The 55,617-nt window shown below is 72.1% G+C and carries 53 protein-coding genes (1 of these 53 only partly in view); 29 read left to right on the top strand and 24 right to left on the bottom strand.

The features are described from left to right. The 7 genes in view from ACZ619_RS26890 to ACZ619_RS26860 are tightly spaced (at most 16 nt apart) and all read left to right on the top strand, a layout consistent with a single transcriptional unit that may run on beyond the window. On the top strand, positions 1–1,518 hold the 3' portion of the coding sequence (locus ACZ619_RS26890; protein WP_469603860.1) for an ABC transporter substrate-binding protein. It extends 33 nt beyond the left edge of the window; the window shows 1,518 of its 1,551 coding nt (coding positions 34–1,551); its start codon lies off the left edge, out of view; it ends in the stop codon at positions 1,516–1,518. A gap of 7 nt (positions 1,519–1,525) precedes the next feature. After that, entirely contained in the window at positions 1,526–2,476 is a 951-nt protein-coding gene (locus tag ACZ619_RS26885) for an ABC transporter permease (protein WP_469603857.1), read from the top strand. After that, positions 2,473–3,354 carry an ABC transporter permease gene (locus tag ACZ619_RS26880; protein WP_469603854.1) on the top strand — a complete coding sequence of 294 codons (882 nt, stop codon included), beginning with the start codon at positions 2,473–2,475 and terminating at the stop codon, positions 3,352–3,354. The genes ACZ619_RS26885 and ACZ619_RS26880 overlap by 4 nt, the downstream gene beginning before the upstream one ends. Then, on the top strand, positions 3,351–4,139 hold the full coding sequence (locus ACZ619_RS26875; RefSeq protein WP_469603851.1) for an ATP-binding cassette domain-containing protein: 789 nt from the start codon (positions 3,351–3,353) through the stop codon (positions 4,137–4,139). Before ACZ619_RS26880 ends, ACZ619_RS26875 begins: the two co-directional genes overlap by 4 nt. Then, positions 4,136–4,912, top strand: a complete 777-nt coding sequence (locus tag ACZ619_RS26870) for an ABC transporter ATP-binding protein (protein ID WP_469603848.1) — start codon at positions 4,136–4,138, stop codon at positions 4,910–4,912. The genes ACZ619_RS26875 and ACZ619_RS26870 overlap by 4 nt, the downstream gene beginning before the upstream one ends. 16 nt (positions 4,913–4,928) lie before the next feature. Continuing rightward, positions 4,929–6,275, top strand: coding sequence for an LLM class flavin-dependent oxidoreductase (locus tag ACZ619_RS26865; protein WP_469603845.1), 1,347 nt, complete (start codon positions 4,929–4,931; stop codon positions 6,273–6,275). Further along, positions 6,272–7,612 carry an LLM class flavin-dependent oxidoreductase gene (locus ACZ619_RS26860; protein ID WP_469603842.1) on the top strand — a complete coding sequence of 447 codons (1,341 nt, stop codon included), beginning with the start codon at positions 6,272–6,274 and terminating at the stop codon, positions 7,610–7,612. Before ACZ619_RS26865 ends, ACZ619_RS26860 begins: the two co-directional genes overlap by 4 nt. A 394-nt stretch (positions 7,613–8,006) precedes the next feature. Here ACZ619_RS26860 and ACZ619_RS26855 read toward each other — a convergent pair whose 3' ends face one another. The 3 genes from ACZ619_RS26855 to ACZ619_RS26845 all read right to left on the bottom strand — a co-directional run bounded on the left by ACZ619_RS26855 (position 8,007) and on the right by ACZ619_RS26845 (position 11,331). Next, positions 8,007–9,260: a glycosyltransferase gene (locus ACZ619_RS26855; RefSeq protein ID WP_469603839.1), complete on the bottom strand. Its 1,254-nt coding sequence runs from the start codon at positions 9,258–9,260 to the stop codon at positions 8,007–8,009. Positions 9,261–9,466: 206 nt separating this feature from the next. Next, positions 9,467–10,168, bottom strand: a complete 702-nt coding sequence (locus tag ACZ619_RS26850; protein WP_469603837.1) for a GNAT family N-acetyltransferase — start codon at positions 10,166–10,168, stop codon at positions 9,467–9,469. Positions 10,169–10,365: 197 nt separating this feature from the next. Continuing rightward, a complete protein-coding gene (locus ACZ619_RS26845) occupies positions 10,366–11,331 on the bottom strand; it encodes a helix-turn-helix transcriptional regulator (RefSeq protein ID WP_469603834.1) in 966 nt (321 codons plus the stop codon). Between the two features lie 93 nt (positions 11,332–11,424). Here ACZ619_RS26845 and ACZ619_RS26840 point away from each other — a divergent pair, with 93 nt between their 5' ends. Next, the gene (locus ACZ619_RS26840) at positions 11,425–11,790 is read left to right on the top strand and encodes a VOC family protein (protein ID WP_469603831.1); all 366 of its coding nucleotides are present in this window, start codon (positions 11,425–11,427) and stop codon (positions 11,788–11,790) included. A 45-nt stretch (positions 11,791–11,835) separates the two neighbouring features. Next, positions 11,836–12,036 (top strand): hypothetical protein, encoded by a 201-nt coding sequence (locus ACZ619_RS26835; RefSeq protein ID WP_469603829.1) that lies wholly within the window; start codon positions 11,836–11,838, stop codon positions 12,034–12,036. A gap of 42 nt (positions 12,037–12,078) precedes the next feature. On the opposite strand, the gene ACZ619_RS26830 is transcribed toward ACZ619_RS26835, so the two are convergent. The 3 genes from ACZ619_RS26830 to ACZ619_RS26820 all read right to left on the bottom strand — a co-directional run bounded on the left by ACZ619_RS26830 (position 12,079) and on the right by ACZ619_RS26820 (position 14,480). Further along, positions 12,079–12,633, bottom strand: coding sequence for a DUF4760 domain-containing protein (locus ACZ619_RS26830; RefSeq protein ID WP_469603828.1), 555 nt, complete (start codon positions 12,631–12,633; stop codon positions 12,079–12,081). Between the two features lie 255 nt (positions 12,634–12,888). After that, positions 12,889–13,527, bottom strand: coding sequence for a carbonic anhydrase (locus ACZ619_RS26825; RefSeq protein WP_469603826.1), 639 nt, complete (start codon positions 13,525–13,527; stop codon positions 12,889–12,891). A gap of 29 nt (positions 13,528–13,556) precedes the next feature. Then, the gene (locus tag ACZ619_RS26820; protein WP_469603823.1) at positions 13,557–14,480 is read right to left on the bottom strand and encodes a LysR family transcriptional regulator; all 924 of its coding nucleotides are present in this window, start codon (positions 14,478–14,480) and stop codon (positions 13,557–13,559) included. A gap of 148 nt (positions 14,481–14,628) precedes the next feature. On the opposite strand from ACZ619_RS26820, the gene ACZ619_RS26815 reads away from it, so the two are divergent. The 10 genes from ACZ619_RS26815 to ACZ619_RS26770 all read left to right on the top strand — a co-directional run bounded on the left by ACZ619_RS26815 (position 14,629) and on the right by ACZ619_RS26770 (position 25,910). After that, on the top strand, positions 14,629–15,600 hold the full coding sequence (locus ACZ619_RS26815) for a PDR/VanB family oxidoreductase (protein WP_469603820.1): 972 nt from the start codon (positions 14,629–14,631) through the stop codon (positions 15,598–15,600). Positions 15,601–15,669: 69 nt separating this feature from the next. Then, positions 15,670–16,881, top strand: a complete 1,212-nt coding sequence (locus tag ACZ619_RS26810; RefSeq protein WP_469603818.1) for an FAD-dependent oxidoreductase — start codon at positions 15,670–15,672, stop codon at positions 16,879–16,881. A gap of 18 nt (positions 16,882–16,899) precedes the next feature. Then, entirely contained in the window at positions 16,900–17,742 is an 843-nt protein-coding gene (locus ACZ619_RS26805; protein WP_469604153.1) for an SDR family NAD(P)-dependent oxidoreductase, read from the top strand. 31 nt (positions 17,743–17,773) lie between these two features. Further along, positions 17,774–18,988, top strand: coding sequence for a cytochrome P450 (locus ACZ619_RS26800; RefSeq protein WP_469603815.1), 1,215 nt, complete (start codon positions 17,774–17,776; stop codon positions 18,986–18,988). A gap of 52 nt (positions 18,989–19,040) precedes the next feature. Beyond that, positions 19,041–19,997: an alpha/beta fold hydrolase gene (locus ACZ619_RS26795; RefSeq protein WP_469603812.1), complete on the top strand. Its 957-nt coding sequence runs from the start codon at positions 19,041–19,043 to the stop codon at positions 19,995–19,997. A 39-nt stretch (positions 19,998–20,036) separates the two neighbouring features. Then, positions 20,037–20,690: a flavin reductase family protein gene (locus tag ACZ619_RS26790; protein WP_469603809.1), complete on the top strand. Its 654-nt coding sequence runs from the start codon at positions 20,037–20,039 to the stop codon at positions 20,688–20,690. Continuing rightward, positions 20,687–21,481, top strand: coding sequence for a carbon-nitrogen hydrolase family protein (locus ACZ619_RS26785; RefSeq protein WP_469603806.1), 795 nt, complete (start codon positions 20,687–20,689; stop codon positions 21,479–21,481). Before ACZ619_RS26790 ends, ACZ619_RS26785 begins: the two co-directional genes overlap by 4 nt. 32 nt (positions 21,482–21,513) lie before the next feature. Further along, positions 21,514–22,557, top strand: a complete 1,044-nt coding sequence (locus ACZ619_RS26780; protein WP_469603804.1) for a 2,5-dihydroxypyridine 5,6-dioxygenase NicX family protein — start codon at positions 21,514–21,516, stop codon at positions 22,555–22,557. Positions 22,558–22,616: 59 nt separating this feature from the next. Next, a complete protein-coding gene (locus ACZ619_RS26775) occupies positions 22,617–23,876 on the top strand; it encodes a YlbE family protein (protein WP_469603802.1) in 1,260 nt (419 codons plus the stop codon). A gap of 564 nt (positions 23,877–24,440) precedes the next feature. Beyond that, on the top strand, positions 24,441–25,910 hold the full coding sequence (locus ACZ619_RS26770; protein ID WP_469603799.1) for a peptide MFS transporter: 1,470 nt from the start codon (positions 24,441–24,443) through the stop codon (positions 25,908–25,910). A gap of 157 nt (positions 25,911–26,067) precedes the next feature. Here the strand turns inward: ACZ619_RS26770 and ACZ619_RS26765 are convergent, their stop codons facing one another. From ACZ619_RS26765 to ACZ619_RS26750, 4 genes are read right to left on the bottom strand one after another with little or no spacing between them, the layout of a single operon-like run. Continuing rightward, positions 26,068–26,697, bottom strand: coding sequence for a hypothetical protein (locus ACZ619_RS26765; RefSeq protein WP_469603796.1), 630 nt, complete (start codon positions 26,695–26,697; stop codon positions 26,068–26,070). Positions 26,698–26,700: 3 nt separating this feature from the next. Beyond that, positions 26,701–27,915, bottom strand: a complete 1,215-nt coding sequence (locus tag ACZ619_RS26760) for a hypothetical protein (RefSeq protein ID WP_469603794.1) — start codon at positions 27,913–27,915, stop codon at positions 26,701–26,703. 41 nt (positions 27,916–27,956) lie between these two features. Then, positions 27,957–28,403: a hypothetical protein gene (locus ACZ619_RS26755; protein ID WP_469603791.1), complete on the bottom strand. Its 447-nt coding sequence runs from the start codon at positions 28,401–28,403 to the stop codon at positions 27,957–27,959. A 38-nt stretch (positions 28,404–28,441) separates the two neighbouring features. Further along, positions 28,442–30,079 (bottom strand): hypothetical protein, encoded by a 1,638-nt coding sequence (locus ACZ619_RS26750; RefSeq protein WP_469603788.1) that lies wholly within the window; start codon positions 30,077–30,079, stop codon positions 28,442–28,444. Between the two features lie 237 nt (positions 30,080–30,316). Here ACZ619_RS26750 and ACZ619_RS26745 point away from each other — a divergent pair, with 237 nt between their 5' ends. Together ACZ619_RS26745 and ACZ619_RS26740 are read left to right on the top strand one after the other, a co-directional pair. Further along, a complete protein-coding gene (locus ACZ619_RS26745) occupies positions 30,317–31,501 on the top strand; it encodes a sensor histidine kinase (RefSeq protein WP_469603785.1) in 1,185 nt (394 codons plus the stop codon). Then, entirely contained in the window at positions 31,498–32,241 is a 744-nt protein-coding gene (locus tag ACZ619_RS26740) for a response regulator (protein WP_469603782.1), read from the top strand. The genes ACZ619_RS26745 and ACZ619_RS26740 overlap by 4 nt, the downstream gene beginning before the upstream one ends. Positions 32,242–32,257: 16 nt before the next feature. Here the strand turns inward: ACZ619_RS26740 and ACZ619_RS26735 are convergent, their stop codons facing one another. From ACZ619_RS26735 to ACZ619_RS26695, 9 genes are all read right to left on the bottom strand, one after another. Next, the gene (locus ACZ619_RS26735) at positions 32,258–35,203 is read right to left on the bottom strand and encodes a SpoIIE family protein phosphatase (RefSeq protein ID WP_469603780.1); all 2,946 of its coding nucleotides are present in this window, start codon (positions 35,201–35,203) and stop codon (positions 32,258–32,260) included. A 152-nt stretch (positions 35,204–35,355) separates the two neighbouring features. Beyond that, complete coding sequence (locus tag ACZ619_RS26730; RefSeq protein WP_469603778.1) at positions 35,356–36,114, bottom strand: GntR family transcriptional regulator; 759 nt, start codon at positions 36,112–36,114, stop codon at positions 35,356–35,358. A gap of 102 nt (positions 36,115–36,216) precedes the next feature. Beyond that, entirely contained in the window at positions 36,217–36,879 is a 663-nt protein-coding gene (gene deoC / locus ACZ619_RS26725; protein ID WP_469604150.1) for a deoxyribose-phosphate aldolase, read from the bottom strand. A gap of 172 nt (positions 36,880–37,051) precedes the next feature. Next, positions 37,052–37,507, bottom strand: a complete 456-nt coding sequence (gene rbsD, locus ACZ619_RS26720) for a D-ribose pyranase (RefSeq protein WP_469603775.1) — start codon at positions 37,505–37,507, stop codon at positions 37,052–37,054. 126 nt (positions 37,508–37,633) lie between these two features. Continuing rightward, positions 37,634–39,226 carry a sugar ABC transporter ATP-binding protein gene (locus tag ACZ619_RS26715; protein ID WP_469603772.1) on the bottom strand — a complete coding sequence of 531 codons (1,593 nt, stop codon included), beginning with the start codon at positions 39,224–39,226 and terminating at the stop codon, positions 37,634–37,636. After that, on the bottom strand, positions 39,226–40,251 hold the full coding sequence (locus ACZ619_RS26710; RefSeq protein ID WP_469603769.1) for a sugar ABC transporter substrate-binding protein: 1,026 nt from the start codon (positions 40,249–40,251) through the stop codon (positions 39,226–39,228). The genes ACZ619_RS26715 and ACZ619_RS26710 overlap by 1 nt, the downstream gene beginning before the upstream one ends. A gap of 298 nt (positions 40,252–40,549) precedes the next feature. After that, positions 40,550–41,587: an ABC transporter permease gene (locus ACZ619_RS26705; RefSeq protein WP_469603767.1), complete on the bottom strand. Its 1,038-nt coding sequence runs from the start codon at positions 41,585–41,587 to the stop codon at positions 40,550–40,552. Continuing rightward, the gene (locus ACZ619_RS26700; RefSeq protein WP_469603765.1) at positions 41,584–42,501 is read right to left on the bottom strand and encodes a ribokinase; all 918 of its coding nucleotides are present in this window, start codon (positions 42,499–42,501) and stop codon (positions 41,584–41,586) included. Before ACZ619_RS26700 ends, ACZ619_RS26705 begins: the two co-directional genes overlap by 4 nt. A 283-nt stretch (positions 42,502–42,784) precedes the next feature. After that, positions 42,785–43,615 (bottom strand): IclR family transcriptional regulator, encoded by an 831-nt coding sequence (locus ACZ619_RS26695; RefSeq protein WP_469603762.1) that lies wholly within the window; start codon positions 43,613–43,615, stop codon positions 42,785–42,787. 159 nt (positions 43,616–43,774) lie between these two features. On the opposite strand from ACZ619_RS26695, the gene ACZ619_RS26690 reads away from it, so the two are divergent. The 7 genes from ACZ619_RS26690 (at position 43,775) to ACZ619_RS26660 (ending at position 49,587) form a co-directional block, all read left to right on the top strand. Beyond that, a complete protein-coding gene (locus ACZ619_RS26690) occupies positions 43,775–43,855 on the top strand; it encodes a putative leader peptide (protein ID WP_469604147.1) in 81 nt (26 codons plus the stop codon). A 171-nt stretch (positions 43,856–44,026) separates the two neighbouring features. Further along, positions 44,027–45,064, top strand: coding sequence for an ABC transporter substrate-binding protein (locus ACZ619_RS26685; protein ID WP_469603759.1), 1,038 nt, complete (start codon positions 44,027–44,029; stop codon positions 45,062–45,064). Between the two features lie 7 nt (positions 45,065–45,071). Continuing rightward, positions 45,072–46,070 (top strand): NrtA/SsuA/CpmA family ABC transporter substrate-binding protein, encoded by a 999-nt coding sequence (locus ACZ619_RS26680; RefSeq protein ID WP_469603757.1) that lies wholly within the window; start codon positions 45,072–45,074, stop codon positions 46,068–46,070. Continuing rightward, the gene (locus tag ACZ619_RS26675; RefSeq protein ID WP_469603754.1) at positions 46,067–46,906 is read left to right on the top strand and encodes an ABC transporter permease; all 840 of its coding nucleotides are present in this window, start codon (positions 46,067–46,069) and stop codon (positions 46,904–46,906) included. Before ACZ619_RS26680 ends, ACZ619_RS26675 begins: the two co-directional genes overlap by 4 nt. Next, the gene (locus tag ACZ619_RS26670) at positions 46,885–47,628 is read left to right on the top strand and encodes an ABC transporter ATP-binding protein (protein ID WP_469603751.1); all 744 of its coding nucleotides are present in this window, start codon (positions 46,885–46,887) and stop codon (positions 47,626–47,628) included. Before ACZ619_RS26675 ends, ACZ619_RS26670 begins: the two co-directional genes overlap by 22 nt. Further along, a complete protein-coding gene (locus tag ACZ619_RS26665) occupies positions 47,629–48,492 on the top strand; it encodes an ABC transporter substrate-binding protein (protein ID WP_469603749.1) in 864 nt (287 codons plus the stop codon). 15 nt (positions 48,493–48,507) lie between these two features. Beyond that, positions 48,508–49,587: an LLM class flavin-dependent oxidoreductase gene (locus tag ACZ619_RS26660; protein WP_469603746.1), complete on the top strand. Its 1,080-nt coding sequence runs from the start codon at positions 48,508–48,510 to the stop codon at positions 49,585–49,587. Positions 49,588–49,650: 63 nt separating this feature from the next. On the opposite strand, the gene ACZ619_RS26655 is transcribed toward ACZ619_RS26660, so the two are convergent. Together ACZ619_RS26655 and ACZ619_RS26650 are read right to left on the bottom strand one after the other, a co-directional pair. Beyond that, positions 49,651–50,406, bottom strand: coding sequence for a hypothetical protein (locus tag ACZ619_RS26655; RefSeq protein ID WP_469603744.1), 756 nt, complete (start codon positions 50,404–50,406; stop codon positions 49,651–49,653). A 52-nt stretch (positions 50,407–50,458) separates the two neighbouring features. Next, positions 50,459–51,133 (bottom strand): Type 1 glutamine amidotransferase-like domain-containing protein, encoded by a 675-nt coding sequence (locus ACZ619_RS26650; protein WP_469603741.1) that lies wholly within the window; start codon positions 51,131–51,133, stop codon positions 50,459–50,461. A gap of 243 nt (positions 51,134–51,376) precedes the next feature. Between ACZ619_RS26650 and ACZ619_RS26645 the strand changes: the two genes are divergently transcribed. Beyond that, complete coding sequence (locus ACZ619_RS26645) at positions 51,377–52,132, top strand: SDR family NAD(P)-dependent oxidoreductase (protein WP_469603738.1); 756 nt, start codon at positions 51,377–51,379, stop codon at positions 52,130–52,132. A gap of 64 nt (positions 52,133–52,196) precedes the next feature. Here ACZ619_RS26645 and ACZ619_RS26640 read toward each other — a convergent pair whose 3' ends face one another. The 3 genes from ACZ619_RS26640 to ACZ619_RS26630 all read right to left on the bottom strand — a co-directional run bounded on the left by ACZ619_RS26640 (position 52,197) and on the right by ACZ619_RS26630 (position 55,513). Then, complete coding sequence (locus ACZ619_RS26640; RefSeq protein ID WP_469604144.1) at positions 52,197–53,825, bottom strand: tetratricopeptide repeat protein; 1,629 nt, start codon at positions 53,823–53,825, stop codon at positions 52,197–52,199. Next, positions 53,806–55,170: an AfsR/SARP family transcriptional regulator gene (locus tag ACZ619_RS26635; RefSeq protein WP_469603736.1), complete on the bottom strand. Its 1,365-nt coding sequence runs from the start codon at positions 55,168–55,170 to the stop codon at positions 53,806–53,808. The genes ACZ619_RS26640 and ACZ619_RS26635 overlap by 20 nt, the downstream gene beginning before the upstream one ends. A 148-nt stretch (positions 55,171–55,318) precedes the next feature. After that, positions 55,319–55,513 carry a hypothetical protein gene (locus ACZ619_RS26630; protein WP_469603733.1) on the bottom strand — a complete coding sequence of 65 codons (195 nt, stop codon included), beginning with the start codon at positions 55,511–55,513 and terminating at the stop codon, positions 55,319–55,321. Between the last annotated feature and the right edge of the window lie 104 nt (positions 55,514–55,617).

Below are 55,617 nucleotides of genomic sequence, written 5' to 3'. Positions count from 1 at the left end.
ACCGCAGCCCTCGCCGGCCTGGCCACGACCGCCTGCGGCACCGGCGCCACCGACGACCCGGCGAACGCCGGACAGACCAGCCAGGCGACCCAGGCCGCCGACATCGACACCGGCGCCACCGTCGACGTACGCCTCGTCCTGGAACCCACCAGCCTCGACATCGCCGACACCGCGGGCGCGGCCCTGGACCAGATCCTGCTCGACAACATCTACCAGGGCCTGCTCACCCGCGACGAGGACAACAAGGTCGAGCCGAGTCTCGCGACGTCCTTCGAACAGTCGACGGACGGGCTCACCTACACCTTCCACCTCGCGAAGAACGCCACCTTCCACGACGGGAGCAAGGTCACCGCGGCCGACGCCGTCTGGTCGCTGCGGCAGGTCACCGCGGCCGGCTCGAAGAACCCCGACGCGGCGGCGCTCGCCTCCGTGAAGAACGTCTCCGCCGGCGACGACCACACGGTCGTCGTCACGCTCAAGCACCGCGACACCGGCTTCACCTGGGGACTGACCGGCCGGGCCGGCATCGTCTTCAAGAAGGGCACCGACTTCGCCTCGCTCGCCGGCAAGGAGAACGGCACCGGGCCGTTCAGACTGGGCAACTGGAAGCGCGGCTCGTCGGTCACCTTCGTCCGCGACGACGCCTACTGGGGCAAGAAGGCCAAGGTCGCCAAGGTCGTCTTCCACTACATCAAGGACGACAACGCGGCCAACAACGCCCAGCAGACCGGCCAGACCGACATCGAGACCGCCGCCGACGCCACCCTGCTCCAGCCGTTCTCCGACACGGCCAAGTACACCGTGCTGCGCGGCGACACCACCGACAAGTTCACGCTCGCGTTCAACAACGCCTCCGGCCCCACCAAGGACGTCCGGGTGCGCCGGGCGATCCGCCGGGCCATCGACAACGTCGGCCTCATCAAGACCCTCGGCGGCGCGGCCGAGCCGGTCGGCGGCCCCGTCCCGGCCACCGACCCCGGCTACGAGGACCTCACCGCCGTCGACGCCTACGACCCCGCGAGCGCCAAGAAGCTCCTGAAGCAGGCCGGTCACGGCAGCGGCCTCAAGCTCACCGTGCAGATCCCCAACATCTATCCGGCGGAGATCGGCGACTACCTGGCCTCCCAGCTCAAGGAGGCGGGCATCCGACTCACCGTCCGGCAGGTCGAGTTCCAGACCTGGCTCGACTCCGTCTACACCAAGCACGACTACCAGCTCAGCCTCGTCGACCACGCCGAGGCCCGCGACCTGAACAACTTCGCCAACCCCGCCTATTACTTCGGCTACGACAACGCGAACGTCCAGAAGTGGTACGCCGCCGCCCAGACGGCCACCGACGACGCCGAGCGCGACACCCTGCTGAAGAAGGCCGCCCGGCAGGTCTCCGAAGACGCCGCCGCCGACTGGCTGTTCGTCAGCCAGACCCTCACCGTCGTCCGCACCGGAGTCACCGGCGTGCCGCGCAACTTCACCAGCAACCGCTACGACCTCGCGGACCTCGCCGTGGCGAAGAAGTGAGGACCGCGTGACCCTCTACGTCGTACGCCGGGCCGCACTCCTCGTGGTGTCCCTGTTCGCCGCCAGCGTGCTGGTCTTCCTGGTGCTGCGGCTCCTGCCCGGTGACATCGCCCAGACCATCGGCGGCATCAAGGCCACCCCGGCCCAGGTCGCGGCCGTACGCCACGACCTGGGCCTGGACCGGCCCCTCGCCGCCCAGTACGGCGACTGGATCGGCGGCGTGGTCACCGGCGACTTCGGGCGCTCGGTCCTGGACGGCACATCGGTCTCGGGGCAGCTCGCCGAGAAGTTCGCCGTGACCGGACCGCTCGCCGCGGGCGCCGTCGTCCTCGCGCTCGCCTTCGCCGTCCCCCTCGGCATCCTCGCCGCCGTGCGCCGCGACTCACGGCTCGGGAGCGCGGTCAACGCCCTCGGGCAGCTCGGCATCGCGCTGCCCACGCTGTGGGTCGGGCTGCTGCTCGTCGTGCTCCTCGCCGTCCAGCTCCGCTGGCTGCCCGCCCAGGGCTTCCCCGTGGACGGCTGGGCCGAGCCGGGGCAGGCACTGCGCAGCCTGGTGCTGCCCTGGCTGACCCTGGCCCTGTCCGAGGGCGCCGTCCTGCTGCGGTTCGTACGGTCCGCCGTCCTCGACGTCCTGCACCAGGACTGGCTGCGCACCGCCCGCGCCAAGGGCCACACCCGCACCGCCGCACTGGTACGGCACGGGCTGCGCAACGCCGCCGTCCCCGTGGTGTCGGTGCTCGGCCTCCAACTCGCCGCGCTGGTAGCGGGCGCGGTCGTCGTGGAGCAGGTCTTCGTCCTGCCCGGCGTCGGCCAGATGCTGGTCACGGACGTCGGCAACCGCGACCTGGACAAGGTGCAGGGCGAGATCCTGCTGCTCACCGGCGCGGTGCTGGTCATCGGGTTCCTCGTCGACCTCGCCCACCGGCTGATCGATCCCGGACTGCGGAGCGCGGCATGAGGGCCGCCCCCGTCCTGCGGGCGCTGCTGCGCAGCCGCAGCGGCCTCGCCGGGACCGTCCTCGTCGGCCTCCTCGTCCTGTCCGCCCTGGTCTCCCTGGTCTGGACACCGTACGACCCCACCCTCGCGCGGCCGCAGGACGGCTGGCTGTTGCCGTTCTCCGGCGGGCACGTCCTCGGCACCGACCGGCTGGGCCGCGACGAGCTGAGCCAACTGCTGGCCGGCGCCCGCGCCACCCTGCTCACCGCCGTCCTCGCGGCCACCGTCGCCGCCGCCGTGGGGCTCGGCCTGGCACTGACGGCGGTGCTGGTGCCCCGCTGGATCGGCGCGGTCGTCGTCCAGTTCACCGACGTGCTCATCGCCTTCCCCGTGCTGCTGATCGCGATGATCCTCACCGCGGTCCACGGCGGCTCCACGTGGACCGTGGTCGGCGCCGTCGGCCTCGGCGCGGGCGTCAACCTCGCCCGGGTCGCCCGCGCCGAGGCCGGGCGGGTGCTGAACACCGACTACGTGCTGGCCGCCCACGCCGCGGGCTCCGGCACCTGGCGTACCGTCCGCAAGCACCTGCTGCCGAACATCGCACCCACCCTCGTGGTGCAGCTCTCGCTCGTGCTCGCCGTGGCGGTGCTCGCCGAGGCTGCCCTGTCCTTTCTCGGGTTCGGAGCGCCGGCACCCGCGGTCTCCTGGGGACGCATGCTCCACGAACAGCAGCAGTACATCGCCGCCCGTCCGCTCCTCGTCATCTGGCCCGGGCTCGCCGTCGCCGCCTCCGTGCTCGGGTTCAACCTGCTCGGCGACGGACTGCGCGAGGCCGCCGACGCACGCCTGCGGGTCCGGGAGACGGACGGCCCGCACCCGCGGACCGGGGAGGTGTCATGAGTCTGCTGACGGTCAGCGGCCTGAGCGTACGGATCGGCGGTGCCACCGTCGTCGACGACGTCGGCTTCGCGCTCGCCCCAGGCGAACGGCTCGCGCTGATCGGCGAGTCCGGTTCCGGCAAGTCGCTCACCGCGCTCGCCGTGATGGGACTGCTGCCCGACGGCGCACGGGCCACCGGCAGCGTCCGCCTGGGCCGGCAGGAACTGCTCGCCCTGGGCGACCGGGACCTGTCCCGGCTGCGCGGCGAGCGCATGGCCATGGTCTTCCAGGAACCCATGAGCGCCCTCAACCCCCTGATGCGCATCGGCAGACAGCTCTCCGAACCGCTGCGGCTGCACCGTGGCCTGAACCGGCGCCGGGCCGCTGCCGCCGCCGTCGAACTCGCCGCCCGGGTGGGCCTGCCGGACCCGGAGCACATCGTCCGCTCCTGGCCCCACCAGCTCTCCGGCGGACAGCGCCAGCGCGTCGGCCTGGCCATGGCCCTCGCCACCCGCCCCGCGCTCCTGATCGCCGACGAACCCACCACCGCCCTCGACGTCACCGTTCAGGCCGACATGCTCGCCCTCCTGGACGAACTCGTCCGCGAGCACGGCACCGCACTGCTGTTCATCAGCCACGACCTCGCCGTCGTCACGCGGCTGTGCCCGCGGGCCGCCGTGCTCAAGGACGGACGACTCGTGGAGGAGGGCGCCACCGACACCCTCGTACGGCGCCCTCGGCACCCCTACACCCAGCGGCTGGTGGCGGCCGCCCGCGCCACCGGATCCGAGGAGGTCACCCGATGACCGAGCTGCTGAAGGGCACCGGCCTCAGCCGCAGCTTCCGGCTGCCGCGCACCTCGCTGCTCGCCCCGGCCGTCCACCGCCACGCCGTCCGGGACGTGTCACTGGAACTGCGCGAAGGCCGCAGCCTCGCCATCGTGGGGGAGTCCGGCTCCGGCAAGTCCACCCTGGCCCGGCTGCTGCTCGCCCTGGACCGGCCCGACTCCGGGACGGTGCACTACCGGGGGCGCGAGGTGAGGCCGGGCCGGCTGCCCTGGTTCCGGCGCGAGGTCCAGGTCGTGCTCCAGGACCCGATGGGCTCCCTCGACCCGCGCGCCACCGTCCGCGACATCGTCGCCGAGCCGCTGGAGTGCCTGCGGCTGCCCGGTGACCACGACGACCGGGTGGACGAACTGCTGCGCGCGGTCGGCCTCGACCCGTCGGTGCGCGGGCGCTACCCGCACGAGTTCTCCGGCGGACAGCGCCAGCGCGTCGCCCTGGCCCGCGCCCTCGCCCCCGGTCCGAAGGTCCTGGTCGGCGACGAACCGCTCAGCGCCCTCGACGTGTCCGTACGCGCGCAGATCCTCGCCCTCTTCAACGACCTCGCCGAGGCCTACGGACTGACGCTGCTGCTCGTCTCGCACGACATCGGCGTCGTACGGCGGCTGTGTACCGACGTGCTGGTGATGAAGGACGGCCACGCCGTCGAACAGGGCCCGGCCGCCTCCGTGCTGGCCGATCCCCGACACCCCTACACACGCCGCCTGCTGGCCGCCGTACCCCGGCTGCCCGCATGACCCGGAGGACCACCGCATGACCTCGCACCCCGAACGCAGGCTCACTCTGGGAGCCCTCGTCCACGGCTCCGGCGGGCACATCGCCGGCTGGCGGCATCCGGACGCCCGCCCCGACGGACAGCTCGACTTCGCCTTCCACGCCGACCTCGCCCGCACCCTCGAACGCGGCCGGTTCGACGCGCTGTTCGTCCCCGACGTCGTCTCCGTCCGGGGCCACCAGCTCGACTCGCTGTCCCGCACCGGCCGCGCCGAGCACTTCGAGCCGCTGACCCTGCTGGCCGCGCTGTCCCTGGTGACCGAGCACATCGGACTGGCGGCGACGGCGACCACGACCTACAACCACCCCTTCCACATCGCCCGCAAGTTCGCCTCCCTGGACCACATCTCCGGCGGCCGCGCGGCCTGGAACGTGGTCACCTCCGCCGTACCGCCGGAGGCGGCGAACTTCGGCCACGACCACCACCTCGAACACGAGCTGCGCTACCGCCGCGCCGACGAGTTCGTCCAGGTCGTCAAGGCGCTCTGGGACAGCTACGACGACACCGCGGTCGTACGGGACAAGGCGGCCGGCCGCTACTACGACCCGGCCGGACTGCACACCCCCCACCACCGTGGCGAGCACTTCGCCGTGCGCGGCCCCCTGAACATCTCCCGGCCGCCCCAGGGGCATCCGGTGGTCTTCCAGGCCGGATCCTCCGAGACCGGAAGGGAGTTCGCCGCCCGGCACGGCGAGGTCGTCTTCACCAGCCGGCACGAACTGGGCGCGGCGCAGGCCTTCTACGCGGACATCAAGGCACGCGCGGCCGCCCGCGGCCGCGGCCCCGCCGAGATCCTGGTCTGGCCGCGACTCTCCCCGCTGGTCGCCGCCACCGAGACGGAGGCACGGCGGCGGCTCGCGGAACTCCAGGACCTCATCCACGACGACGTCGCCCGCCGCCTGGTCCAGGACAGCATCGGCGACCTGGACCTGAGCGGCCACCCGGTGGACGGACCGCTGCCGGACATTCCCGAGACCAACCGCAGCAAGTCGCGCCGGGACCTGCTGCTGAAGCAGGCCCACGACGAGAAGCTGACGATTCGTCAACTCGCGCACCGGTTCGCCGCCGCCTCCGCCGTCGCCGGCACACCCGAACAGATCGCCGACCACATCGAGACCTGGTTCCGCGCCCACGCGGCCGACGGCTTCACCGTCTCCTTCCCCTATCTGCCCGGCCCCGCGGGGGACTTCGTCGACCAGGTCGTACCCCTGCTCCAGCGGCGCGGGCTGCTGCGCACCGAGTACGAGGGCGCCACCCTGCGCGAGAACCTCGGACTGCCACGCCCCGCCGCCCGCGTACGCCACCTCCAGGAGACCGGACGATGAGCCGCCGTACCGGCCGAAGCCGTGACGACCGACTCCACCTCAACGCCTTCCTCAAGCCGCCGGGGGAGTACCTGGCCGCCTGGCGGCACCCGGACACCGCCGCCGACGCGGGCGTGAACATCAAGGAGGTGCTCTCCTTCGCCCGGACCGCCGAACGGGCCGCGTTCGACGCGGTGTTCCTCGCCGACCTCGTCGGCGTCCCGTTCGCGAGCGAGGACGTGCTCAGCCGGGTCAGCGTCGTCAACGACTCCTTCGAACCGACCACCCTGCTCGCCGCGCTCGCCGCCGGCACCTCCCGGATCGGCCTCATCGCCACCGCCTCGACCAGCTACAACGAGCCCTATCACGTGGCCCGCACCTTCGCCTCCCTGGACCACATCTCCGGTGGCCGGGCCGGCTGGAACGTGGTGACCTCCCTCAACGACGCAGAGGCCCGGAACTTCGGCCTCGACAGCCATCTCGGCCACGCCACCCGCTACGAGCGCGCCGAGGAGTTCCACGACGTCGTGACGGGTCTGTGGGACTCCTTCGAGGACGACGCCTTCCGCCACGACCAGGCCGACGGCGTCTACTTCGACCCGGCCAAGCTCCACGCCCTGAACCACGAGGGCAGGCACCTCCAGGTGGCCGGACCCCTCAACATCGCCCGGCCTCCGCAGGGTCACCCGGTCATCGTCCAGGCCGGCGCCTCCGAGGCGGGCAAGAACCTTGCGGCCCGGGTCGCGGACGTCATCTTCTCCGGCATCAAGGACCTCGGCCGGGCCCAGGAGTTCTACGCGGAGATCAAGGAGCGCGCCGCCGCCCACGGCCGCGACCCGGGCCACCTCAAGGTCCTCCCGGCCCTGTCCGTGATCACCGCCCCCACCGCCGCCGAGGCCGAGGCGAAACGGGCCCGGCTCACCGAACTGCTGCCCCCGCAGGTGGCCCTGGCCGACCTCTCCTACTGGCTCGGCGGCTTCGACCTCGGCGCCCACCCGCTCGACGGTCCGCTGCCCGAACTGCCACTCTCCAACCAGTCCCGCACCGCCCAGCAGCAGATCTACGAGGACGCCCGCCGCGACAACCTCACCATCCGCGATCTCGTCCGGCGTATCTCCGACGACGACCGCACCCTGACCGGCACCCCCGCGCAGATCGCCGACCACATCGAGGAGTGGTTCCACGGCCGGGCCGCCGACGGCTTCAACGTGGTCTTCCCCTATCTGCCGGGCACCCTCGACGACTTCGCCGACCTGGTCGTCCCGGAACTGCGCCGCCGCGGCCTGTTCCGCACCCACTACACGGGCACCACCCTGCGCGAGCACCTGGGGCTGCCCCGACCGCCCCGAAGCGGGTGACGCCCGGGGGAGAAGCCGACAGGTGAGCACGGACCCCGGGGCCTCCCCGGATCCCGGACGCCGAGACCGGGCAGCCCTGCACCCGTCGTCATGGAAGTGACGCGTTTCTCCGGGACGGGAGCGGTCTGCTCCCGCCACGGGGCCCAGGCTGTGCCGGTGACCAGTGCCGATGCCGCCAGCAGAGCCCGCCACCGAGGGCGGCCGGCCCTGCTGGCCCTTGTCACACTCCGCGGCCGAGCCGCCCCGCGCGAGGAGTCACAGGGGCAGCGGTAACTACCGCGCCGCACACCTGCCGCCCCCGAACCGGCACGCCGCCGAAGCCACGGCCGTGTCCTGAACGAACGTGCGGGGCTTACGCGGCTCACCGGCGGCAGCTGGTCCGAGGCCGCCTCGCTCAGCACACGCCGGGCCAAGCCGCCGACGACCGCGCCGAGTTCCGTCCGACCGGGCCGAGCAGCAACCGGGCGGCCACCGCCAGCCCGTCCGGACGGATCGTGCCGGCCACGGCGGCCGCTCGCGCCCGGGTCCCGGGACTCAGCGCCGTCCCGAGCGCGTCCGACAGGGATGCGACGGTCGGCACCGGACCGTCGTGTGCCGCGCCGATGCCCAACTCCGCGACCCGGCCCGCCCAGTACGGCTGATCCGCCAGCTGGGGGACCACGACCTGGGGCACACCGGCCCGGGCGGCCGTCGTCGTCGTACCCGCGCCGCCGTGGTGCACGACGGCGGCCACCCGGCCGAACAGCACCTGATGGTTGACCTCGCCGACGGCCAAGCAGTCCTTCAGGCCGTCGACCGGCGCCAGGTCCGCCCAGCCGCGTCCGACGACGACACGGCGGCCCTGTGCGCGGACCGCCTCGACGGCCACCTGGGCGACGTCCGCCGAGGCGTGCATCGGCATGCTGCCGAAGCCCACGTGGACCGGCGGGTCGCCGGCGTCCAGGAACGCCACCAGCTCCGCGGGGAGCGGGCGTTCGTCGGGCAGGAGCCACGCGCCGGTCTGTACGACGTCGAGGCCGGGACTCTCCTGCCACGGATCCAGGACCGGGTCCGTCGCCAGCCAGGGCCGGCCGCCGATGACGTAGTCGCGGACGTGCTCCACCGGGGGCAGACCGGCCGCCGCACGGTTCGTGTTGAGCGCCCCGCCGAACAGCGTGTCGACGCTCCGGGCGTCCAGCTCCCACAGCTCCCGGTTGTCGCTCACCTCAGGAGGGAACGACCGCCCCGGATACGCCAGCGGCCGGCGGTGCGGGGCCGGGAGGGTGAGCTGCTGGAACGTCACGGACACGGACCGGATGCCCAGCAGCTCCGCCACCGAGAGCGCACCGGCCGCGGCCGGCATCATCCCGGTCGCCACCAGCACGTCGCACCCCTTGGCCGCCGCGGGGAGCGCCTCGAACTGCCCGGCGATCACCTCGGCCGCACGCTGCGGCAGACCCGACGCCGGCGGCGCCTCCTTCGTCCACGCCCGCGCGGACCGGCTCACAGGCACCAGCGGTACGCCCACACCGCCCAACCGCCGCGCGAAGTCCTCGTCCGGCGGCGCGCACACCCGCACCCGCGCACCGAGTTCCCGCAGCCGCACCGCGAGTCCCACCAGCGGTTCGACGTCCCCGCGCGACCCGTACGTCGACAACAGCACACGCACTGTGCGCCCCCCGTTTCCGTGGCTACCGGCTCAGACCGGCGATTCTGCGCCACACCACGGTCCTTGCCGCAAGCCCCCCGGTGCGCTATACGTTGAGCACGGCAAGGAGCGCGAGACCTCCTTGCCTTTGTCTTGTGCCGTCAGTCTTCTGCCGTCCGCCTTGTGCCGTCCGCTGGACGGACGCCTCGTCGCGCGGCAGCGGCGCGTCACGGTGTGCGGAATCCACGGAACGTCACCTGTTTCCGGCCTACGAAGCCGAGCCCTTCATACAGCGCGATCGCGCCCGTGTTCGCCTCGGCCACGTGCAGGAAAGGGCGCTCGCCGCGTGCCAGCACACGCGCGCCGATCGCGCTGACGAGACGGGTGGCGTGGCCCTGCCCGCGTGCTTCGGGCGCGGTGCAGACGGCGCTGATCTCGGTCCAGCCCGGGGGCCGGAGCCGTTCGCCCGCCATGGCCACCAGCCTTCCGTCGACGCGGATGCCGAGGTAGGTGCCGAGTTCGTGGGTGCGCGGCCAGAACGGCCCGGGCCGGGTCCGCTCGACGAGTTCGAGGATCGCGGGCACGTCGGCCGCGCCCAGTTCGACCACGTCGGCGTCGAGCGCGGTTCGCGCCTGGTCCGCGGGTCCATCCGAGGGCCAGACCATCTGCCGGCCTTCGAGGACGAAGACCGGCTCCCAGTCCCGAGGCGGGTTCGCCGGGCAGCTGAACATGTCGGCGAACCCGCCCGGGCCGAGCAGCCGGGCGAGGTCGGCCCAGTCCGCCGCATCGGGATCGGCGGGCACCGCCGAGAAGGTGGCGACCCGCGGGTGGTAGGTGGCGGCCCGGCCGGCTCGGCGGGACAGGGCGGCATGGTGCCCGCGCAGTGACTCGCCCACCGGCTCGTCCAGGGCGGCTGTACCGACGCTCATCATGCTGCTGTGCCTCTCGTACCGTCGTGGTGATGGGCCTGTCCCCGGCCGGGGCAGCGGCACACGCTCGGACAGGACTCCGACGAGCGTAAACCGCTGGACCGGCGGTGTGATCGCCAGCATGTCCCGGTCCGGCGCGCGGGGGAGGGCGCCGGGCATCGAGCGGTGTCTCCGTCGTGGTCGCCGGCTGTCGCGGGTCAGGACGTCGGTGACGGCGCATAGTGGTGGGCAAGACGGGTGGCGAGGTCGCGGAGGTGGGCCCTGGCTTCGGTGGGGCCGTGCACGGTGACGGCGCTCCCGAACGGCAGTAGTGCCCGCACGTCCTCCAGGTGCAGGAAGCGGATCGTCACCTTGTGGCCGGTGGCGGATCCTTCGTGATCGTCCCGGGCGAGTCGCAGGCCGAAGATCCGTTGCGCTCGCTCGATCTGGGTCTGGTCGATGGTGGCGCTGACCTCTATCGCGTGGTTGTGTTCCCACCGCTCAATGAGTGCTGCGGCGACGGTGGCCAGGGTCTGGTTCTCGCGGATCCGTCGCGGTTGGTCGACTTCGTTCCACGCCGTGATCCGTTCGAGTCGGTACATCCGTGGCACCCGGGCACGGTCGGCGACGAGGTACCAGACGCCGGCCTTGGCGAACAGTCCGTAGGGATCCACGACCAGGTCGCGTGGGCGTGACTCGCGTGTGCTGTCGTACTCGATCCGCAGCCGGCGACCTCGCCGCACCGCGCCGATCAGCGAAGCCGCAGTCGTGCCGGAAACTCGTGGCTGATGCCAGGGACGGCTGTCCACGTGCACCACGTCGGTGAGCGGCAGGAGTTCATCTACTCGACGTGGCCGTGCAGCGGCGATCTTGGAGAACGCGCGCCGGCTTTCGGCCGATGCGTCGAGCTCCTCACGCTGCTTCTCATCCAGCCCGGTGAGCGCCAGATGGTCCCGCTCGCCCGGTGTGAGGCGCGTGAGGTCGATTCCGGATCCGGGCAGCATGGTCACGCCGCCGAGGCGGCCCCGCTGTGCGGTCACCGGCAGACCGGCGTCGCGGAGCCAGTTCAGGTCTCGGGTGATGGTTCGAAGGGACACCCCGAGCGCTGAGGCGAGTTCCTGCGTGGTCACGGCATCCCTCGATTCGAGGAGCAGCATCAGGGTGAAGAAGCGGTCCGGGGTCACGCGCCAATTTTTTCCAGGAATCGCGACACGATGCGGCGCATATCCCGGCCAGGCTCATGGATGCGCACCGACCACCCGTGAGAGGGAACAGCCATGACCACATCCGTCGTGTCCATCGTCTACGTGAACGACGCTCCCGCCGCAGCCCGGTTCTACGGCGACCTCCTCGGCAGGAGCCCCTCGTTCGAGACTCCGGGATACATCACCTTCGACCTGGGGCCGGGCGCCGACCTCGGTCTGTGGTCCGGTCAGTTCGAGGATCTGTCACCGGACGTCCCGCGCACCAGTGAGGTGTGCCTGGCCATCGGCGGTGGACCCGACGAGCTCAACGCCATCTTTGAGCAGTGGAGGTCCAAGGGGGTCACGATCCTGCGCGAGCCTCATGACGCGGGGTTCGGGCTGACCTTCCTCGCAGCCGATCCTGACGGGAACCGTATCCGCGTCGCACCGCAGGACTGAAGGGCCGCGATGCGGCAGGCGCGCACGTCAGGTGTCGCGCCTGCCGTGCACTGGTTCCCCGTCCCCGTCCCCGTCCCCGCTGCCCTGCCCGAACCCGACGTCAGCCTGTTCTGGCACGCCTGGCACGCCTGGCACGCCTGGCACGCCTGGCTCGACGCCGACCCGGCACACCGCTGGCTGCGCGACACCGTCCTCGGTACGCCCTGCCGACGCGCCGGCCGTCGCGCCGCTTCGGTGTCGGTCTGAGGGGCCGGTGCGGCTTCTGCGGCCGGGGCCGGGAGAGTTGTCCTACACGGCCGGGTCGCCGCTCGTGGGAAGGCTGCCGTTTCCTCCGGTCGGAGGAAGGAGCCTGCGGGGTGTCATGTGGTTCGCGAGCCACTCCAGGTTTCCCCAGAGGCGAGGTTCACCGTGTTCCTGTCGCTGCACCTCGGCCCAGGGCCGGTAGTTGTTCCAGGCGGAGATGATGAGGCCGCCCCATGCGTCATCGATCAGCTTTCGGTCGAAAGCGTCTGACCGCGTGCCTACGCCGAGGAGGTTGAAGGTCGTGAGGTAGGACGTGATGAGTTTTGTCGCTCGCTCGTCGCCCGATATCGAGTGGCTGATCAGCGTCTCGATGGCCGCGTGATCGCGTTCCTGGGGCAAGCCCTCGTCGAACAGTGATTTTCGCTGGTTCAGGCTGTCCGCGAAGAATTCCATGGTTGCCTGTTTACGGCGTCTGTCGTGATCTTGTTCGGTGCTGCGAGCCAGCATCAAGAGCTGCCATGCCAGGGCGACGAAGCCGACAACACCCATGCCCAAGGAGCCGAACGAGGCTGCCAGGGACCACTCCTCAAAAGCCGTCATGGGCGGATATTCTATGGAAAGCACCTGGTCGGTAGGGGGCCTTCCGGCAGTCCCGTTTCGGCGCCGAGCCGGGCGGGTGCGAGCCTTCAGGCCCGGGTGCGGTGGCCTTTCGAGCCGCCCGCGTCGGCGGTGGAGCCCATGGTGGTTTGTCTCGCGGCCGGGAGGGTCGGTGCGCCCGGTCGGATGGCCGTCGTCGCCACTCGTCTGCCACCTCGTGCCCGACCTCGGCGGCCGACCCCTGCCGGTCGTCGGCGGTCAGGCCGGCTGCGGTGGCAGGTCCAGGCCGCGGGAGGTGACCAGCCGGGCGCTTCCCTCGGCCAGGCGGTAGGACAGGCCCACGACGGCGGTGCGTCCGGAATCCACCTGGTCCGCCAGTTCCCGGGAGCGGTCCATGAGGAGGTCGACGGTGTGCCGGACGTGCGTGTCGATGAACTCGTCGTCCTTGTGCGCGCCCGCGGCGTGAGCGGCCAGCACGCTGGGGGTCACCCGCTCTATGACGTCGCGCAGGTACCCGCGGGCGGTCGTACCGTCCGCCACCGCGGCGCGGGTCGCCGCCACGGCTCCGCAGGCGTCGTGGCCGAGCACCACGACCAGCGGGCATCCCAGCACGCTCACTCCGTATTCGACGCTGCCGAGGACCTCGGGTCCCACCACATGTCCGGCGGTGCGGACGACGAACAGGTCTCCCAGCCCCTGGTCGAAGATGATCTCGGCGGCCAGCCGGGAGTCGGAGCATCCGAACAGCACGGCGAAGGGGCGCTGGGCGGAGGCGAGGCCGGCGCGGCGGGCGGCGTCCTGGTTGGGGTGCCGGGGCGTGCCGGCGGAGAAACGGCGGTTGCCGGTCAGAAGCAGGTCGAACGCTTCGCGCGGGGCGGACGGAACGGTGTCACTCATGACCGTAGGCTACGGTCCGCCGTCCGCCGTCAGGAGCCATGGGGCACCTGGCCCAGTTCGGTCCGTGCCAGGGAGAGGAACCGGGACACGGACTCGGGAAGTTCGCGTTCCTTCGGCCAGACGAGTTCCATCGTCAGGGTGCGCCGGCCTTCCGACAGCGGGCGCAGGGAGATCGGACACCCCGAGCCGGTGCTGTTGGTGCCCTTGGCGCTGACCGCCACACCCAGCCCCGCCGACACCTGGGCCAGCACGGCCTGGTGCTGGCTGACGGTCCGGATGTCGGGCCGGACGCCCGCGTGCTCGGCGAGTTCGGACAGCACCAGATTGCCGAGCCCGGGGAAACGGGCGGAAACCGGTGGGGTGAAGATCGGGTACATCGCCAGCTCCGCCCACGACACCGACTTGGCCCAGGTCTCCTGCGGGGGCAGGACCGCGACCAGATCGATCAGGCCCAGCGGCTCCATGTGCACGCAGGCACGGTTGAGCTGGGCGGTCAGCTCATGGTTGGACGTGGTCATCAGCGCCGCGTCCACCGTCCCCTGCTCCAGGCCCGCTATCGCCTCGTCGGGACGCAGGTCGAGGATCTGGATGTCGACCGAGGGAGCCACCTGCCGGTAGGCGGCCAGTACCTTCGGCAGCAGCGTGTGCACATAGGGCATGTACGCCACGAGACGCAGTGACCCGATCACGCCGCGGCCGTGCTGTCTGAGTTCCTCGGCCAGCCGGGCGGATTCGCGCACGATCCGCTCGCCGCGGTCCATGAGCAGCCGGCCGGCCTCGGTGGGGACCACCCCGCGGCCCGTCCGTTCGAGAAGCCTGACGCCGAGTTCCTTCTCCAGCGCGGCGACGGTGCTGCTCAGCGGCGGCTGGCTCATGTGCAGCGTCTTCGCGGCGGCCGAGAGCGAGCCGTGCCGCACGATCTCGACGAAGTATTTCATCTGGCGAATTTCCATCCACCAACTATAGGCGAACGCTATGGGGGGATACGGGTCGGCGGCAGTCGTGCCACACGGCGCAGGGGCTCGCCTAGGTTCTCGGCAGCAACGTGGATTGTCCTCGCGGCAATCGGCACCACCGATCCCGCAGTCCAAGGGAGCCCTCATGTCCCACGCCGACGAAAGGCGCGAGCCGCCGTTCGAGGTCACGGTCGACTCGATCAGAAAGGTGGCCGAAGGCGTCGTCGAACTCACCCTGGTGGACGCCTCCGGAAATCCGCTGCGCACCTGGGAACCCGGTGCTCATCTGGACCTCCGTCTGCCCAACGGACTGGTGCGCCAGTACTCGCTGGTTTCCGGTACCGAGGAATCCGGTCAGTACAGGGTCGCCGTGCTGCGCGAAACCGCCGGCCGGGGCGGGTCGGAATTCATCCACGCCGGGCTGAACACCGGAGACAAGCTCGTCTGCGACGGTCCGCGCAACAACTTCGCCTTCGCCGCCGCGAAGTCCTACCGCTTCGTCGCCGGCGGGATCGGGATCACGCCGCTGTTGCGGATGGTGGAGAGCGCCGAGCGGGCCGGCGCCACGTGGAAACTGACGTACTGCGGACGCACCAGGGCATCGATGGCCTGGGCCGACGACCTTGAAGCACGCTTCCCCGGCCGTGTCGACGTGCGCCCGGACGACGTGTTCGGGCCGCCCGACCTCGCCGCGGTGCTGGGTGACCTGGCCGCGGGCGAACTGGTCTACGCCTGCGGGCCGCACGGCCTGCTGGACGCCATCGCGGCGCACCTGGGAGAAGCGGCCGGGGGAGTGCTGCACGTCGAGCGTTTCGCCCCCGTCGGCACACGGAGCCCGACGGCGGACGGGCAGGCCTTCCGGGTCACCCTCCGGCGTTCCGGAATCGACCTGGAAGTGCCGGCCGGGAAATCGATCCTGGAAGTGATGGAGGAGCGCGGAATACCCGTGATCTCGTCCTGCCGCGAGGGAACCTGCGGAACCTGCGAGACCGCCGTCATCGCCGGCGAAGCCGATCACCGCGATTCCATTCTCTCCGACGACGAAAAAGCGGCGAACGAAACCATGATGATCTGCTGCTCTCGCGGAGTCGGGACAGGTCTGGTCATCGACGCGTGACCGAGGTAGGTGCGGAAGGTGGAAAAGCTCGTGGAGAACGAGAAGAAAAGCAGTGGGAATTCGGTTCCCGTGGCGGAAGACCGTGAGATCAAGCCCGTCGTGATCGTGGGCGCGGGCCCGGTCGGAATGCTGAACGCGCTCGGAATCGCCCGGCAGGGCATTCCCGTGACGGTCCTGGAACGCCATGAGGACGTCGTCCGCGCGCCCCGGGCGGTGGTTTACCACTGGGCGACCCTGGACGGGCTCGACCGGCTCGGCGTCCTCGACGCCGCCGTCGAGGCGGGCTTCCTGAAACAGGACTACTGCTTCCTGAACTGGCGGACCGGCGAGCGCGTGCGGTACGGGCTCTCCGCTCTCGAAGGCTCCGTCTCCCACCCGTTCAACCTGCACCTGAGGCAGGACCGGTTCGTCGAGGTGATGCTCCGCATCATCGAGCGGGAGGCGCTCCCGGTCGACGTGCGCTGGGGCCGCAACGTCATCGGCGTGCAGAACCACGAGGACCGGGTGGCGATCAGCGTCCTGTGCGCCGACGGTACCCCCGAGCGGCATCAGGCGCGCTGGGTCATCGGCGCCGACGGTGCAGGCAGCGCCGTCCGGAACCTGCTCGGCATGCCCTTCGACGGATTCACCTGGCCGGAGCGGTTCGTGGCGACGGACGTCGTCTACCCCTTCGAGGAGGAGGGGTACGACCAGACCACCTTCGTGGTCGACGAGAAGTTCGGCGCGATCATCGTCAAGATCGACAACTCGTCCGGCCCCGGGCTCTGGCGTTACACCTACAGCGATCCGGTGGCCGACTCGCCGGAGAGCGTGGAAGAGCGCATGGGCGAGTTCTTCGGCACGCTGCTGCCGCGCGAGGACCGGCGCGAGCTCAAGGCGTACAGCCCTTACAAGATGCACCAGCGCTGCGCCCCGACGTTCCGGATGAACAGGGTGCTGCTCGCGGGTGACGCGGCGCACGCCACCAACCCGACCGGCGGTCTCGGACTGACCGGCGGGCTCTTCGACAGCTACCTGCTGATCGACGCCCTGGCCGCGGTCGTCCACGGGCACCAGGACGCGTGGGTGCTGGACCGGTACGCCCACGAGCGCCGTCGCGTCTTCAAGGAACTGGTCTCCCCGGCCGCGTCGGCGAACAAGAAGATGATCTTCGGATCCACAGAGACGGCCGAGGGTGCGGCGGCCTGGTCGCGGGTCCAGCGGCTGGTCGGGGACGAGCAGGCGGTGCGCAGCCGGCTCATGTTCCCGAAGTCGCTGGAGACCCCGGCACTGACGGCCTAGGAGGAATCGGTGGACGACATGGTGGACAAGACGGCGGTGGTCACCGGCGGAGCCAGCGGTATCGGCTTCGCCATGGCGCGCCGCTTCCTGGCGGAGGGCATGAACGTCGCCGTCGGGGACATCGAGACGGACGCGCTCGATGACGCGGTCAGGCGGCTGAGGGAAGCGGGGGACGATCAGAGGGTCATCGGCGTGCGGGCCGATGTCACCAGGATCGAGGACGTCGCCGCGCTGTGCGACGCGGCAGACGCCGCCTTCGGCCGCCTGGACGTCGTGTGCGCCAACGCCGGGGTCGAGACGGGCGGACGCTTCCTCGACGTCGCCGACGAGGCGTGGCGCTGGGTGATGGACGTCAACTACTTCGGGACGCTCAACACCCTGCGCACCGCGCTGCCGTTGCTCGAACGGTCCGGGGGCGGGCACCTCGTCGTCACCGGTTCACTGGCCGGATTCGCCTCCGGCACCCCCTTCATGACGCCGTACTGCGCGACGAAGACGGCGGTCCACGGGCTCGCGGAGTGCCTGGAGATCGAACTGCGCTCCTCCGGCAGCGAGGTGCACGTGCACCTGCTGGCGCCGGGGCCGGTGCGGTCCCGGATGATCGACGCCGAACGCAACGCCCCCGCAGGCGTCCCGATCAACGAGGACACCGCCCGGCGACAGGCGATGGAGGCGTTCCGGGCCCGCCAGAGCGCCGAAGGCCTGCCCGCCGAGCACGTCGCCCATCTCGTCCTCGAAGCCATCCACCAGCGCCGGTTCTTCGTCCTGCCCCACCGCGACCGCGCGGTGGCCGCGCTGCGCCGGCGCCTGGACTGGGCCGAGTCCGGTGTCACGCCGGGCAGCCGCGTGCCCGGCACCTGATCCCCTCCTCCCGACCGGAAAGAGAATCCCGATGAGCCTCGCTCCGACGAGTGCCCGGCCGATACCGAGCACCGACATCGACCCCTTCGCGCTCGACAGCCTGCGCGACCCCTTCACCGCGGACGGCGCCGTACGCGAACTCGGTCCCGTCGTCTACATCGACAAGTACGACTACTACGCGGTGACCCGTTTCAAGGAGATCCGCAAAGGGCTGCGCGACTGGCGGACGTTCTCCTCCACCGACCGCCCCTTCTACGAGGACTCCCCGTTCCGGCCGAGGATCGTGCTCTTCGAGGAGCCCCCGGCGCACACCCGCAACAAGTCGGCCATCATGGATGTCCTCGGCCCGAAGAACCTCCCGTGGATGGGCGAGTACTTCAAGAAGCAGGCCGACACCCTCCTGGACCGGCTGCTCGACCAGGACACCGTCGAGGCCGACGGCTACCGCGACCTCGTCATCGCCTATGTGCTGAAGGTCTTCCCGGACGTCATCGGCATGCCGGAGGAGGGCCGGGAGGCGCTGCTGAAGTTCGGCAGCGCGGGGCTCAACGCGTTCGGTCCCCCCAGCGAACTGCGCGACCAGAAGCTGGCGGCCGGTGCCGAGGCCGTCGCCTGGGTCGAGCGCAACATCGGCCGCGAGTCGCTGACCGAGGGCGGCCTCGGACAGCAGCTCTACGCGATGGCCGACGAGGGCCGGATCAGCGAAGAGGAGGCACGGGACCTGGTCAAGACGGTCTTCGCGGCCGGCTTCGACACCTCGACCAGCGGAATGGCCTCGATGCTCCGCGCCTTCGGCGACCACCCGGAGGAATGGCAGAAGCTGCGCCGGAACCCCGAACTGGTCACGAACGCCTGGGAGGAGTCCGTCCGCCTCTACCCGCCGAACCGCTTCGGCGGACGGTGGACGCCGGACGGCGCGGTCGTCGACGGACACCACATCCCCGCGGGCGCCAAGGTCCTGATGATGTGGCTGGGCGCCTCCCGCGACCCGCGCGAGTTCGACGAGCCGGACCGGTTCGTCATCGACCGCGAACTGCGCAACGGCCACTTGTCCTTCGGGTTCGGGCTCCACACCTGCGCAGGGAACCTGGTGGCACGGCTGGAGGCGACCACCCTGCTGCGCAGCATGGTGGAGCGGATCGCGGACGTGCGCGGCGCGGGGGAGCCCCGTACCGCGATGAACTACCAGGCGTTCGGACACGAGCACGTCCCGCTCCGGCTGCACCGCGCCTCCCCGACCGCCTGAGGCGGGGCGGGGCCGGTGCGACAGGTGACGACGACTCCCGGACAGGCGACCGATGAACCGAAACGACAGCGCGCACCGCGTGCCGCCGCACGCCCGGCACGAGGCGCTGCTGCGTCGCCGCGGCGGCTTCTTCCTGGCGGGCGAGTGGGACACCCCCTCCGGCCGCCCGGCCGGACCGGCGTGGGTGCAGTGGGAGGCACCGGCCGACGAGGACGACCGGAGGCTTCCGGTGGTGCTCGTGCACGGCGGGGGCGGCCAGTCCACGGACTGGCTGTGGGCCGTCGACGGACAGCCGGGCTGGGCCGAACTCTTCGTCCGGGCCGGACACCCCACCTACCTGCTGGACCGCCCCGGCCACGGTCGCTCGGTCTGGGACCCCCGCACCATGGGCGACCGTGACCCGGTGCCGGACGCGGCCCTGCTGGGCCGGCTGTTCCAGGCCGGCGAGCCGGAGCTGCGGACGGACGGCGACGGGCGCTTCGGCTCCGTGGCCGCTTCCAGCAGCGGCCTGCTCACCGACGCGGCGGCGGCCCAGCACATGGACCTGGCCCGCCTGTCCGAACTCCTGGAGCTGACCGGCCCCGCCATCGTCGTCACCCACTCCGCCGGCGCCCCCGGCGGATGGCTGGCCGCCGACCGGCACCCCGGCCTGGTCCGGCTCGTCGTCGCCGTCGAACCGCTCGGACCACCGTCCGCCGGCGGACGCCACGCCCGCGCGCTGCACGAAGGCCTCACAGCCCTTCCGCTGGACGCGGCCCGGCGCGGCACCGACGGACGCCGACGTGGTCTGGCCTGCGTCCCCGTCGTCGTGGTGACGGCCGCCGCCTCCGGTCACCTGGACGCGGACCGGGAGACCGTCCGCTTCCTCGGCAAGCTGGGCGCGGACGTCGAGCACCTGCGGCTGGACCGGCACGGACTGACGGGCGACGGCCACGGAGTCGTCTTCGACCGGAACTCGACGGCCGCCTTCCACCTGGTGCACGGCCGGTGCATCGCGACCCGCGCGTGAGCACCGCCCCACGCCGATCACCCAGTTGAGAGGAAGATCATGAAGAGCTACGACTTCGCGTCCCTTCAGTCGAGGGACTCCTACAAGCTCATCACCGGAGTCGTCCAGCCGCGCCCGATCGCCTGGGTGTCCACCGTGTCCCCGTCCGGCGTACCGAACCTGGCACCGTTCTCCTTCTTCACCATCGCCTCGCGCGACCCGGTGACCCTTTTCCTGTCGATCGGCGCCACGTCCCGGCCGGGGCACGGCATGAAGGACACCCTGGCCAACGTCCTCGCCACCGGCGAACTGGTCGTCAACCTCGTCTCGTCGCCGACGCTGGAGGCGATGGTCAGGTCCTCGGCCGAGATCCCCGACCACGTCGACGAGTTCGACTACGCCGGGGTGCAGGCGGTGGCGTCCACGGACGTGGCGCCCCCGCGGGTCGCCCAGGCGCCGGTGTCGATCGAATGCCGGCTGGACGAGGTGCGGCAGGTGGGCACCGACACCGCCGTGTTCGCCCGCGCGGTGCGCATGCACGCGCGCGACGACGTCGTCAACTCCGCCCACCACGTCGACAGTTCCGTACTGCGCTCGGTCAGCCGGGGCGCGGGGGCCACCTACTCCACCGATGCCGTGACGGTCGCCTCGCCGCCGGTACCGGAGTGGTCCTACGCCACCGCGCGGCCGGTACCGGGCGGTGACCGGCCATGACCGCGTTCACGGCCGCCGCCGTGCAGATCACCGGCGTACCCCTGGACACGGCCGGCAACGCCGAGCGGATCGGGCGGCACGTGCGCCGCGCGGCCGACGAGGGCGCGCGGCTGGTCGTCCTGCCGGAGCTGTGCGTCACCGGATATGCGCTCTCGCCCCGGCTGGCCGACGTCAGCCACGCCCTGCCGGGACCGGCCGGCGAGCTGCTGTGCGGGCTCGCCAGGGACCTCGGCACCACGATCGTCACCTCCGTCGCCGTCCGCGGCGGCGACGGGCGGCTGCGCAACACCGCTGTGATCGTGACTCCCGACGGCATCGCCGCGACCGCCGCCAAACGGGGCCTGTGGGGCGCCGAGCCCGACTTCTTCACCCCCGGCGCACCGGCCGAACAGGCGGTCGCGGACACGCCGGTCGGGCGGATCGGGGTGGCGATCTGCTACGAGGGCGGATTCCCGGAGGTGGCGCGGAACCTCGCGCTGGCCGGTGCCCGGATCATCGCCCTGCCGGCCGCGTTCGGCGCGGCCCGGCTGCACGCCTGGAAGCTGATGACCCGGGCCCGGGCACTGGAGAACGGGTGCTACCTGGTCGCGGCGAACACCGCCGGACCGTCCGCAGGCCTCACGTTCTGCGGGCACTCGACGATCGTCGATCCGCACGGTGAGCGGCAGGCGGTACTGCCCGAAGGCGAGGGCCGTGTTCTCGCCCGCCTCGATCCCGACACGGTCGACGAGGCCCGCGCCGCCATCCCCTACCTGCGGGACCTGCACCGCGTGGCCACTCCTCGCTTCTGATCCGCCCACCGACACACGAATGGAGTCGAGTCATGCCGAACTTCGCCGCGATGGACCTGGTCGAGCTCTTCCGGAAGGAGCTGGAGCTGTGCAAGGTCACCGAGGGCGAGAAGCTGGTCGTCCTCGCCGAACCGGCCAGCCGCAGTGAGTACGTGGAGGCGGCCTTCGCGGCCGGCCTGGCGCTGAAAGCGCACGTCATCCAGGCCGTGCTGCCCGGCGGTTCCCCCGTGCCCCTGCCCTCCTCCCGAACGGGTTCGGGCGCCGGGCTCACCTCGCTGGACGAGAACCCTCTCGCGCTCTCCCTCCTCCAGGGCGCGGACATGGTCCTCGACCTGACCAACGAGGGGTTCATCCACACCGAGGCGCTGGGCAAGATCCTCGGGGCCCGGACCCGGATGCTCTTCGTCGCCGACCCGCCCGAGGTGCTCGCCCGCAACCTCCCGGCCGCCGAGGACAAGGCCCGCGTACAGGCCGGTGCCGCCCTTCTGCGGGCCGGCCGGGAACTCCACGTGACCTCCCGCCACGGCACCGACCTCGTGGCCGACCTCACCGACGCGCACCCCGGTTTCCAGTGCGGCATCGCCGACGACCCCGGCCGCTGGGACCACTGGCCCAGCACCATGGTCCTCGCCTGGCCGAAGACGTCCTGCGGCCGGATCGTGATCGCCCCCGGGGACATCCTGCTCCCCTTCAAGACCTACGTCCGGGACGCGGTCACGCTCGTCATCGACGACGGCCGCATCGACGCCGTCAAGGGCGACGGCGCCGACGCCCGGATGCTGGAGATGTTCCTGGAGGACGCCGACGACGAGGAGGCCCGCTTCCTCTCGCACATGGGCTGGGGCCTGATGAGGAACGCCGACTGGTTCTCCATGGCCCTCTACGACCGGGAGTCCCTGATGGGCATGGACGCACGGGGGATGGCGGGCAACTTCCTCTTCTCCACCGGCCCGCACCCGTTCATGGACCGCCACACCCACAACCACCTGGACATCCCCCAGCGCGGATGCACGGTCGCGATCGACGGGCGCACGGTCGTGGACAACGGCGTGCTGGTCGAACCCGAGTCCGATTGACCGAGCGCGCGGCGTGGCGCGCCCGGCGGACCGTCATGAAACGAACTGATGGGAAAGAGATGCCAGCACTGAATTCCGCGCGGCGGTCGGAGGCCAACGCCGCGGCCGTGGCGGTCATGGCCGAGGCCGACCCGGTCCTCACCGACGTCCGGGCGGCCCTGGAGGCGCTGCCGGGCATGACGCCCGGGACGATCCTCACCTCGGGCGCTCCCATGCCGTGGGAGCGGTACACCGGCGGCCAGCGCCGGGCCGTGCTCGGAGCGGCCGTCTTCGAAGGGCTCGCCGCGACCGTGGAGGAGGCCGACCGGCTCCTGCACGCGGGGAAGATCCTGGTGCGCGCCTGCCACGACCACGGCTGCGTCGGCTCGGTGACCGGCGTGACCTCGGCGTCCATGCCGGTGTGGGTCGTGACCGACGCGGGGTCGGGGAGCCGTGGACACTGCCTGCTCTACGAGGGCAGCGACCGCCAGCGGCTGACCTACGGGGTGTGGAACGAGACGGTCCACCGGCGCCTGACCTGGATCAGGGACGTACTGGCCCCGCACCTGTCGGCCGCGCTGCGCGCCGCGGGCGGTGTACGGGTCAAGCCGATCATCCGGCGGGCGCTCGGCATGGGCGACGACCTGCACAGCCGTAACACCGCGGCCACGGCGACCCTGTTCCAGCAGTTCTACGGGCCCGTTCTGGACGTGCCGGCGCCGGTCGCGACGACGCGGGACGTGCTCGCGTTCCTGAGCCGGAACGACCTCTTCTTCCTGCACGTCGGCATGGCCACCGGGAAGTGCCTCGCCGACGCCGCGGCCGGTACCCCGCACAGCACCATCGTCACCGCGATGGCGCTGAGCGAGCAGGAGTTCGCGATCCGCACGGCGGGCACCGGAGACCAGTGGTTCCGGTCCGCCATCCCGGAGCTCAGGGCGAAGCTGTTCGACGGCATCACCGCCGACGACATCGCCTTCATGGGCGGCGAGAGTCTCATCACCGAGACCGTCGGCCTCGGAGGTCTCGCGGCCGCGGCAGCGTTCTCGCTCCAGGACTACAGCGCGGGTACCGCGCCGGCCATGGTCGAGGCCACCGAGGCGATGTACGGCATCACCCACGGCGAACATCCGGCGTGGAAGATCCCGTACCTCGGGTTCCGAGGTGTCCCCTTCGGTATCGACGCCGCGCTGGTGGCCTCCACCGGCGTCACGCCGAACATCCACATGGGCGCGGCCCTGCGGGAGGGCGGGCACGCCGGAGCCGGCCTGCTGACCGCACCCCTCCAGCCGTTCCAGGACGCCGTCGACGCGCTCGACCGCACGGAGCGGACCGGCTGAGCGGACGGCGGCCCCCGCCGCCTCCCGCACCCTCCACGAGGCGGCATCCGACCCCGTGGCCCACGACGTGGGCCACGGGGTCCTTCCATGACATCCACCTGCCATACGCGGCCGCTTCCACCCCATACGGTCGGTGAATCCCGGTGAACGCCGCTGGAAGGAACTCATAACATTCCCCCTACCGTGGTGCAGGTCACACCCTGTGCACTTCGGGGTCGACCACGTGTTTGAGTGACTCCGAGGACATGTACCGCGGATCGGCTGCTCCGTCCGACATGCAGTGTGCCGACGACATGGTCGCCGCCCGAAGGCGCCCATCGACACCAGCTCTTCCGCAGGAGGCGGCGTGGCCCGCTCGTTATCAGCCCGAGGACGCCACCGCGTCGGATAGCCGGCCGCCCGCCCGTCGGGCCGACGGCCGGCACCACGCACCGTTGCGTGATCGCGACTCGGCAACCCCGGGTCCCTTCTCCAGAAGTTCCTCAGCCCCGCGGCGATCCAGACCTCCGACCGTCCCCACGTCACTGGGGTGCGATCTGCCGCCGACATCCTCAGAGGTGGTTCATGACAGCGAATTCCCCCGTCGTGGAGTCCGGCGAGGCGTCACTGCGACGCTCCGCCGGCCGCCATCCCAGGAGCCTGTGGACCCTCGCCTTCACCGAACTGTGGGAGCGCTTCAGCTTCTACGGGCTGGAAGGCGTGCTGGGCTTCTACCTGCTGTACTCGCTCTCCGAAGGCGGCCTCGCCCTCGACGCCGCCACCACGGTGAGCATCGTCGGAGCCTACGGAGGCGCCGTCTACCTCTCGCAGATCCTCGGAGCGTGGACCGCCGACCGGCTCGTCCCGCCTCGCCGTCTCGTGCTCGTCGGCGCCGTCGTCATCACCCTCGGGCACGTCTCGCTCGCGGCCATCCCCGGGACCGGAGGACTCGCGGCCGGCCTCATCCTGATAGCCCTCGGCACCGGCGCGCTGAAGACGAACATCACCTCGATCGTCGGCATGCTCTACGCGGAGGACCGCGACAAGCGCGATGCCGGCTTCTCGTACTTCTACATGGCCATCAACACCGGGGCCGCCCTCGGCCCGCTGCTCACCGGCATCACCCAGACCACCTGGGGCTTCCACGCGGCCTTCGCGCTCGCCGCGATCGGCATGGTGGCCGGTCTCGTCCAGTACGGCCTGAAGATGGGTACCCTCCCGGCGGAGTCCGCGGTCGTCCGGAACCCGATCGACACGAGCGGCATCGTGCGCGCGCTGGCCGTCGCCCTGGGCGGCGCCCTGCTCTCCGCGCTGGTGTGGGGTGCCGGCCTGGTCGACAGCGGCAACCTCGCGAACGTCGTCACGGGAGTCGTCTTCTTCGCCGCCGCGGCCTACTTCACCGTCATCCTGCGTTCCCCCGCGGTGAACGACCTCGAAAAGCGGAGAATACGCGGCTTCATGCCGCTGTGGGCGGCGAGCACGCTCTACTACGGCCTGCTGTTCCAGCAGTTCACCACGATCGTCGTGTTCATCACCGACCGCGTCGACCTCTCCGTCGGAGGCTGGGAGATCCCCGCCGCGTGGCTGGGCACCAGCAGTTCCTTCGCGGTCATCGCGATCGCGCCCGCGGTCGCGTCGCTCTGGCTCCGGATGGGCTCCCGCCAGCCCGTCACCGCGGTCAAGTACGCCATCGGTCTCTCGATCATCGGGATCGCCTACGTGCTCATGCTCGTGTTGCAGGCGGTCTACCCCGGCCACACGGTGCCCGCGATCCCGATGCTGCTGGTGCTCGCCGTGGCGGGTGTGTCGGAGCTCTTCGTCGGGCCCATGGGACTGGCCATCGCCACCCGGATCGCGCCCGAGCGGTTCAAGAACCAGACGGTGGCCCTGATGATGCTGACGCTGGCCGGTGGCTCCTCCCTCTCCGGTCTGCTCGGCACCCTGTACGCGGACATCCCTTCGGGGCTCTACTTCGCGATCGTCGGACTGGCGCCCCTGCTGATGGCACTCGTCCTCAAGCTGTCGGCGGCGCGCATCGACGGGCTGACCCGCTGAGAGGGGACGCCCGCGCCGTACGCCGGTGAGGGGCATCGCCGCCCTGACGGGAACTGCCGGAGCCCCTCGGCCGCCGGGGTGGTGAGTTGGGATCATCACGCCGGGCGGCGAGGGGCTCCGGTGCCGCGACTCCGCGGCACGACACGCGGTCCGGGAGTCAGACCCGCAGCAGCGCGACGTGTCGGGAAGGCCGGTGTCGTCGCCAGGCGGTGGTCAGGAAGGCGATGAGGCCGACGACGGGGAGGGCGCAGACGCTCCAGCTGACCGCGTACGGCGGGCCGGGCTGGTCGAGGACGGTGATGTCGCTCAGGGTTCCGGTGCCCTGGCCCTTGGGGCCGTTGACGGTGAAGGTGAAGCTCCACCTGCCGGCCGAGGACAGGGACTGGACGTCCAGTCCCCAGACCGACAGCTTGCGCGGGTGGCGGGCCAGCCGGCCGCCGAAACCGCCGGCGCCGCCACCGCCACCGTCGGGGCCGCCCGTACCGCCGCCGGCCTTCTGGCCGGGGGCGGTCATGGTGAGGGTGCCGGACTTGCCCTTGATGCCGCCGTCCGGGGCGAAGGTGAAGTCGAGGGACTGATCGGCCCGCAGCGGCCACTTGGAGAAGCCGACGGTCAGGTCGTAGGGGCCGACCTTCACCTTCTCGGTGTGGACGATGTCGACCGGCGCGTACGCCTGCGCGGCCGGAGCCGACACGAAGAGCGCGCCGGCCACCGCACACAGGGCGAGGACGAGGGCACGGGCGCGCTGCGGTACGGACCGGCGCTCGGTACGTGCTTGGGGGCGCATGGGTCAGCTGCCTTCCGGGGCGGTGGAGACGGTGGCGGGGGAGTCGGCGGAGACGGTGTTGAGCTGGAGCAGGACGGCGAAGCGGGAGCCGAGGTAACCGGCCAGGGTGCCGATCACCAGCCCCAGCACGGCATCGGTGAGCAGCGTGGTCACCGATGTGCCGGACCGGCCCATGGGACCGCCGCCGCCTCCGCCTCCTCCGCCGCTGACCAGTGACGTCTGAAGGAGCATGGAGAGGCTCACCAGTACACCGGCGACGGCGCCGACGAACTGCGGGAGCCGGCGGGCGGACCAGCCCTGCTTGCGGCCGATCAGGAGCAGCACCTCGATCACCAGGGCCACGCCGAGCATGAACATCGGGATGCCGGAGGGCAGTACGGGGGCCATGGCGACGAGGTTGTCGCGCAGCGGCAGGCCGACGTAGCCGGCGTACCACTTGGCCGCCCAGGGCGAGAACCACCACAGGAACAGCTGCATCCCCCCGAGCACGGCCGCGATCGCGAGCGCGCTGCCCCGGCGGCGCAGCGTGACGGCGACCGTGAGCGTCAGGCAGACGGAGAAGAAGACGTTGCCCGCGAGCTGCGGGTCGATGGTCTGCGACAGCCCCTGGAAGGCGTAGGTCGTCAGCGGACAGAACGTCATCAGGACCGGGGTGGCGACGATCGCACCGACCCGCCCCCACGCCTGCTCGCGGGCCGCCGTGAAGACGATGACGCTGCCGACCATGGTCAGGCTGATGGAGATGAACAGGGCCACGTGCGGCGGGGAGTTGAGCACGGCGTCGAAGCCGTACAGGGAGTGCCACCACAGGTCCATCAGTCCGTACATCAGGAACAGCGCGGCACCCGTCCCGGAGACGAGGTAGCCGAGCGGCGCGCTGAACGTGCCGCCGAGGACACGGACCGGGCTGCCGCCGACGGCGGGGTCGGCGGGCCGGCCGGCGCGCTGGGCGGCGGTGGCACGCAGCACCATCACCAGGCTGGCGACACCCGCGATCGCGCTGCCGGAGTAGAGCAGGAGGTGGGAGAGGGTGAAGAAGGTGTCCGGGCCGACGTCGACGTGCCACTCGATGTCCCAGCTGATGCCGATCAGTGAGACGACGGTGCCGAACAGCACCACGAACGCCCCCGCCGCGGCGGGCAGTTGCCGTTGCGGGGGACGGCCCGGCGGGGACGACTGGCCGGAGCCGGCCAGGGTGGAGGCGGGAACGGAGGCCATGGCAGGTGCCTTTCGGGTCAGCGGGTCCGGAACCCGCGGGATCAGCGGGTGAGAGTGAGCGGGAAGACGAGGCGGTCGTGACGGCCGCTGCCGTCGATGTCGACGAGAAGCTCCCAGCGGCCGGTCATCATCAGCGGCAGCCCGGCGACGTGGTAGCGGCGGTCGCTCTTGGCGACGGCGGTGAAGTCGGGTACGGCGTGGCCCGCCGTGGGCAGCACCGCGGAGACCGTGACGGACCGGGAGGCCGTACCGGCGGCGGACTCGTGACGCGGGCTCAGCAGGACGTCGACGGCGGTGGTACCGGTCCGGGGCCGGTAGACCGTCACGGCGACCACGTCCGTGGCGGTGCCACCGGTGAGCGTCGCGGCACCGTCAGGGACGGAGACGGAGGCCGAGGCGGCGGACTCCGCCGTGCCCGACGACGAGTTCCACAGCGGCCGCAGCGCCAGCGCCGTGAGCAGCACGGTCGCCAGGATCGCCCCGCCCATCAGGGACCGGCGTCGGGCGGACCGTGACCCGCGCGCGCTCATCGGGTCCCCGCCGAGGTGCCCGCGGCACGGGTGACATGGATCAGGTAGGGGACGGTCAGGATGGTGTCGTCGCGTTCCGCCTGGATCCAGATCCGGTAGTAGCCGGCCGTGGGGAACGTGTAGACGAAGGAGATGGCCGGGCCGTAGGCGGCGACCGTCTCGTCGGCGGTGCTGTCGCCGTTCACCGAGGTCAGCCCGCTCATCGGCGACATGCCGGCGGAGGAGTTCATGTCCATCCCCGCCATGTCGTCGGACACCTCGCCCATGGAGTGGGCGTGCGCCCAGACCTCGGCGTCCTGCGCGGCCGCTCCCACCGCCGTCCCGGTCGACGGGACCGGACCGGCCACGATCATGTGGCCGAGCATGCCGAGCCAGGGCTGGAGCGTCGCGTCGTTCCCGACCCGGGCGGTGAGCACGGCGGCCTCACCCGCGACCAGGGAGGAAGCGGTCAGCCGTACCCGGACGCCGTCGACCGTCCGCGAGCCGGGTCCGGCGTGCGAGGCCACGGCACCGGAGGCGGCCTTGGCGGAGCTGGACCCGCCCAGCGCGTCGATGCCGGTGGCGGACCGGACCAGCTGGACGCCGCCGCCCCGGCGGGCGAACTCGGCCGACACCGCGTAGTGCCCCGCCTCGGGCAGGGTCAGCGGGACCTCGTAGGTGCCGGCGCCGGTCATCACCGGGTGCAGATGCCACAGCCGTCCCGAGGGACCGATCACCACCAGGTGCACGAGCGCCCCGTCGTGCACGACGATGTCGTCCACCGGCAGCCCCGTCGAGGTGTCGGTCACCGAGAACGTCAGGTCGTCCACGGTGCCCGCGCGGACGGACGAGGAGCGCACGCCGAGCGTGGCCGGCTCCCGCGAGTAGTCGCTCGTCTGCCGGCCGACGGACGAGTAGGGGTTCCTGACGCCGTCGACGGTGGCGTCGACCTGCCCGCCCTGGGACGCCGGGAGCGGCAGGGTGGAGGAGAGCACCGCACCGGTGACCGCGACGGCCAGGCCGGCGACGATCCCGCCGGCCGGCACCAGCGCCCACCAGCCGCGGCGCGCGCGGACGGCGACGAGGACGGTGACCGGGATGAGGAGCCCGGCGCCGATGAAGCCGCCGTACACCGCCTTCTCGTCCGGCGAGGCGACCTGCTCGGACACGACGAAGGGGATCCGCGCGGTCCGCGTTCCGTCGTCCAGGGTCAGCTCCCACGGGCCGACCTCGTCGACCTCCAGCTGGGCCGAGTACGTCCCCGGAGCGGCGCCCGGCTTCACGACGGCCGTGTCGGTGGTCGTACCGGAGGCGGAACCGGCCGACGAAGACGTGCTGACCCCGGTGGGCACCACCCCCAGCCTGATCCGGCCGGCCGCCGTGCCCGTGTGTGTGATCACGTCCACGTGCAGGGGGCCCGGTACACCGGTGACCCGGCGCAGGATCACGGTCAGCTCCCGGTCGCCGAGGGTCTGGGCCACCTGCACGTCGTTGCCGGCGGACGGCGAGTCCGCCCAGGCCACGGGGCTCGCGGCGGACAGCAGGCCGAGGGCGCACAGCAGGGCGGCCGGCGCGGTCCGCAGACGGCGGCGGATGGTGCGGGAAGGCGTGCGAGGGGGTGAGCCGGGCCCCGCACGGAGGGCGGTGTCATTCATCGCGGCTCACGCTAGAAAGGGCGGCCCACCGCTGTCGTCACGGCGACGGGGGATTCGGGGTCCCCTGTACGGGGGACCCGCGCACGGCTGTGACCAGGCATCATGGGCATCCGGGTCGGCCAGGCCGGAGATTCGCCGACTTCTGGGACCGGCGGACCGGCGGACCGGCTCGCCGGGGCGCGAACACGAAGGGTTGCACGGGTGCACGGGAAGCAGACACGGGACGGGCGCGGGATCATGTCCGCGTTCGTGACCGCCCGTGACGTCAGCGGCTCACTGACACGTCAGTCGCTCCTGGTCGCCGCCGTCACGGTGGTCGTGGACTGCCTCGGCTTCCTGTTGTCGGACGCCTCCTCGTATCCGCCCGGACGGCGCTGGGCCGTCCTGGCCGCGATCGTCGTGGTGGACGCCGCGCTGGCCACCCCGCCACGGATGGCGGGAGTGGTAGCCGTCGCGCAGGCGGCCGTCGCCGTGGGCGGTGCGGCACTGCTGCACGGAGGCGGACACCCGCTGCAGCTCAACGGCGCGGGCCTGCTGATCTCCGCCTACCGGGCGGGTGCCTGGCTGGAGCGGGGGCCGGCCGTCGTCTCCCTGTTCTGTCTGTCCGTCGGGGCCGTCGCGGGACCGGTCCTCGGCGGGGCGGGCTTCCAGCGGGGTCGCATCGTGCTGGACGCGCTCGCCAACGCCGTGCTGCCCTGGCTGGTCGGGCGGTACACCACCGCCCGCCGTGCCTTCATCGCCGAACTGGAGCAGCGCGCCGAGCGGGAGCGGAGCGAGCGACGGCAGGCCCTGGCCACGGCCATCGCCGAGGAACGCAGCAGCATCGCCCACGATCTGCACGATGTGATCTCCCACCACGTCAGCGCCATCGGCGTGCACGCGGGCGTCGCCCGCCTGAAGGCCACCGCCGCGCCGGGCACCGTGGACGTGGCCGATTCGCTGGCCGCCGTCGAGACGTCCAGCCGGGCGGCCATGGCCGACCTGCGACGGCTGCTGGACTTCCTGCACGGCGACCCCGCCGGGGAGGACAGCCAGCCCGGCCTGGACAACCTCGGTGAACTCCTCGACGCGGTCCGCGCCGCAGGCCTCCGGGCAGGAGTGACCGTCCTGGGCGTCCCGCCCCTGCTCCCTGAGTCCGTGGACATCGCCGCCTACCGGGTCGTGCAGGAGATGCTCACCAACGCCCTGCGCCACGGCGACGGCGCCGCGGAAGTCGAACTCCGCCACACCCCCGCCAACCTCACCGTCACCACCGTCAACCCGCTGTCCGCCCGGCCGCGTTCCGGCCCGGTCTCCTCGCACCGCGGCCTTCAGGGCATCCGCAGCCGGGCCGCGCTCTTCAACGGCTCCGTCACCTACGGTCCTTCCTCCGACGGCACCACCTGGACCACCTCCGTGACCTTCCCCCTGGACATCCCATGACGTTGCGCGTCCTGGTCGCCGACGACCACGCCATGTTCCGGTCCGGCCTGCGTGCCGTCCTGGACACCCAGCCCGACATCGAGTGCGTGGCCGAGGTGTCGGACGGCCGCGCCGCCGTCGAGGAGGTGCGGCGGCTCCGCCCCGACATCGCCGTCCTCGACATCCGTATGCCCCTGCTCGACGGGCTGCGTGCCACCGAGACGATCCTGGGGGACCCGGGGAACTCCACCAAGGTGATCCTGCTGACCACCTACGACCAGGACTCCTACGTCCACCGCGCCCTGAGCACGGGAGCCAGCGGCTTCCTCCTCAAGAGCCTGCCGCCGGAGGAGCTGATCGCTGCCGTCCGGGTGGCCGCCCGCGGCGACACGCTGATCGACCCCTCGGTCACACGCCGCCTCGCCGCCCGGCTCGCGCAAGGAGTCGCCCCGCCGCCGGCCCCGGCCGTCACCGCCCTTCCCGACGGGCTGGACCGGCTCACCGCCCGGGAACGGGAGGTGCTCCTGCTGCTCGCGCGGGCCCACAGCAACGCCGAGATCGCCGCGCGCCTCGGCATCGGCGACGAGACGGTCAAGACCCATGTCTCCCGCATCCTCACCAAGCTCGACCTGCGCGACCGCGTCCACGCGGTCGCCTACGCGCATCTGCACGGCCTCGTCCCACGGCCCGCCGCACCGAGCGGCCCCGGACACCACCCGCACGGCCGCGGCCGCCCCGGAGACACCGGGACCGGACGCTGAGCCTCAGGGGCCCCGCCTAGAGGAGCGAGTCCAGGTCGCCGCCGAAGTCCTCCGCGTCGAGGAACGACAGGTCGAGGACGCCGGGCGGCGGCGCCTTGTCGCTCTCCGGACCGAGCAGCGCCTGCTCGGTCCAGATGCACTTTCCCGTCGGCGTGTAGCGCGTGCCCCAGTGCTGGGACAGCGCGCTGATGAGCTGGAGCCCGCGGCCCCCTTCGTCGGTGTCCGTGGCGCGGCGGATGCGGGGCATCGTGAGGCTTCCGTCGAAGACCTCGCACACCAGGTCGGTCCCGTGGAGGAGGCGGAGGCTGACGGGTCCCTTGGCGTGTCGTACGACGTTGCCGACCAGCTCGCTGGCCAGGAGCTCCGTGGTGGGGGTGAGCTCGTCCAGCCCCCAGGCGGAGAGCTGCTCGCGGATGTAGGCGCGGGCCTGGCCGGCCGCCCTGGGATCGTCGGCGAGCGGCCACGAGGCTATGCGGTCGCTGGTCAGGGCATGGAGGCGGGCGACCAGCAGGGCCGCGTCGTCGGCGGCCTGGTGCTCGGCCGGCAGCAGCCGCGCCGTGAGAGTGTCGCAGAGGTGTTCGAGGTCCGCATCGGCCCCCTCCTCGTGCGCGGTGCGCAGGATCCGGCCCAGTTCCGCCATGCCCTGGTCCATCTCGCGTTTCGACGACTCGACCAGGCCGTCGGTGTAGAGCACGAGCAGGGTGCCCTCGGGCATGGCCAACTCGACCGTCTCGAAGGGGGGTTCCCCCGCGCCCAGCGGTGGATCGGAGGCCAGTTCCGGAAAGCGCACGGTCCCGTCGGGAAGGACCAGGGCCGGTGGCGGATGCCCGGCCCGCACGAGGGAACAGACCTGGGTCGTGGAGTCGTAGAGCGCGTAGACGCAGGTGACGTAGAAGTCGTCCCCCATGCCCCCGACGATCTCGTTGAGATGGCCCATGATCTCGTCGGGAGGCAGTTCGAGGTCGGACAGGGTGTGCACGGCTGTCCGCAGCCGGCCCATGGCGGCCGCCTCCGGCAGACCGTGTCCCATGACGTCACCCACGACCAGGGCGACCCGGCCGCCGGACAGGGGCATCACGTCGTACCAGTCACCCCCCACGTCCATGCCCTGCCCGGCGGGAAGGTAGCGGGCCGCGGCCTCGCACGCGGGCAGGTCGGGCAGGCCCCGGGGCAGCAGGCTGCGCTGGAGCTGGCGGGAGCGGATGTGCTCGGCGTCGTAGAGCCGTGCCCGTTCCAGGGCCTGTGCGACGAGGGCGTTGGTCGCGGTCAGCAGGGTGCGTTCGTCCCCGGAGAGCCGGCGGGGACGGGCGAAGGAGACGACGCACACCCCGAAGGTGCGGCCGGACGCCGTCATCGGAAGGAACGCCCACGACTGCTTCCCCCCGAGCGTGACCAGGTCGGCCAGCTCCGGTGCGTGCGCCACGAACTCCTGAGGTGAGGAGAAGAACAGCGGCTCGCCCGTCACGATCGCTTCCCAGGCGGGGTCGCCGGCCACGGGGATGCGGTAGTTGATGCGTCTGAGGAAGTCCTCCTGGTACCCGGCGGCTCCCACGTAGTGGAGCCGTTCGCCCTGGGCGACCTCCATCAGCAGTCCGGCCGCCCCGAACGGCGGCAGCACCCGTTGGGCGACCGCGTCCACGACGTCCTGGGACGTCGTCGCCCTGGCGAGCTCGGCGGTCAGCTCGGCGATCCGTGCCGCCCGGTCCGCCGCGGCCCGTTCGGCCGCCGTGCGCTCGTCCGCCGCACGACGCTGCTCGGTGATGTCCGTGAAGTACAGCGTGTGACCGTCGGGGCCCGGGACCAGCCGGACGTGGTAGTGGCACCCGCTGTCCGGCATGGACACGTAGAAGCTGGCCGGGTTCTCCTCGGCGGCGGCCCTGCGGCAGCCGCTCTCCAGCCCCGGTATCTGCCGCGCCCTGGGCACGTCCCACAGCACGCGCCCGAACAGCTCCGCCTCGGAGAGGCCCAGGGTCTGCTCCGCCTCCAGGTTCGCGAAGGTGATCCGCCAGGTGCCGTCCACCGCCAGGAAGCCGTCGCTCATGTGCCGCAGGGCCCGGCTGAGGGCGTCACGCGCGGAGCGCGACTCGTCGGTCTCCCAGCCGACGCCGATCATCCGCAGGGGCTCGCCCTGAGCGTCGTAGGTGGCCCGTCCGCGGGCCCGCGTCCAGCCGTACGTGCCGTCCAGGCGCCGTACGCGGTACTCCGCCTCGTACAGCGTGTGGTCGCGGATCGCCCGCTGCGCCGAACTCAGCGTCTGGGGCAGGTCGTCGGGGTGGACGATGCGCAGCCAGTCGTCGATCTTGCCGGTGAAGTCGGCGGGCCTGGTGCCGTACAGCTCCAGTGCGGCCTCGTCCCAGATCAGGGCACCGGTGCGGACGTCCCAGTCCCACGAACCGACGCTGACCTCCTTCAGGGCCTGCCGCAACCACGCGCCGCTCAGGTCGGGCTCGGCCGGACCGAGCGGGGGAGGCGCCAGGGCCATCCGTTCCTCGATCCAGGCGGTCACGGCCCTGAGGAAGCCCCACTCCCGCGCCGACGGCTCACCCCGGTCGCCCGTCACCACGGTGAAGGCCCCGATGACGCGGCCCGCACCGGACAGCGGAAGGGCGACGAGGCCGGTGCCGGGCCAGGCCGTCCCATCCCCGTCCTGCGCGGGTCCGGCCGGACCGGCTGCCCGGACCTGGTCACCGGGACTCGCCGGCACCCACACACCGCTGGCCTGCTGCAGGGCGCGGGCCGGCGCCGACGGGCCCTCCTGGTCGATGATCTCCCAGGTGCGGGTGAGCGCGGACGGAAGACCGGTCACCGACACCAGCCGCAGCGCGGACATCGGACCGCGCAGGTGGATCATCCCGCCGAGGGCGTTCAGCTCCCCTACCGCATGCAGAAGAGCCAGGCGGAAGACCTCACTCTCCGTGACACCGGGGTCCACCGCGTTGAGCAGCGCAAACCGCGAGTTCATGGATCAAACACTAGCGGCCCGCGCGAGAAGTCGGTATTACGGCGATTTGCGGTCGACGTCCGCCCCTGGCCGGGCGAAGGGCGCCCGCCCGTCCGGCCCCGCCCGTCCGGCCCCGGTCGGCCGGGCCGGTGGACGGATCGCGGAGGGCCGCCTCAGCGGCGTACCAGCAGGGAGGTCACGCGGAGCCGGCCGCTGTGGATCCATACGTCGGAGTACTCCACGGGGCGGTCGTCGGCGAGGTAGGTGACCTGCTGGAGGTACTGCACGGGTGCGCCCTCGTCGAGGGCGAGCGCGCCGGCCACCTCGGAGGTGGCCGCCTCCGCGCTGAAGGTACGGCGGGCCGTGGCGATCTTGAGGCCGTAGGTGCCCTCCAGGACGCCGAAGAGGCTGGCCGAGGTGAAGTCGACCTCCTCGATGCCGGGCGTGAGGTCGGTGCGGACGAAGTTGGAGAGCAGCGCGACGGGACCCTGGTCGGTACTGCGCACCCGCACCAGGCTGAGCACCGGGGTGCCGGGGGCGAGGTCCAGCAGGGCGGCGACGGGCCGGGGCGGGACGATCAGCGAGCACTCGCGCACGGTGGTCGCGGTGACGACGCCCTGGCTGGCGAAGTCCTCGGAGAGCGTGCTGAGTTTCTGGGCGATGGCGGGTTCGATCGTCGTCGAGGTGACGAAGGTGCCGCGCCCGCGGACCTGGCGCAGCAGGCCCTCCTCGATCAGCGTGGTCAGGGCCCGCCGGAGGGTGCCCCGGCTGACACCGAACTCCTGGGCCAGCTCCGGCTCGCTCTTGAGACGGTAGTGCGCCGGCCAGTCGCCGCTGGCGATCCGCAGTCGGATGTGCTCCGAGATCTGGACATGGATCGCCGTGGGAACGTCGCGCTGGATGTCCGGAAGTCCCCGTTTGTCGGCCGTCACGGTCGTTGCTTCTCCTTTTCCGGTGGGGCCGGAGGACGGCTGTCGCTCCGGCCGTGGGTGCCGTGTCCCGGCGGCTGCCGGGACACGGCCGCGGTGGCGGGGTCAGTAGCTGGCCGTCGTGTCGTCCCCGGTGTCGGTGATGATGGACAGACCGGCGCTGGTGCCGAGCAGTGAGGCGCCGGCCCGCAGGAGGGCCAGGCCCTGCCGGTAGGTCTTGATGGAGCCGGACGCCTTGACCCGGACCCCGTCGCGCGCCCGTTCGACAAGGTACGCCACGCTCGCCGGGTTCGCCGTCTCGATCTGGCCGCTGCTGGCGTTCTTCAGGAAGGCGGCGCCGGCCTCCATCGACAGCTCGACGGCGGCCTCCTTCTCGGCGTCGGTGAGCAGGGGGAGTTCGAGCATCACCTTGACCGGGATGCCGCTGGCGCGGACGACGCCGGCGATGTCCTCGCGGAAGTCGTCGTAGCGGCCGCTCTTGAGCCAGCCGATCTGGACGCCGATGTCCAGCTGGTCGGCGCCGAGACGGGCGATCTCGGCGGCTTCGGCGGCCTTGCCGGAGCTGGTCATCACGCCGACGGTGGGGAAGTCGAGGGCGGAGGCGACCTGGACGCCGGTGCCGCGGAGTTCGGCGACGACCAGGGGCAGCCAGGACGCGGGGACCATGGCGGCGTTGAAGCCGTGCGTGACGGCCTCGCGGGCGTGGGCGATCATCTCGTCGCGCGTGGCGTCCGGGTCGATCTTGGTGTGCTGGATGTAGGGCGCCATCTCGGCCGGGGTGAGGTCGAGTTCGACGGAGCTGACGGTGGTTTCGGACACGGGGTGGTCTCCCTGGGATCGGATGCGGCGGGTCTGCCGGTGGAAGGGCCGCCTGCGGCGGAACGTGCGGTGGCGGTGGCGGTGGCGGTAGCGGTAGCGGTGGCGGTAGCGGTGGCGTCGGTCAGAGCCGGGACGCGTACTGGTCGGGTACGACGACGCCTTCGCCGCCGAACCAGCGCGGTACGTCCACTCCGCAGAACAGGCCGATGTTGCCCCAGGGCTCGAAGGCCCCGGTGCGCACGACGACCTTGGCGCTGCGGGCGAGTTCGCCGAGGACCTCGGCGTGCGGGCGGGTGGTGAACTCGGCGCCGGTGAAGCGTTCGTGCAGCCAGGCGTCGAGACGGGGGTTGTGCGTGGGGACGTCCTCGGCCCGCACCACGCCCTCCACGACGAGTTCGTCGGCGATCAGGCCGAGGACCGTGCGCAGGTCGGGCAGGTTCTCGGCGAGAGCGAGGTCGATGCGGTGCGCGTCGGCCGGCACCGGGAAGCCCGCGTCCACGACGAGCAGCAGGTCGGTGTGGCCGAGGGTGGCGAGGGCTCCGCTCAGTTCGGCGTTGAGGATGCCGGAGCGCTTCATGATGGGTCCCTTTCGTGGGGTGTGGGGCGTCGGACGCGTGGTTCGTCGGGTGTGGGCGCGTGGGTCGTGGGCCGTGGTGGCCGTCCGGCCGGGGCGCCGGTTACGGGGCTGTGGCGTGCGGACCGGTCAGGCGGCCGCCCGCTCGGTTCCGGTGGCGAGTGCCATGACGGACTCCTCGGTGGCGTCGCGGGTGTCGGTGACGGCCACCAGGCGGCCCTCGCTCATCACCGCGATCCGGTCGGTGAGGGTGAGGAGTTCGGGCAGGTCGGAGGAGGAGCAGAGGATGGCGAGCCCCTCCTCGGCGAGCGCGAACAGCCGGGCGTAGATCTCGGCCTTGGCGCCGATGTCGACGCCGCGGGTGGGCTCGTCGAGGATGAGCACACCGGGGTCGATGGCGAGCCACCGGCCGAGCACGGCCTTCTGCTGGTTGCCGCCGGACAGGCTGGTGATCGGCTGACTCAGAGTGGCCGTCTTCACCCGAAGCCGGTTGGCCTGTTCACCGGCCGCGGAGTCGAAGGCGCGGCGACGCAGCAGCCCGAGGCGGCTGAAGGCGCGGGTGGTGAGGGCGCCGATGTTCTCGCCGACGCTCATGGTGGTCAGCAGGCCCTGCGCCCGGCGTTCACCGGGGACGAAGGCGAGCCGGCGCTCGACGCTGGCGATCGGGTTGCGGCGGTTGTAGGGACGGCCCAGGAGCTCGACGCTGCCGCCGGTGCCGCGGTCACCGCCGAAGAGGTTGTGCAGCAGTTCGACCCGGCCCGAGTCGGGCAGCCCGGCCACGCCCAGGATCTCGCCGGGGCGCAGTTCGAAGGAGACGTCCCGGTGCCGTCGTCCGCTCAGCTCCCGCACCTTGAGCACGGGTTCGGCGGCGGGCTCGGCGGGGCCGGTCTCGCGGCGGGTGAACTGGCCGAGCTCGCGGCCGACCATGGCGGCGACGGCGCGGTCGGGGGTGGTGTCGGCGCCGCGCCAGGAGGCGACGTGGCCGCCGTCGCGCAGGACCTGGATGTGGTCGGCGAGACGGAACACCTCGGGCATCCGGTGGGAGACGTAGAGCATGGTGGTGCCCGCGCTCTTGAGCCGGTCCATGAGGGCGAACAGGCGGTCGGCCTCGGCCGGGGTGAGCATGGCGGTGGGTTCGTCCAGGATCAGCACCCGGCAGCCCCGGGCCACCGACCGGGCCACCACGACGAGTTGCTGGGTGGCCAGGTCCAGGGTGCGCACGGCGGCGCCGGGGTCGACGGCGAGGTCGAGCTGGTCGAGGAGCTCGGCGGTGCGCTCGGCCATCCGGCGCCGGTTCGGGAACCAGCGGCTGCCGGGCTCGACCCCGCTGAGCACGTTCTCGGCGACGGTGCGGTCGGGCAGCAGCGACAGCTCCTGCGGGACGATGGCGACGCCGTGGCGGCCGAGCATGGTGCCGGGGTCGAAGGAGGTGACCTCCTCGCCGAAGACTGTCACCGAGCCCTCGCTGGGCGGCTGGAGGCCGGCCAGGATCTTCAGCAGGGTCGACTTGCCGGCGCCGTTCTCGCCCAGCAGCGCGGTGATCTCGCCGGCCGGGACGTCGAAGCTGACGTCGCGCAGGGCGCGGACCGGGCCGAAGCTGCGGGAGAGGCCGGTGACGCGGACGGCGGGCACGGAACCCCCGTCCGCCGCCGGGGCGGGGGACTTGGCCGTGCTCGGCCCGGGGGCCGGGGCTGCGGCGGGACGGTCCGGGGTGGCGGACATCAGTCCTCCACCGTGGCGTCGCTCAGGTTGGCGCGGGTGATGAACTGGGCGCCGGTGTCCACCCCGCTGATCTTCTTCCCCTTGGTGAGGAAGTCGTTCAGCACCTTGACGGCCTGGTAGCCCTGCTCGGTGGGGTTCTGGCTGATGGTGAAGTCCAGGACGCCCCGGTCGACGTACTCGGCGGTCTGCGTCAGCAGGTCGAAGCCGCCCATGGCGATGGTATCGGAGTGTCCGGACTGCGCGACCCACTTGGCGGCGGCGGTGGTGGAGCAGCAGTCCAGGCCCGCGACGGCGACCACGCCGGACTGACCGGACATCGTCGACTCGACGGTGTTGTAGGCGGCGTTGGGCTCGTTGCCGACGTTGACCGGGCCGACGATCTTCAGCCCGCTGCCCTTCATGCCCTCCTCGAACCCGGAGAAGCGGTCGTGCGACCAGCCGGCGCCGGTGTCCACGGAGAACACGACCACGGACTTGCCGTTGACGTCGCCCTTGAGGTGCTTGCGCAGCTCCTCGGCCTGGGACTTGCCGGAGCCCTTGAGGTCCTGGCCGACGAAGCCCATCTGCTCGGAGTCGGGGTTGTCGGTGTTGAAGGAGATGATCGGGATGCCCGCCTTGTAGGCCTGGCTGATGACGGGCTTGAGCGCGTCGCTGGAGGCGGAGGAGACGGCGAGTCCGTCGACGGCCTTCTGCTGGATGAGGGTCTGTATCTCGGAGACCTGCTTGGCCGCGTCACCGCCGGTGGGGCCGATCAGGGAGACGTCGGCGCCGAGTTCCTTGCCGGCCCGCTTCATGCCCGTGGAGATCGGGGTGGCGAAGGCGAGGGACGGGTCGTGGTAGCTCAGCTTGATCCGCATCGGCTTGTCGTCGTCGATCCGCTGCTGGATGTACGAGGCGAGCTTGAAGGATCCGTCGGAGGAGCCGCCCGAGTCGGCGGCGGTGACGGCGCCGCACCCGGTGAGGGCGAGGGCTGCCGAGGCGGCCGTGGCGGCGGCCAGCGATCTGAGGAGGGAACGCGGGGACATGGAGACTCCTTTGTCGTGTCCGGCGGTGGGGCGGGGACGGGATGCGGGTGTGCGGGTGTGCGGGTGCTCCGGGAGGGGCGGGCGGCGCGGCTCGGCGGCCCGTCCGGTCCGGCCGGGAGCGGGGGTGTGCGTGTGGGGCGTGAGGGGCGCGGTGGTCACCGGCGGGGGCTCGCCGGGGGCGGCGGCCGCGCGGTGGACCGTGCGCGGTGGGTCCTGGTCATGGCGGACCGGGAGGGGGAGGCGGATCCGGGAGCCGAGGCCGGGGGAGCGGGCCGACGGTTCCGGGCCGGGGCTGCGGTCAGGCGCGGCTCTTGCGCTTGCGCTGCCAGGTGTCGGCCGCGACCGCGGCGACGATGACCAGGCCGGTGACGACGGTCTGCCAGAAGGACGAGATGCCCTTGATGTTGAGGATGTTCTGGAGGAGGCCGATGAAGGCGACGCCGATGACGGTCCCCCACATCGTGCCCGAGCCGCCGAAGAGGGCGGCGCCGCCGATGATGACCGCCGAGATGACGGTGAGTTCCAGGCCCTGGCCGGTCACGCCCTGCACGTAGGAGAGGAAGGACAGGCCGAGGACGCCCGCGAGGCCGGCGGTGAACCCGGACAGGACGAACGCGGCGAGCTTGACCCGCTTGACGTTGACGCCGACGAGCCGTGCGGCCTCCTGGTTGCCGCCCACCGCGTAGGTGTTGAAGCCGAACCGGGAGCGGGCCAGCAGGACCACACCGACGGCGGCGACGGCCGCGAAGAACACGAACTGCATCGGCACCACGCCGAACAGCCGTCCCTGGCCGAGGAGGTTGAACTCGGCCACGCCCGGCTGGGAGGAGCGCAGGGAGATCGGGGCGCCGTCGGAGACGAGCAGCGCGACGCCGCGGAAGACACTGAGCGTGCCGAGGGTGACGATGAAGGAGGGGACACCGAGGACCACGACGGCCAGCCCGTTGACGAGCCCGGCGACCAGGCCCACCGCGAGTCCGACGAGCATCGCGGCCGGCCAGCTCCAGCCGTCCGAGATGAGCATGCCGGTGGAGATGGCGGACAGCGCGTAGGTGGATCCCACCGAGAGGTCGATCTCGCCGTTGAGGATCACGAAGGTCACGCCGACGGCCATGATGCCGATCTGCGCGATCTGCTGGCCCACCGAGAGCAGGTTGTCGGACTGGGCGAAGGTCGGCGAGAGCACGGTGCCGAGCAGGAACAGCAGGACCAGTGCGGCGAACACGCCGGCCTCGCGGGCGTGCAGGAGCCTGCGCAGCGCCGCGGGGAGCTGCCGGGCGGACTCGGGGCCCGATGAGGCCGCCGGGGCCGGCGGGGTGGAGGTGGTCAGGGTCACGAGGCGTTTCCAATCCGGGCGTTCAGCTGGTCTCTGGTGGGAAGGGCGGGGATGACGCCCGCGACGGAGACGGTGTGGGAGCCCGCCGCGGCGGCGAAGGCGGCCGCCCGCTCGACGGGCAGCCCTTCGGCCAGGGCGACGGCGAGGGCGGCGGTGAAGGAGTCGCCCGCGCCGGTGGTGTCGACGACGGCGTCCGCCGGGTGCGGGGGCACCGCGGTGACGCCCGACTCCTGCGCGACGAGGGCTCCTTCGCCGCCCCGGGTCAGGAGCGCGATCCCGCCGGTGCGCTTTTGGAGCGCGCGGACGAGGTCCTCGTCGCCGAGTCCGTGGTCCGGGCCGAGCCCGAGGAGGACGGGGGCCTCGGTCTGGTTGGGCGTGATCACGTCGATCAGCGGCCAGCAGGTGTCGGGGAGCGGGCGGGCGGGAGCGGGGTTGAGCAGGGTGCGGGTGCCGGTCTCGCGGCCGAGGCGGAGCGCGGCGGTGACGGCGTCCTCGGGGATCTCCATCGAGACGACGAGGACGTCGGCGGAGGCGATCTCGGGGCGGAAGCGCTCCACGGCGGCGGCGTCCAGCTCGTCCAGGGCGCCGGGGGCGATGGCGATGCGGTTCTCCCCGGACGGCTCGACCAGGATGAACCCGACCATGGTGGGCGCCAGCCCGGTGACGACGTGGGCGGCGTCGACGCCCTCGGCGCGCCACAGCTCCCTGGCGGCCCGGCCGAAGTCGTCGTCGCCGACGGCGGTCAGCAGCGCGACGTCGGCGCCCAGCCGGGCGGCGGCCACGGCCTGGTTGCTGCCCTTGCCGCCGGGCCCGGGGGCGAAGGTCCCACCGGAGACCGTCTCCCCTGCGGCGGGCGCCTTGGGGACCCGCATGGTCAGGCCGGCACCGTAACTTCCGACAACCGCGATCTTCATCGACACACCGCTTTGTGTATGGACAACCATGGACAAGCGAGAGCGTAGGTACAGGGATGTCCATAGTCAACGGTTCTGCGGGAAGTGATGTTCGGAGCATCGCGCGCTGATACGGAACAACCACCTCTAAATAGGGCAAAACGCCCGCTCCGAGGTGCTGTGGGCACGAGTGCCCACAGCGGGCCGGCCGTCGCGGCGCACGCTCTGACCTGGATCGGGCTGTATCAGCGGCGTGGCCACGAGTGCGTCGTGGGCCGCGGTGCCGGGCCGACGGCGACCGCCGTCATCGCTCCGACTGGGGACCACCGCTCCTGCGCTGCGACGGGGGGAGGAGCAGGATCTCCAGGGCCTGCGCGCAGGTTCTGGCCTGCGCGAGGAACCAGTCGACGCGGTCCGGGGTGATCAGGTCCGGTGTGCCGCGCAGGGCGAGGGCGAAGCGCGCGGAGGTGAGGTGGTCGAGGACGGGCACGGCGAGGGTACGCACGCCGTGCGCGGACTCGCCGTCGTTGAGCGCGTACCGCTGGGCGCGTACGCGCTGCAGTTCCGCGGCGAACTGCTCACGGTCCACGATGGTGCGGTCGGTGAAGGCCGGGAGCAGCGGCAGTGACTCCGCGCCGCCCTCGCCGGGACGAGGCCAGGCCAGGAGCACCTTGCCCAGGGCCGTGGAGTGCAGGGGACGCCGTAGCCCCACTTTCGGTGTGACCGAACCGCCGGCCACGATCACGGCGTGGGGGCCGCTGCGCAGGGCCAGGTCGGCGGTGGCCCCGGTGCGCTGGGCCAGGTCCGCCAGCTCGGGAGAGGTCAGGTGCAGGCCCCGCTGGTGATACGAGAGGCGGCCGAGTTCGGTGACCGCGGGGCCGAGCCGGTAGCGCGCCGTCCTCGAGTCCTGCTCCAGGAAGCCGGCGCCCTCAAGGGTGCGGGCCAGCCGGTGCGCCGTCGACGTGGACAGGCCCAGCCTGCGCGAGATCTCCGAGGCGCTGAGATCGGGCGCGTTGTCGTGGAAGCAGTGCAGGATGTCGAGGGCCCGTTGGACCGCCTGCGCTCCGGCGATCGGTGTCTGCGCCACCGTGACGGCTCCTCCTGCTCTGCTCGACCTGGCTCGACGTTCCCACATCGCAGCAAGCCTGACGATCACCGGCCAGCTGCCGAAACAGCCTGTTCACGCCCGCTCCCACATCATGGGAAGCCGCTTGCCGCACGCCGAAGGACCGTGTCAGGCTGCGGTGACGCCGCCGGAACCGGACCGGCGCAGGCCGGTGGAAGGGGCGAGGCGATGTACGGCACCGCGCCGCTCCTGCTGACCGCCCGCCGTCATGTCGACCTCGGCCGCGTCTCCAGCGCCGTCTGTCGCTGACCCCCGTCCTGCCGGATCCGACGCCCTTCTTCGGGCCGGCCGGCCCCCCGATCATCCGCTGACACGGCGGCGACGGCGCGGCAGCCGTCGCCCGGCCCGGTGTCACGCCCCATAGCCGCCGCCTTCGACGGGCCGCCGCCCTCGACGCGCGCCGTTTCCAGGGAAGAGCCCATGACGCATTCACCCCTGCCCGAAACACTGTGGTTCACCCGCTGTCCCGTGCCCACCGCGACCGGTATCGCCGCCGACCGGCAGTGGCTCACCGAGGAGTTCGCGCCGGACGGGATTGCCGTCCGCTCCCTCCAGGACAACGCGGCCGACGTGCGGGCCGACGTCCGCAGCGCCCACTACACGCACGCGCTGCCCGCCCTGTTCCGCGAGGGCGGCAACGTGCCCGCGCTGTGGGCCCGGTCCAACGGGGAGCCGACCCGACTGATCGGTCTGACCTGGATCGAGGAGCGGCAGACGATCCTCGTCGCACCGGACTCCGGCATCCGCGGGTCCGCGGCACTGCGCGGCCGACGGCTGGCCGTGCCCCGGCACTCCATCGCCATCGACTTCTGGCGGGCCATGGCCCTGCGCGGCTTCGAAGGCGCGCTGGCCTCCGCCGGGCTCGGTCTCCAGGACGCGGAACCGGTCGACGTGCCGGCCGACGGCCACACCGGGCAGTGGGCCGCCGAACTGGCCGCCCTCACCCGCGGTGACGTCGACGCCGTCTACGTCAAGGGCGCCCTGGCGGTCGAGGCCGCACAGCGCGCCGGCGCCCGGACGGCCGTGGAACTCGACGAACTGCCCGACGTCACCCACCGGGTGAACAACGGGACCCCGCGTCCCATCACGGTCCACCAGCACCTGCTCGACGAACACCCCGACCTCGTGGACCGGTTCCTCGCGGTCCTGCTGCGCGCCGCGGACTGGGCCGCCGCCCGGCCGGGCGAGGTCGCCCGCATCCTCGGGGCCGAGACCGGCGCCGGCGCACAGGGCGTCCACGGCGCCTACCGGCAGGGAACCCACCGCACCCTGCACCCCGACCTCAGCGACGGGCGGCTCGACCTGCTCGTCCGTCAGGAGGCCGCCCTGCGCGCCCACGGATTCCTCCCCGAACCCGTCGACGTGCGCGCCTGGGCCGACCTAGAACCCCTGCGTCGCGCCCGCCTCCGGCTCGCCGGAGCCCTCCCGCAGTCCTTGACCGCCACCCTCGACACGTAGGACCGCCATGCGCATCCCGAGACTCCTGCCCGCTGCCCTCGCCACCGTCACGGCGCTCGCCGCGCTCACCGCCTGCGGCACCTCCCAGGCGGACACCGCATCCTCCGGTGCCACGGTCACCGTCCGCATCCCCGACCCCGGCAACTCCGGTGTGCTGGCCGTCGGCAAGAAGGACGGATCCCTCGCCAAGGCCCTGGCCAAGGTGCACGCCGAGGTCGCCTGGACCGGCAGCGCCGGCCCCTTCGCCCCCGCGGCCCAGGCCATCAACGCCGACCAGCTCGACATCGCCACCGCCTCGATCACCTCCGGCATCACCTCCCTCGCGCAGACACCCGGATTCAAGTTCTTCACCGCCACCGCGGCCGACCCGGTCGGCGAGGGCATCCTCGTCAAGAACGGCTCCGGCATCGACTCCGTCCGGGACCTCGTCGGCAAGAAGGTCGCCGTCAACCAGGGCGGCACCGGCGAGTACCTGCTGCTGAAGGCGCTCGACAAGGCCGGCGTCGCCGCGGACAAGGTCAAGCGGGTCTACCTGCGCCCCGACCAGACGGCCGCCGTCTTCAACGCCGGGAAGGTCGACGCCTGGGCGGTCTGGGCGACGTACTCGGTGGCCGAGATCGGCACGGGCAAGGCGCACTTCGTGGCCGACGGCGAGGACATCGGGTCGGACAACTACACCCTCACCGCCGTACGCACCGCCTTCGCCGACCGGCATCCCGAGGTCGTCAAGGCGCTCTACCAGTACCTGCACGACGGCAGCGTCAAGGAGAAGAAGGACCCCGCCGCCTATCTGAACGTCAACACCGACGCCGGCCCGCAGGCCCTCGCCGGGAAGGCCAAGAGCGTCCAGGTCGAGTTCACCGCGCAGGGCGGAACCCTCGAACCGATCACCGCGGCGGACATCACACGGTTCAAGGCCGTCGCCCGCTTCTACGCCACGCAGAAGGTCACCTCCTCCGAGGTCGACATCGCCTCCCACCTCATCGACGTGACGAAGCTGTCATGACCGCCCTCCACGAGTCGTCGGCACCGCCGACGCACCGGGCCCTGGTGACCCCCGGGCCCCGGCCGCGCCGGCCGCGTCCCCGCCGCTACGGCGCCGCGACCCGGACCCTGGGCCCCGTCGCGCTGCTCGCGCTGTGGTGGACCGCCTCCGCGACCGGGGTGCTCACCCCCGACGTGCTCGCCTCGCCCGCCGACGTGATCCGCGCGATCGGCGAACTGTGGGGGAACGGCCAGCTGCCCGACGCGCTCGCCACCTCACTGACCCGCTCCGGCCTCGGTCTCCTGCTCGGCGTCACCACCGGCCTCGTGCTCGGGGTCGTCACCGGCTTCACCCGTCTCGGCGACGAACTCCTCGACTCCTCGCTCCAGACCCTGCGCACGATCCCTTTCCTCTCCCTGGTCCCGCTGTTCATGGTCTGGTTCGGCATCAACGAGATCGCCAAGGTCCTGCTGATCGCCGTCGCCACCACCTTCCCGATGTACGTGTCCACCTCCAGCGGCGTCCGCGGCACGGACCGCAAACTCGTCGAGGCGATGCGCAGCTTCGGCATGGGCCGACTGGCGATCGTGCGCGAGGTGGTCCTGCCCGGCGCCCTGCCCTCGCTCCTGGCAGGGCTGCGGCTGTCGATGACCCTGAGCGTCATCGCGCTGATCGCCGCCGAGGAGATCAACGCCACCGCGGGCATCGGCTACCTGATGGCCCAGGCGCAGAGCTACGCCCGCACGGACGTCCTCGCCGTGTGCATCCTCGTCTACGGGCTGTTCGGACTGCTGGCCGACGCCCTCGTACGGCTGCTGGAGCGGGCGCTCATGCCATGGCGGAGGGCAGGCCGGTGAGCGCCGCCGTCGAAGTCCGCGCGCTGCACAAGGCCTTCGCGGAGCGGACCGTGCTGGACGGGCTCGAACTGACCATCGCACGCGGCGAGTTCGTCGCCCTGCTGGGGGCCAGCGGCAGCGGCAAGACCACGCTGCTGCGGATCCTGGGCGCCCTGGACGGAGCGGACTCGGGACAGGTCCTCGTCCCCGGCGCCCGCACGATCGTCTTCCAGGAACCACGTCTGGTGCCGTCCAAGCGGGTCCTGGCCAACGTGACCGTGGCCCTGCCCCGCACCGAGGCCGCACGCGGCCGCCGCGCCCTGGCGGAGGTCGGCCTCGCGGACCATGCCCAGGCCTGGCCCGCCACCCTGTCCGGCGGCGAGGCCCAGCGCGTCGCCCTGGCCCGCGCCCTGGTCCGCGAGCCCGAACTCCTCCTGCTGGACGAACCGTTCGCCGCCCTGGACGCCCTCACCCGGCTGCGCATGCAGGACCTCGTCGGTGAACTCTGCCGGGCCCACCGGCCCGCCGTCCTCCTCGTCACCCACGACGTGGAGGAGGCCGTACGTCTCGCCGACCGCGTGTGCGTCCTGCGCGACGGCCGACTCGTCACCGACGAACCGGTGACCGTTGCCCGCCCCCGCGAACCCGGCGACCCGGCCTTCGCCGCCCTGCGCCGGCGTCTACTGGACGACCTCGGCGTGACCACCACCTCCTCCCACCCCTCTGTTCCAGGAGCGATCTGAATGACCATCACCATCGGCGTCCACAACAGCAACCCCACGCTCTACTACCTCTCCCGGCTCGACCACGCCGCCGAAGAGCTCGCCGCGGTGGGGGAGAGCGTCGCCTTCCACACCTACACCGACGGCGTGCGCACCGGGCAGCTGCTCACCGACGGCGTGATCGACTTCGGCGGCACCGGCTCCACCCCGCCCGTCACCGCCCAGGCCGCCGGACACGACATCGTCTACACGGCGGTGTCCGCCCCGCGCCCCGACCACGGGGCCCTCCTGGTCGCCGAGGACAGCCCCGTGCACAAGGTCGCCGACCTCGCGGGCGGCACCGTCCACCTCGCGATCGGCTCCTGGCAGACCCATCTCGTGGCCAAGGCCCTCGACGACGCCGGCCTGTCCTACGCCACCGACATCACCGCCGAACGCGGCGGCGAGGACAGCGAGAAGCTGCTGCGGGACGGCGCCATCGCCGCCTGGGTCGCCCAGGGCCCGCAGCTCGCCCGGGCCCTGCGCACCGGAGGCGTCCGCGTCCTGGTCCGCACCGGCGACGTCATCACCGACCGCTCGGTGTTCTTCGCCCGGCGGGAGCTGGCCGAACAGCGCCCCGAGATCGTCCAGGCGCTGACCCGCGCCCTGCGCCGGGCGGACGCCTGGGCCCAGGCGCACCCGCGCGAGGCCGCCGCGATCGCGGCCGACCACCAGAGCGGCGCGGTCGACGACTGGGAGACGGCCCTGCGCGCCCTGCCCTGGCGGATCGAGGACGTGAGCGAGGAGTTCCTCGCCGAGCAGCAGCAGGCAGCCGACATCTTCACCCGCACCGGCTTCATCGACGGCCCCGTCACGGTCGCCGAAGCCGTCGCCCGCACCCGCTGAGGAGATCCGCGAACCATGGCCTCCGAAGTTCTCTGGTACATCATCCCGCGTGAGGGCGCCTACCCGTGGGAGCCCGAGGGGCGTCGACCGGTCGACCTCCGCTACCTCCAGCAGCTTGCCCAGACCGTCGAGCGCCTCGGCTTCAGCGGTGCCCTGCTCGCCACCGACCTGCACGACGTCTGGCCGCTGGGCAGTGCCCTGGCCGCCGCCACCGGGCCCGGGTTCAAGCCGCTGCTCGCGGTCCATCCCGGGCTGATCGCACCGACGCTGCTGGCCAAGATGGCCCTGACCTTCGACAACCTGTTCGGTGGCCGGCTGCGCTTCAACGTGGTCAACGGCTCCACGCAGACCCTGCGGCAGTACGGCCTGGACGTCGAGCACGACGAACGCTACGAGCTGAGCGCCGAGTACTGGTCGATCGTCAAGCGGCTGACCGCCGGCGAGGTCTTCGACCACCAGGGCCGCTTCTACGACCTCAAGGGCGCCGGCGCCTCGTTCGGCGACCTGCGACCCGTCCAGAGCCCGCACGTCCCGCTGTGGTTCGGAGGCTCCTCACCGGCGGGGATCGAGATGGCGGCACAGCACGTGGACGTCTACCTGACCTGGGGCGAACCACCGCACCTGCTCAAGGAGAAACTGGAGCGGGTGCGTGAGCGGGCCGCGGCACACGGGCGGACCCTGCGCGTCGGACTGCGGCTGCACCTGATCGTCCGCGACACCGAGGACGAGGCCTGGGCGGCCGCCGACCGGCTCCTCGACGTCACCAGCGAGGCCACGTACGCCCGGCAGCTCGGTGACCGCAGGGACGAGGACGGCGTCGGCTGGCAGCGGCAGTTCCGCCAGCACGGCGGCCGGGTCCCGGCCCGGGCCAGGGAGCTGGAGACCCACCCCAACCTCTGGCCGGGCATGAGCCTGTTCCGCCCCGGACCGGGCACCGCCGTCGTGGGCTCCACCCAGCAGGTGGTCCAGCGCCTCCGGGAGTACGAGGAACTGGGCGTCGACACATTCATCCTCTCCGCCAACCCGCTCCTGGAAGAGGCCTGTCGAGTCGCCGAGACCGTACTCCCCGCCCTCGGCGTCCCCGGCCCGGCCTGACCACGAAAGACCTCCGGCCCCGAACCCCGCTGAGCACGCCGCGGGCGGTGTGACGGCGCTCCACTACCGCTGCGGGTCCGAACCGGACATGGGAACAGCAAGCAATCGGGTCCCGGACTCGATACCGATCTGGCTCAGGCTGCGGTCGTCTCCGGGGTCCAGTCCCTGCCCTTGCCGGTACGTGTATCCGATCCCGGTGAAACACCTGCCGGTCACCGAATCCTGAATCAGCCACTCGCGGCCGTAGGAGTAGACGCCGATGAGGTCCTGAAGTTCCATGAATACGGCATCGAGCAGTTCGCTCACCGTCAGCTCGTGCGGGAAGCTCAGCAGCTTCACGGGCCACTTTCGATCGATGCGGCTGACGTCGACCTCCACTGAGTGGCGGCGCAGATCGGCCTGTGCCGCTTGGACCGCAGCCTCGATGAGTTCCTCATGGTGCTCGTCGGCAGATCCCGGCAGCCGGGGCACAACCACCTCTTCAACTGCCGATCGGATGGCCGCTTCCATGCTTTGCAGGTTCCGGCCGGACGTCGAGGAGACCGCTGTCACGTACGCCTCGATACTGGGTGAACTCGGATAGTCCCTGGGGGCATAGAGAACGAAGGGCCGAGTGAGCACGATCGTGAAGAAGGTCGCAGCCACGGCGGACGGGAACACCACGGAGAAGATCGCGAGCATGCCTTGGATCCAGCCCTCGGACTGCGTCGCCGCCACGCCGACCGTGACTTCGGTGAGGCCGAGGAAGAGGGAGATGATCCACAAGGGATTGAGTACGCGTTCCGATTCACCCTGGGTGGATACGCCTGCTTCTGACACGTGCCGTCCCCCCTCCGGACCGCTCTTCGGTCATCAGCGTATCCACCGGCACTCACTCGAAGGGATGGAACCGCCAGCGGCCCTCGGAGACCACGTCCACCTTGCCGTCCCTGACGCGGAGGGCCGTGTCGTCGTCGATGAAGTAGATCGGGAAGTCCGCCCGCTCGGCGATGCGGTCGGCCCAGGCGTCGTCCCGCTCGGGGAAGTCCGGTGAGTACAGGTGCGGCTTGAGGTACCAGTCGAAGAGGCCGAACGGCGGCTCCACGGCCGTCGCCCCGAGGACGTGGAGGTCCCCGGTGTCACCGATCACGTCGGCGGAGTGTCCGGTGAGATGACGGCTGAAGATCATCGATCCTGCGCTGCACCCCACATAGACCCGGCCCTCCAGCGCTCGCAGGAAGCCGTCGGCCAGGCCGTTGCCGGTGATGCTGCGGGCGAGGTGGTAGTGGTTGCCGCCCTCGACGTAGACGACGTCGGCGTGGAGCAGCCTGTCGAGCACCGACGGGCGGGGCAGGCCGTTCAGTTCCAGGACGTCGAACTCCCGCCAGCCGAGCCCGTGCAGCCGGTTCATGTTCGCGACGAACCACCCGTGGTCCCCGGGTTCGGCGACCGAGGCCGTCGGAACGTACACGACGTTCGCCGATCCGAACGGCTTGCCCAGCATCTCCCGCAGCGCGTCCCGCAGCGACTCGTTGCGCAGCCCGCTCGCCGTCAACAGAAAGTTCATCGGCCGAGCCAAGCACGGCTCACGCACCCACGCAACGAACCCGGGCTCCGCCGATCCCGTGATCCTCGCGACCCGAACGGATGCGTCCGCGGCTGACCCCCGACCCCCATCCCACCTTCGGGTACGGTCTCCGGATCGGCGGTGAAGGCGAGACGCCGGGAGGGGGTTCTGGCCGGCGGGCTGGAGGAACTCCTGTTCCACTGGAGGCCCTTGAGGTCCGGCAGCACCGAGCGGAGGAACGACATGGCACGCCTCACCGACCGGACGATTCTGATCGTCGGCGCCGAGGCGGCCCGCCTGCTCGCCCGTGGCGCCAACCGACTCGTGATCACGGCACGGCGGAAGGCCGAACTCGCCGCCGTGGCACAGGAGATACGGGCCGCGGGCAGCGCCTGCCTGGACATCCCGGCGGACGCGCTGGACGCACGGGCGGCCGCCGGGGTGGTGGCGGCGGCCGTCGAGGCGTACGGCCCCGTCGACGTCGCACTCCTCAACGCCGGTCAGGGGCCGGACATGCGCATGGACCGGGTGAGCGTCGCGGACGTCTCACGGATCACGGCCCTCAACTACGACGTCGTGGTCAACTACCTCGTCCCGCTGATCGAGCAGATGCGCGGTCAGCCCGCCGGCGGCCTGATCGCCCACACCAACTCCCTGGCGGGACTGATGGGCATCCCCCGCCAGGGCCCGTACTCGGCGGCGAAGGCGGCCGCCCGCGCGCTGATCGACACCGCCCGCGTCGAACTCGAACCCGAGGGCATCCGCTTCACCTCCCTGCACCCTGGCTTCGTCGCCACCGAACGCACCAGCGGAGACGGCCTGCCCAAACCCTTCCAGACCAGCCTGGAGCGGGCGGCCCGGCACGTCGTACGAGCCCTGGAGCGGGAACCGGCGCAGGTGTACTTCCCCTGGCCCACGGCGACCCTGGTCCGCACCCTGCGCCACCTGCCCACGCCGATCTCGTCCCGGGTGCTGCGGAAGCTGGCCTCGGACGGCTGACCGGTGACCGGTGTCCGGCCGGCCCGGTGCCGTCCGCAGCCCGCTCATGCCCCGTACCGTCAGCTCACGCCAGGCCCTGGTCGGCCGCGGTGACGACGGTGATCCGGGGCGCGGGCACCTCGTCCCCGAGGGCCGGCAGGCGCGTACGGAGCTCCTCGGCCGCGGCCGGATCGGTCCCGGCCAGGAGCCGCGACGCACGTTCCCAGACCGTGCGGGCCGCACCGGCGTCACCGGTGGCGAGGTAGGTGTCACCGAGGTTGCGGAGCGTCCCCGCCTCGCTGAACAGGTCGCCCACCTCGCGGTAGAGCCGCAGCGCGCACTGGTAGGCGGCGACCGCCCGCCGGTGCTCGCCGAGATGATGACGCGCGACACCGAGGCTGTCCCAGGCACCGCCCAGGGCGTACCGGGTGCCGTCGAGTCCGGCGAGACCCTCCAGGGCCTCCTCGAAGTAGGCGGCGGCCCTTCGGTGTTCACCCCGCAGGACATGGGTCCAGCCCAGCGCGTGCAGGGCGCTGGTCTCCGCCGGACGGTCGCCGAGGGCCCGGTAGAGGACGAGGGCCCGGCCCGCCGCGTCGAGCGCCCCGTCGTGATCGCCGAGGCGGTCGAGGAGCCAGCCGTGACTCCGGTGGGCGTGCGCGAGGCCGAGCCGGTCACCGAGCTCGGCGAACAGGCCGAGAGCGCGCCGGATGTGGACGCGGGCGTCGTCGTCCGCTCCAGCCGGGCCGAGGCGCGGGCCAGGCCACGGTGCACATGGGCCTCGGCCCTGCGGTGGCCGCCGCGGACGGCGGCGTCGAGCCCGGCCCGCTGGAGCGTGGCGGAGTCGTGCCAGTGGCCCTGCCGGTCCATGAACCGCTCCAGCGCCCAGGCCAGGCCCCAGACATGGGCGTGCTCCCCGCGCGCCACCGCCCGTTCGGCGACCGCGGACAGCACCCGCGCCTCGTCCGTGTACCAGCGCAGCGCCCGCCGGTCGTCGGCGAAGGACTCGGGACGTGCCCCGGGGACGGCGGCGGGCAGCGGATGGAGCCTCCAGAACGGCGAGTAGGCGCGGCCGGCGGCGTGCGCGGTGTGCAGGTAGTGGTCGAGGACGCGTCGGACGGCGGCCTCCCGCTCGGCCGTGTCCTCGTGTTCCGCCACGCGTTCCGCCGCGTAGGTACGGAGCAGGTCGTGGCAGGCGTACCGGCCGGGTGCGTGCTCGGTGAGCAGATGGGCGCGGGTGAGTTCGGTGAGCAGACGGCGGACCGCCGCCGGTTCGTCGCCCGCGACGGCCGCCGCGGCCGCCGGCGTGGCGTCGGGGCCCGGGTACAGGGACAGCAGCCGCAGCAGGCGTGCCGCGCCGGGGCTCAGCGCCCGGTACGACCAGGAGAACACCGCCCGTACGCCACCGGCCGGGTCCGCGTCGGTGAACGCGTCGAGGCTGCCGTGGGCCGTCCGCAGCTCGTCCGCGATCGCGGTCAGCGGGAAGTGCGGGTGGGCGGCGGCCCGGGTGGCGACGACGGGCCAGGGCCAGGGGGAGTCCCGCGCAGCGGGTGAGGATCTCGTCGACGGCCCCGGGGCCGGCCAGGACGCGGTCGGCGCCGAGGCGGCGGGTCAGCGTCTCGCGGGCCTCGGCGGCCGGCAGCCGGTCCAGTGCCAGCGGGCGGGCGGCCTCCGCCGTGACCAGGCCGAGGAGGCGGTCACGGCTGGTGACGATCACCAGGCAGCGGGAGCTGCCCGGCAGCAGGGGGCGCACCTGTTCGGCGTCCCGCGCGTTGTCGAGCAGGATCAGCACCCGGCGCCGGACCAGGAGGCTGCGGTAGAGCCCGGCCTGGGCGTCCGGCCCGGCGGGTATGCGCTGCGGGGGGCACGCCGAGGGCCTCCAGGAACCCGCGCAGCACCTGCGCCGGATCCGTCGGGATCCCGCCCGGGTCGAAACCGCGCAGGTTGATGTACAGCTGTCCGTCCGGGAAGCGGTGGGCGGTGCGGTGCGCCCACCGCACCGCCAGCGTCGTCTTCCCGATGCCGCCCATCCCGCTGATCACGGCGATCCGGCCGCCTGACGCGTCCTTCGCGGACAGCTCCGCCACATGGGAGAGTTCGGCACGACGGCCCGCGAACGAGCCCAGGTCGGCGGGCAGTTGGGCGGGCCGGACGAAAGGGGCCGTCGGATGCGGGGCGGCCGCACCGGGGACGACGGGCACCGGGGCGTCCGGGAGCACGGTCAGCCGGACCGGTGCGCTCCGCGTCCCGCGATCCGGCTCGGCCGGCGTCGCACGGCCGTCCTCGCGCAGCGCCTCCTGCTGCGCGGCCCGCAGTTCGAAGCCGGGCCCGACGCCCAGTTCGGCGGCGAGCCGGGCCCGTACGAGGCGCCAGGTGTCGAGCGCCGCCGCCCGCTGCCCGGTGGCCGCGAGCACTCGCACGAGTCGGGCCTGAAGCGGTTCGTCCAGCGGGTGCTCGGCCGTGGCGCGGTGCAGTACGGTGAGCAGCCGCCCGGCCCCGCCCGTGGCCAGCGCCACGTCCGCGGCCTGCTTCACCACCCCCAGGTACTCGCGCTCCAGCGCGTTGAACGCGGGGTGGGACCGCGCCTCCACCGGGACGCCGGTGGCGACCGGCCCGGTGCGCAGGTTCAGCGCCTCCAGCAGCAGCGGTACGGCCGCCTCCGTGTCCCGGGTCCCGTTCTGCCGTGCCCGGCGCACCAGTTCGCGGAAGCGCAGCAGGTCCAGTGTCCCGGGCGTCGCGTGCAGCCGGTATCCGCCCGCGTCCCGCACCAGCCACCGGCCCGGGGCGCGGACCGGCAGCCCCGGTTCCAGCAGTCGGCGCAGCACCCCCACGTGCCGGTAGACCGCGTTGGCGGGCGAGCCCGGCGGCGACTCGCCCCACAGGGCGTGCTGCAACTCGTCCATGGGCACGGGCAGCCCCGCATGGGCCATCAACTGGGCCAGCAGCAGGCGTTGCTGGGCCGCGCCGAGCCCCACCTCACGGCCGTCGTGCCAGACCCGTACCGGTCCCAGGACCTCGAACCGCATCGTCACCCTCGTCGTCCCCGTGTCCCTGTCACCCATGTCCCCCGCGTTCCGTCCCCCTGCCCCCGTCCGGGTGCGGTCAGGCGGCCGGCAGTGCCTCGGTCCAGCCCAGGACCAGCGCGTTGAACTCGGCCGGCCGCTCCTGGAACAGCCAGTGTCCGACGTCCTCCAGGACGACCGACGCGCTCTAGGGGTGCCGGCTCAGCGACTGCTCCCGGTCCCCGTCGATCCCCTTGGCCTTGAGGGAGGCCGCCGCCGACAGCGACAGCACCGGGCAGGCGCGGCGCGACAGGTAGGCGTCGACGCCCGGCCGTACGGTCAGCGGGACGCCCGCCTCGTCGAACAGGCCGTGGAAGACGTCGCGTACGGTCATCGGGTCCATGCCGAGGACGGGCCTTGACCCCGGAGTTTGAACACGTCTATGCGGCTCGGGCCAGGGTAGTTGGTGTTGGGTGGACGGTGATCTCGTAGGTGATCGGGGCTCGC

This window comes from Streptomyces sp. NPDC104367 (genome assembly GCF_055583825.1).
This window is presented reverse-complemented; position numbering and strand designations above follow the sequence as displayed.

Excerpts from the sequence above, each read along its gene's own strand:
- ACZ619_RS26745 (WP_469603785.1), top strand. The coding sequence starts at position 30,317 with ATGTCCGCGTTCGTGACCGCCCGTGACGTCAGCGGCTCACTGACACGT.
- ACZ619_RS26820 (WP_469603823.1), bottom strand. The coding sequence starts at position 14,480 with ATGGAAATTCGCCAGATGAAATACTTCGTCGAGATCGTGCGGCACGGC.
- ACZ619_RS26785 (WP_469603806.1), top strand. The coding sequence starts at position 20,687 with ATGACCGCGTTCACGGCCGCCGCCGTGCAGATCACCGGCGTACCCCTG.
- ACZ619_RS26760 (WP_469603794.1), bottom strand. The coding sequence starts at position 27,915 with ATGGCCTCCGTTCCCGCCTCCACCCTGGCCGGCTCCGGCCAGTCGTCC.
- ACZ619_RS26670 (WP_469603751.1), top strand. The coding sequence starts at position 46,885 with ATGGCGGAGGGCAGGCCGGTGAGCGCCGCCGTCGAAGTCCGCGCGCTG.
- ACZ619_RS26650 (WP_469603741.1), bottom strand. The coding sequence starts at position 51,133 with ATGAACTTTCTGTTGACGGCGAGCGGGCTGCGCAACGAGTCGCTGCGG.
- ACZ619_RS26630 (WP_469603733.1), bottom strand. The coding sequence starts at position 55,513 with ATGGACCCGATGACCGTACGCGACGTCTTCCACGGCCTGTTCGACGAG.
- ACZ619_RS26675 (WP_469603754.1), top strand. The coding sequence starts at position 46,067 with ATGACCGCCCTCCACGAGTCGTCGGCACCGCCGACGCACCGGGCCCTG.
- ACZ619_RS26695 (WP_469603762.1), bottom strand. The coding sequence starts at position 43,615 with ATGTGGGAACGTCGAGCCAGGTCGAGCAGAGCAGGAGGAGCCGTCACG.
- ACZ619_RS26790 (WP_469603809.1), top strand. The coding sequence starts at position 20,037 with ATGAAGAGCTACGACTTCGCGTCCCTTCAGTCGAGGGACTCCTACAAG.
- ACZ619_RS26700 (WP_469603765.1), bottom strand. The coding sequence starts at position 42,501 with ATGAAGATCGCGGTTGTCGGAAGTTACGGTGCCGGCCTGACCATGCGG.
- ACZ619_RS26680 (WP_469603757.1), top strand. The coding sequence starts at position 45,072 with ATGCGCATCCCGAGACTCCTGCCCGCTGCCCTCGCCACCGTCACGGCG.
- ACZ619_RS26840 (WP_469603831.1), top strand. The coding sequence starts at position 11,425 with ATGACCACATCCGTCGTGTCCATCGTCTACGTGAACGACGCTCCCGCC.
- ACZ619_RS26715 (WP_469603772.1), bottom strand. The coding sequence starts at position 39,226 with ATGTCCGCCACCCCGGACCGTCCCGCCGCAGCCCCGGCCCCCGGGCCG.
- ACZ619_RS26830 (WP_469603828.1), bottom strand. The coding sequence starts at position 12,633 with ATGACGGCTTTTGAGGAGTGGTCCCTGGCAGCCTCGTTCGGCTCCTTG.
- ACZ619_RS26795 (WP_469603812.1), top strand. The coding sequence starts at position 19,041 with ATGAACCGAAACGACAGCGCGCACCGCGTGCCGCCGCACGCCCGGCAC.
- ACZ619_RS26880 (WP_469603854.1), top strand. The coding sequence starts at position 2,473 with ATGAGGGCCGCCCCCGTCCTGCGGGCGCTGCTGCGCAGCCGCAGCGGC.
- ACZ619_RS26645 (WP_469603738.1), top strand. The coding sequence starts at position 51,377 with ATGGCACGCCTCACCGACCGGACGATTCTGATCGTCGGCGCCGAGGCG.
- ACZ619_RS26780 (WP_469603804.1), top strand. The coding sequence starts at position 21,514 with ATGCCGAACTTCGCCGCGATGGACCTGGTCGAGCTCTTCCGGAAGGAG.
- ACZ619_RS26800 (WP_469603815.1), top strand. The coding sequence starts at position 17,774 with ATGAGCCTCGCTCCGACGAGTGCCCGGCCGATACCGAGCACCGACATC.
- ACZ619_RS26775 (WP_469603802.1), top strand. The coding sequence starts at position 22,617 with ATGCCAGCACTGAATTCCGCGCGGCGGTCGGAGGCCAACGCCGCGGCC.
- ACZ619_RS26870 (WP_469603848.1), top strand. The coding sequence starts at position 4,136 with ATGACCGAGCTGCTGAAGGGCACCGGCCTCAGCCGCAGCTTCCGGCTG.
- ACZ619_RS26815 (WP_469603820.1), top strand. The coding sequence starts at position 14,629 with ATGTCCCACGCCGACGAAAGGCGCGAGCCGCCGTTCGAGGTCACGGTC.
- ACZ619_RS26860 (WP_469603842.1), top strand. The coding sequence starts at position 6,272 with ATGAGCCGCCGTACCGGCCGAAGCCGTGACGACCGACTCCACCTCAAC.
- ACZ619_RS26825 (WP_469603826.1), bottom strand. The coding sequence starts at position 13,527 with ATGAGTGACACCGTTCCGTCCGCCCCGCGCGAAGCGTTCGACCTGCTT.
- ACZ619_RS26635 (WP_469603736.1), bottom strand. The coding sequence starts at position 55,170 with ATGGGTGACAGGGACACGGGGACGACGAGGGTGACGATGCGGTTCGAG.
- ACZ619_RS26850 (WP_469603837.1), bottom strand. The coding sequence starts at position 10,168 with ATGAGCGTCGGTACAGCCGCCCTGGACGAGCCGGTGGGCGAGTCACTG.
- ACZ619_RS26740 (WP_469603782.1), top strand. The coding sequence starts at position 31,498 with ATGACGTTGCGCGTCCTGGTCGCCGACGACCACGCCATGTTCCGGTCC.
- ACZ619_RS26690 (WP_469604147.1), top strand. The coding sequence starts at position 43,775 with ATGTACGGCACCGCGCCGCTCCTGCTGACCGCCCGCCGTCATGTCGAC.
- ACZ619_RS26805 (WP_469604153.1), top strand. The coding sequence starts at position 16,900 with ATGGTGGACAAGACGGCGGTGGTCACCGGCGGAGCCAGCGGTATCGGC.
- ACZ619_RS26765 (WP_469603796.1), bottom strand. The coding sequence starts at position 26,697 with ATGCGCCCCCAAGCACGTACCGAGCGCCGGTCCGTACCGCAGCGCGCC.
- rbsD (WP_469603775.1), bottom strand. The coding sequence starts at position 37,507 with ATGAAGCGCTCCGGCATCCTCAACGCCGAACTGAGCGGAGCCCTCGCC.
- ACZ619_RS26770 (WP_469603799.1), top strand. The coding sequence starts at position 24,441 with ATGACAGCGAATTCCCCCGTCGTGGAGTCCGGCGAGGCGTCACTGCGA.
- ACZ619_RS26735 (WP_469603780.1), bottom strand. The coding sequence starts at position 35,203 with ATGAACTCGCGGTTTGCGCTGCTCAACGCGGTGGACCCCGGTGTCACG.
- ACZ619_RS26750 (WP_469603788.1), bottom strand. The coding sequence starts at position 30,079 with ATGAATGACACCGCCCTCCGTGCGGGGCCCGGCTCACCCCCTCGCACG.
- ACZ619_RS26865 (WP_469603845.1), top strand. The coding sequence starts at position 4,929 with ATGACCTCGCACCCCGAACGCAGGCTCACTCTGGGAGCCCTCGTCCAC.
- deoC (WP_469604150.1), bottom strand. The coding sequence starts at position 36,879 with ATGGCGCCCTACATCCAGCACACCAAGATCGACCCGGACGCCACGCGC.
- ACZ619_RS26660 (WP_469603746.1), top strand. The coding sequence starts at position 48,508 with ATGGCCTCCGAAGTTCTCTGGTACATCATCCCGCGTGAGGGCGCCTAC.
- ACZ619_RS26665 (WP_469603749.1), top strand. The coding sequence starts at position 47,629 with ATGACCATCACCATCGGCGTCCACAACAGCAACCCCACGCTCTACTAC.
- ACZ619_RS26710 (WP_469603769.1), bottom strand. The coding sequence starts at position 40,251 with ATGTCCCCGCGTTCCCTCCTCAGATCGCTGGCCGCCGCCACGGCCGCC.
- ACZ619_RS26755 (WP_469603791.1), bottom strand. The coding sequence starts at position 28,403 with ATGGGCGGGGCGATCCTGGCGACCGTGCTGCTCACGGCGCTGGCGCTG.
- ACZ619_RS26685 (WP_469603759.1), top strand. The coding sequence starts at position 44,027 with ATGACGCATTCACCCCTGCCCGAAACACTGTGGTTCACCCGCTGTCCC.
- ACZ619_RS26875 (WP_469603851.1), top strand. The coding sequence starts at position 3,351 with ATGAGTCTGCTGACGGTCAGCGGCCTGAGCGTACGGATCGGCGGTGCC.